49 protein-coding genes and 4 tRNA genes (1 of these 53 cut by a window edge) are annotated in these 57,671 nt (G+C 43.7%); 26 read left to right on the forward strand and 27 right to left on the reverse strand.

Annotation, left to right across the window (positions count from 1 at the left end):
• Positions 1-372 carry the 3' end of a GGDEF domain-containing protein gene (locus tag L3V23_RS12350; RefSeq protein WP_102967144.1) on the forward strand. The gene continues 1,596 nt to the left of window position 1, outside the view, so only the last 372 of its 1,968 coding nucleotides appear in the window; its start codon lies beyond the left edge, outside the window; the stop codon is at positions 370-372.
• A 22-nt stretch (positions 373-394) separates the two neighbouring features.
• Positions 395-2,371: a GGDEF domain-containing protein gene (locus tag L3V23_RS12355; RefSeq protein WP_180980366.1), complete on the forward strand. Its 1,977-nt coding sequence runs from the start codon at positions 395-397 to the stop codon at positions 2,369-2,371.
• A gap of 12 nt (positions 2,372-2,383) precedes the next feature.
• Here L3V23_RS12355 and L3V23_RS12360 read toward each other — a convergent pair whose 3' ends face one another.
• From L3V23_RS12360 to L3V23_RS12380, 5 genes are all read right to left on the reverse strand, one after another.
• Entirely contained in the window at positions 2,384-2,572 is a 189-nt protein-coding gene (locus L3V23_RS12360; RefSeq protein WP_042488375.1) for a hypothetical protein, read from the reverse strand.
• Positions 2,573-2,791: 219 nt separating this feature from the next.
• Positions 2,792-3,808: a tetratricopeptide repeat protein gene (locus tag L3V23_RS12365; protein WP_102967142.1), complete on the reverse strand. Its 1,017-nt coding sequence runs from the start codon at positions 3,806-3,808 to the stop codon at positions 2,792-2,794.
• Positions 3,809-4,093: 285 nt separating this feature from the next.
• Positions 4,094-4,762 carry an OmpA family protein gene (locus L3V23_RS12370; protein WP_180980189.1) on the reverse strand — a complete coding sequence of 223 codons (669 nt, stop codon included), beginning with the start codon at positions 4,760-4,762 and terminating at the stop codon, positions 4,094-4,096.
• A gap of 119 nt (positions 4,763-4,881) precedes the next feature.
• Complete coding sequence (locus L3V23_RS12375; protein ID WP_042488512.1) at positions 4,882-5,565, reverse strand: DUF2786 domain-containing protein; 684 nt, start codon at positions 5,563-5,565, stop codon at positions 4,882-4,884.
• A 120-nt stretch (positions 5,566-5,685) separates the two neighbouring features.
• A complete protein-coding gene (locus tag L3V23_RS12380; protein WP_042488384.1) occupies positions 5,686-6,363 on the reverse strand; it encodes a DUF3334 family protein in 678 nt (225 codons plus the stop codon).
• Positions 6,364-6,621: 258 nt separating this feature from the next.
• On the opposite strand from L3V23_RS12380, the gene L3V23_RS12385 reads away from it, so the two are divergent.
• Complete coding sequence (locus L3V23_RS12385) at positions 6,622-9,660, forward strand: FAD-binding and (Fe-S)-binding domain-containing protein (protein WP_237292387.1); 3,039 nt, start codon at positions 6,622-6,624, stop codon at positions 9,658-9,660.
• 104 nt (positions 9,661-9,764) lie between these two features.
• Positions 9,765-10,226, forward strand: a complete 462-nt coding sequence (locus L3V23_RS12390) for an isoprenylcysteine carboxylmethyltransferase family protein (protein ID WP_237292388.1) — start codon at positions 9,765-9,767, stop codon at positions 10,224-10,226.
• Positions 10,227-10,298: 72 nt separating this feature from the next.
• Here the strand turns inward: L3V23_RS12390 and L3V23_RS12395 are convergent, their stop codons facing one another.
• The 5 genes from L3V23_RS12395 to hutC form a co-directional block, all read right to left on the reverse strand.
• Positions 10,299-11,018, reverse strand: coding sequence for a DUF3581 domain-containing protein (locus L3V23_RS12395; RefSeq protein ID WP_237292389.1), 720 nt, complete (start codon positions 11,016-11,018; stop codon positions 10,299-10,301).
• 128 nt (positions 11,019-11,146) lie between these two features.
• Positions 11,147-12,682 (reverse strand): histidine ammonia-lyase, encoded by a 1,536-nt coding sequence (gene hutH, locus L3V23_RS12400; protein ID WP_102967139.1) that lies wholly within the window; start codon positions 12,680-12,682, stop codon positions 11,147-11,149.
• An 11-nt stretch (positions 12,683-12,693) separates the two neighbouring features.
• Positions 12,694-14,391, reverse strand: a complete 1,698-nt coding sequence (hutU, locus tag L3V23_RS12405; RefSeq protein ID WP_237292390.1) for a urocanate hydratase — start codon at positions 14,389-14,391, stop codon at positions 12,694-12,696.
• 165 nt (positions 14,392-14,556) lie between these two features.
• Positions 14,557-15,762 (reverse strand): imidazolonepropionase, encoded by a 1,206-nt coding sequence (gene hutI / locus L3V23_RS12410; protein WP_102967137.1) that lies wholly within the window; start codon positions 15,760-15,762, stop codon positions 14,557-14,559.
• A 140-nt stretch (positions 15,763-15,902) separates the two neighbouring features.
• Positions 15,903-16,622: a histidine utilization repressor gene (gene hutC, locus L3V23_RS12415; protein WP_102967136.1), complete on the reverse strand. Its 720-nt coding sequence runs from the start codon at positions 16,620-16,622 to the stop codon at positions 15,903-15,905.
• Positions 16,623-16,851: 229 nt separating this feature from the next.
• Here hutC and yqfB point away from each other — a divergent pair, with 229 nt between their 5' ends.
• The gene (gene yqfB / locus L3V23_RS12420; RefSeq protein ID WP_102967135.1) at positions 16,852-17,169 is read left to right on the forward strand and encodes a N(4)-acetylcytidine aminohydrolase; all 318 of its coding nucleotides are present in this window, start codon (positions 16,852-16,854) and stop codon (positions 17,167-17,169) included.
• 78 nt (positions 17,170-17,247) lie between these two features.
• Here the strand turns inward: yqfB and L3V23_RS12425 are convergent, their stop codons facing one another.
• Both L3V23_RS12425 and yeiP read right to left on the reverse strand, forming a co-directional pair.
• Positions 17,248-17,568, reverse strand: coding sequence for an HI1450 family dsDNA-mimic protein (locus tag L3V23_RS12425; RefSeq protein WP_042488411.1), 321 nt, complete (start codon positions 17,566-17,568; stop codon positions 17,248-17,250).
• A 1-nt stretch (position 17,569) separates the two neighbouring features.
• Complete coding sequence (gene yeiP, locus L3V23_RS12430; RefSeq protein ID WP_042488415.1) at positions 17,570-18,136, reverse strand: elongation factor P-like protein YeiP; 567 nt, start codon at positions 18,134-18,136, stop codon at positions 17,570-17,572.
• 200 nt (positions 18,137-18,336) lie between these two features.
• Here yeiP and L3V23_RS12435 point away from each other — a divergent pair, with 200 nt between their 5' ends.
• Both L3V23_RS12435 and L3V23_RS12440 read left to right on the forward strand, forming a co-directional pair.
• Positions 18,337-19,104, forward strand: coding sequence for a nucleotidyltransferase domain-containing protein (locus L3V23_RS12435; protein WP_102967134.1), 768 nt, complete (start codon positions 18,337-18,339; stop codon positions 19,102-19,104).
• Between the two features lie 100 nt (positions 19,105-19,204).
• The gene (locus tag L3V23_RS12440; protein ID WP_102967133.1) at positions 19,205-21,280 is read left to right on the forward strand and encodes an EAL domain-containing protein; all 2,076 of its coding nucleotides are present in this window, start codon (positions 19,205-19,207) and stop codon (positions 21,278-21,280) included.
• An 8-nt stretch (positions 21,281-21,288) separates the two neighbouring features.
• On the opposite strand, the gene L3V23_RS12445 is transcribed toward L3V23_RS12440, so the two are convergent.
• Positions 21,289-23,652: a DNA polymerase II gene (locus tag L3V23_RS12445; RefSeq protein WP_237292391.1), complete on the reverse strand. Its 2,364-nt coding sequence runs from the start codon at positions 23,650-23,652 to the stop codon at positions 21,289-21,291.
• A 395-nt stretch (positions 23,653-24,047) separates the two neighbouring features.
• Here L3V23_RS12445 and uvrY point away from each other — a divergent pair, with 395 nt between their 5' ends.
• The 7 genes from uvrY (at position 24,048) to L3V23_RS12480 (ending at position 27,794) form a co-directional block, all read left to right on the forward strand.
• The gene (gene uvrY / locus L3V23_RS12450; protein WP_042488427.1) at positions 24,048-24,692 is read left to right on the forward strand and encodes a UvrY/SirA/GacA family response regulator transcription factor; all 645 of its coding nucleotides are present in this window, start codon (positions 24,048-24,050) and stop codon (positions 24,690-24,692) included.
• Positions 24,692-26,524, forward strand: a complete 1,833-nt coding sequence (gene uvrC, locus L3V23_RS12455) for an excinuclease ABC subunit UvrC (protein ID WP_042488429.1) — start codon at positions 24,692-24,694, stop codon at positions 26,522-26,524. Before uvrY ends, uvrC begins: the two co-directional genes overlap by 1 nt.
• Before the next feature lie 46 nt (positions 26,525-26,570).
• Positions 26,571-27,128 carry a CDP-diacylglycerol--glycerol-3-phosphate 3-phosphatidyltransferase gene (gene pgsA, locus L3V23_RS12460; RefSeq protein WP_042488433.1) on the forward strand — a complete coding sequence of 186 codons (558 nt, stop codon included), beginning with the start codon at positions 26,571-26,573 and terminating at the stop codon, positions 27,126-27,128.
• A gap of 281 nt (positions 27,129-27,409) precedes the next feature.
• Positions 27,410-27,483 (forward strand) — tRNA-Cys (locus L3V23_RS12465).
• 2 nt (positions 27,484-27,485) lie between these two features.
• Positions 27,486-27,561 (forward strand) — tRNA-Gly (locus L3V23_RS12470).
• Positions 27,562-27,623: 62 nt separating this feature from the next.
• Positions 27,624-27,710: transfer RNA gene (locus L3V23_RS12475), tRNA-Leu, on the forward strand.
• Positions 27,711-27,718: 8 nt separating this feature from the next.
• Positions 27,719-27,794, forward strand: a tRNA-Gly gene (locus L3V23_RS12480).
• A gap of 485 nt (positions 27,795-28,279) precedes the next feature.
• Here L3V23_RS12480 and L3V23_RS12485 read toward each other — a convergent pair.
• Positions 28,280-29,356 carry a PQQ-dependent sugar dehydrogenase gene (locus L3V23_RS12485; protein ID WP_102964664.1) on the reverse strand — a complete coding sequence of 359 codons (1,077 nt, stop codon included), beginning with the start codon at positions 29,354-29,356 and terminating at the stop codon, positions 28,280-28,282.
• Positions 29,357-29,620: 264 nt separating this feature from the next.
• Between L3V23_RS12485 and L3V23_RS12490 the strand changes: the two genes are divergently transcribed.
• From L3V23_RS12490 to ihfA, 4 genes are all read left to right on the forward strand, one after another.
• The gene (locus tag L3V23_RS12490) at positions 29,621-30,739 is read left to right on the forward strand and encodes a GGDEF domain-containing protein (RefSeq protein ID WP_102967167.1); all 1,119 of its coding nucleotides are present in this window, start codon (positions 29,621-29,623) and stop codon (positions 30,737-30,739) included.
• A 292-nt stretch (positions 30,740-31,031) separates the two neighbouring features.
• The gene (pheS, locus tag L3V23_RS12495) at positions 31,032-32,015 is read left to right on the forward strand and encodes a phenylalanine--tRNA ligase subunit alpha (RefSeq protein WP_042488441.1); all 984 of its coding nucleotides are present in this window, start codon (positions 31,032-31,034) and stop codon (positions 32,013-32,015) included.
• 18 nt (positions 32,016-32,033) lie between these two features.
• Positions 32,034-34,421, forward strand: a complete 2,388-nt coding sequence (pheT, locus tag L3V23_RS12500; protein ID WP_102967168.1) for a phenylalanine--tRNA ligase subunit beta — start codon at positions 32,034-32,036, stop codon at positions 34,419-34,421.
• A 447-nt stretch (positions 34,422-34,868) separates the two neighbouring features.
• Positions 34,869-35,165 carry an integration host factor subunit alpha gene (ihfA, locus tag L3V23_RS12505; protein WP_042488443.1) on the forward strand — a complete coding sequence of 99 codons (297 nt, stop codon included), beginning with the start codon at positions 34,869-34,871 and terminating at the stop codon, positions 35,163-35,165.
• A gap of 82 nt (positions 35,166-35,247) precedes the next feature.
• Here the strand turns inward: ihfA and L3V23_RS12510 are convergent, their stop codons facing one another.
• Positions 35,248-36,021 (reverse strand): phosphoribosylglycinamide formyltransferase, encoded by a 774-nt coding sequence (locus L3V23_RS12510; protein WP_102967169.1) that lies wholly within the window; start codon positions 36,019-36,021, stop codon positions 35,248-35,250.
• A gap of 321 nt (positions 36,022-36,342) precedes the next feature.
• Between L3V23_RS12510 and L3V23_RS12515 the strand changes: the two genes are divergently transcribed.
• The gene (locus L3V23_RS12515; RefSeq protein ID WP_102967170.1) at positions 36,343-36,990 is read left to right on the forward strand and encodes a thiopurine S-methyltransferase; all 648 of its coding nucleotides are present in this window, start codon (positions 36,343-36,345) and stop codon (positions 36,988-36,990) included.
• A gap of 91 nt (positions 36,991-37,081) precedes the next feature.
• Here the strand turns inward: L3V23_RS12515 and purT are convergent, their stop codons facing one another.
• From purT to L3V23_RS12530, 3 genes are all read right to left on the reverse strand, one after another.
• A complete protein-coding gene (purT, locus tag L3V23_RS12520; protein WP_102967171.1) occupies positions 37,082-38,257 on the reverse strand; it encodes a formate-dependent phosphoribosylglycinamide formyltransferase in 1,176 nt (391 codons plus the stop codon).
• Positions 38,258-38,361: 104 nt separating this feature from the next.
• A complete protein-coding gene (locus L3V23_RS12525; protein ID WP_237292392.1) occupies positions 38,362-39,675 on the reverse strand; it encodes a ferric reductase-like transmembrane domain-containing protein in 1,314 nt (437 codons plus the stop codon).
• Positions 39,676-39,787: 112 nt separating this feature from the next.
• Positions 39,788-40,663, reverse strand: coding sequence for an AEC family transporter (locus tag L3V23_RS12530; RefSeq protein ID WP_237292393.1), 876 nt, complete (start codon positions 40,661-40,663; stop codon positions 39,788-39,790).
• A 326-nt stretch (positions 40,664-40,989) separates the two neighbouring features.
• Here L3V23_RS12530 and L3V23_RS12535 point away from each other — a divergent pair, with 326 nt between their 5' ends.
• Positions 40,990-43,728 carry an EAL domain-containing protein gene (locus tag L3V23_RS12535; RefSeq protein ID WP_237292394.1) on the forward strand — a complete coding sequence of 913 codons (2,739 nt, stop codon included), beginning with the start codon at positions 40,990-40,992 and terminating at the stop codon, positions 43,726-43,728.
• 70 nt (positions 43,729-43,798) lie between these two features.
• Here L3V23_RS12535 and cdd read toward each other — a convergent pair whose 3' ends face one another.
• The 5 genes from cdd to L3V23_RS12560 all read right to left on the reverse strand — a co-directional run bounded on the left by cdd (position 43,799) and on the right by L3V23_RS12560 (position 48,268).
• A complete protein-coding gene (gene cdd, locus L3V23_RS12540; protein WP_042488459.1) occupies positions 43,799-44,686 on the reverse strand; it encodes a cytidine deaminase in 888 nt (295 codons plus the stop codon).
• A gap of 205 nt (positions 44,687-44,891) precedes the next feature.
• Positions 44,892-45,569, reverse strand: coding sequence for an LrgB family protein (locus tag L3V23_RS12545; protein WP_042488461.1), 678 nt, complete (start codon positions 45,567-45,569; stop codon positions 44,892-44,894).
• Positions 45,569-45,934, reverse strand: coding sequence for a CidA/LrgA family protein (locus tag L3V23_RS12550; protein WP_042488464.1), 366 nt, complete (start codon positions 45,932-45,934; stop codon positions 45,569-45,571). Before L3V23_RS12550 ends, L3V23_RS12545 begins: the two co-directional genes overlap by 1 nt.
• Before the next feature lie 49 nt (positions 45,935-45,983).
• Positions 45,984-47,408: an exodeoxyribonuclease I gene (gene sbcB, locus L3V23_RS12555; protein WP_102967176.1), complete on the reverse strand. Its 1,425-nt coding sequence runs from the start codon at positions 47,406-47,408 to the stop codon at positions 45,984-45,986.
• 143 nt (positions 47,409-47,551) lie between these two features.
• Positions 47,552-48,268, reverse strand: coding sequence for an NAD(P)H-binding protein (locus tag L3V23_RS12560; RefSeq protein ID WP_102967177.1), 717 nt, complete (start codon positions 48,266-48,268; stop codon positions 47,552-47,554).
• A gap of 165 nt (positions 48,269-48,433) precedes the next feature.
• Here L3V23_RS12560 and cobT point away from each other — a divergent pair, with 165 nt between their 5' ends.
• The 6 genes from cobT to btuD all read left to right on the forward strand — a co-directional run bounded on the left by cobT (position 48,434) and on the right by btuD (position 53,949).
• Positions 48,434-49,462 carry a nicotinate-nucleotide--dimethylbenzimidazole phosphoribosyltransferase gene (gene cobT, locus L3V23_RS12565; protein WP_102967178.1) on the forward strand — a complete coding sequence of 343 codons (1,029 nt, stop codon included), beginning with the start codon at positions 48,434-48,436 and terminating at the stop codon, positions 49,460-49,462.
• Complete coding sequence (locus tag L3V23_RS12570; protein WP_102967179.1) at positions 49,462-50,262, forward strand: adenosylcobinamide-GDP ribazoletransferase; 801 nt, start codon at positions 49,462-49,464, stop codon at positions 50,260-50,262. The genes cobT and L3V23_RS12570 overlap by 1 nt, the downstream gene beginning before the upstream one ends.
• Positions 50,259-50,813 carry a bifunctional adenosylcobinamide kinase/adenosylcobinamide-phosphate guanylyltransferase gene (cobU, locus tag L3V23_RS12575; RefSeq protein ID WP_102964653.1) on the forward strand — a complete coding sequence of 185 codons (555 nt, stop codon included), beginning with the start codon at positions 50,259-50,261 and terminating at the stop codon, positions 50,811-50,813. Before L3V23_RS12570 ends, cobU begins: the two co-directional genes overlap by 4 nt.
• Positions 50,814-51,078: 265 nt before the next feature.
• Positions 51,079-52,107 carry a succinylglutamate desuccinylase gene (locus L3V23_RS12580; RefSeq protein WP_102967180.1) on the forward strand — a complete coding sequence of 343 codons (1,029 nt, stop codon included), beginning with the start codon at positions 51,079-51,081 and terminating at the stop codon, positions 52,105-52,107.
• Positions 52,108-52,211: 104 nt separating this feature from the next.
• Positions 52,212-53,207: a vitamin B12 ABC transporter permease BtuC gene (gene btuC, locus L3V23_RS12585; protein WP_102967181.1), complete on the forward strand. Its 996-nt coding sequence runs from the start codon at positions 52,212-52,214 to the stop codon at positions 53,205-53,207.
• A complete protein-coding gene (btuD, locus tag L3V23_RS12590; protein ID WP_102967182.1) occupies positions 53,194-53,949 on the forward strand; it encodes a vitamin B12 ABC transporter ATP-binding protein BtuD in 756 nt (251 codons plus the stop codon). Before btuC ends, btuD begins: the two co-directional genes overlap by 14 nt.
• Positions 53,950-54,225: 276 nt before the next feature.
• On the opposite strand, the gene L3V23_RS12595 is transcribed toward btuD, so the two are convergent.
• The 4 genes from L3V23_RS12595 to L3V23_RS12610 form a co-directional block, all read right to left on the reverse strand.
• Complete coding sequence (locus L3V23_RS12595; RefSeq protein ID WP_042488492.1) at positions 54,226-54,801, reverse strand: nucleoside triphosphate pyrophosphohydrolase family protein; 576 nt, start codon at positions 54,799-54,801, stop codon at positions 54,226-54,228.
• Positions 54,802-54,921: 120 nt separating this feature from the next.
• Positions 54,922-55,272, reverse strand: a complete 351-nt coding sequence (locus tag L3V23_RS12600) for a DUF2750 domain-containing protein (RefSeq protein ID WP_042488495.1) — start codon at positions 55,270-55,272, stop codon at positions 54,922-54,924.
• 121 nt (positions 55,273-55,393) lie between these two features.
• Positions 55,394-55,972: an OmpA family protein gene (locus L3V23_RS12605; RefSeq protein ID WP_042488514.1), complete on the reverse strand. Its 579-nt coding sequence runs from the start codon at positions 55,970-55,972 to the stop codon at positions 55,394-55,396.
• A gap of 46 nt (positions 55,973-56,018) precedes the next feature.
• Positions 56,019-57,332: a TolC family outer membrane protein gene (locus L3V23_RS12610; RefSeq protein ID WP_180980205.1), complete on the reverse strand. Its 1,314-nt coding sequence runs from the start codon at positions 57,330-57,332 to the stop codon at positions 56,019-56,021.
• Positions 57,333-57,671 lie beyond the last annotated feature (339 nt).

Below are 57,671 nucleotides of genomic sequence, written 5' to 3' on the forward strand. Positions count from 1 at the left end.
AAACATGGTTTGTACTCTGGTCAGATTTTGGTTTATTTCGATGTAAACAAATTTAAAACGGTAAATGATACCTACGGTCATGCCGTAGGAGACGAGGTGCTCAAGAAAATAGCTGAAAATATACGCCATTACTGGAACTGTGACAGCTATCGTATCGGTGGTGATGAATTTATTTTAATCGGAAGAATTCGCGAACAAGATATTGAACGAATGTTATCAAATATTGGTTGCTTTGAGTTTACTGACCATAGTTGTCGAAAATTTAATGTGACAATTTCTTACGGTTATTATTTGTCTAGCAATGATGATTTATTACTAGATGACTGTATTCATATCGCTGATACTCAAATGTATAAAGCAAAGATGGCTTGAATCTATAAAAATAAGGCAGTCGATGTTTAAGTTTAAATATATTTTATCGCTTGTTATTTTCTTGTGTTCATTAGGAGCGTTAGCAAATAATGAAAGCAGCTATTTAGTAGCAACGGAAACCGATGATGTTATGACAAAGATATTGTTTGATTCGGTATCTAAGAAAAATAATATACATTTTGAATATATAGAATTTGAAAATTTCTCTGATGCATTAGAAGCTGTTGAGCTAGGTTATGTCGATTTTCTTTCGAATGTTACTTATATACCAGAAAGAGCTAGAGCTTTAGATTTTTCTCTGCCGATCGGTATTGAATATATTTATCTCTTTACTTTAGGTAGCGTTGAACTTGATAAAATTTCCATACTGGCTGTACCTGAAGGTACCACAATTAGGAACACCATTGCGGAAGATTTTCCCAATTTAAAATTTGTTGAATTTCATAGCATTGACGAAGCAATTGCTATGTTGCAGTCCCGACAGGTTGATGGGGTCGTTGATGCGATAAACCAGTTAGAAAAGATGATGTTGTCTGGTGTGGATGAACGATTATTCAATGATCATCTCTCTCTACATCCAGTATCAGTTGTTACCCCAAAAGGAAAACATCAGCAATTGCTGCGCCTTATTGAAGCTCATGCGCACACTACAGATTTTCAAAAACTGTTGCGAGAGTCGATTGACAACTATCAATTGTCTGTACGCAAGCAAGCTCTGCGTAAGCAAGTAATCCAAAGTGGTGTCAATGTATTAGAGCCGCTTAAAATAAAGCTAGAAAACATGCCATTATTTGCTAACTATCATACTGACGGCAACGTTGATGGTATTGCTGCTGACATATTGTTCGAAGCCTGTGATGTACTACAGATTGACTGTCAGCTTGTCAGTCAGGCTGATGAATCTTGGGCAAGTATGTACGGCAGTTTAAAAGATCAGACTATTGATGTTTTGTCACCGCTTGCAATTACAGATAAACGTAAGGAACTGTTCTATTTCAGCGAAGGGTATTACAGTCCAGAAGCGATTCTAGTTAAACGTAAACATTATAATGACGGAGTGTATCGTTCTATTTCCGAAATGTTCATTGAAAGAATCGGTGTGGTAGAAGGCAACTTTCTGGCTTCAACTCTTAATCAAATGTTGCCGGAGAAAAAGTTTATATACTATAAGACTCAAGATGACTTATTAAACGGTTTACTGAAAAATGAAGTAGACTATATTGCAATAATTAGAGCAACACTTAATGATAAGTTGCGTCGTTCGAAAAATGTTCTTTCTATTATCGAAGATAAAGATGTGGGTGTTTTCTATTCCTACAACTTGGGTTTTGGGTTCCAGAAAAATGAGAAAGGTAAAAAGTTAGCCGAGCTGTTTTCCAAAGCAATAAATTTGATCGATGTTAAAGGTACGATTGAAAAATATGATTATCCGCCAGATTGGTATACAACGATACAAACACAAAAGAAAATAAGAAGAAATAGTGTTGTTCGGTTTATGTTTATTATTTCTGTTTTAATCAGTGTGGTTTTTATTTTTCATCGACGTTCGATTACTGATGAATTAACACGATTGAGGAACAGACTGGCTCTCTACAAGAAATATGGCAACGTGTTTCCTAAGAATAAAGTTCTTGTCTACTTGGACATCAACAAGTTTAAACTCATTAACGACACTTATGGTCATAGTGTTGGCGATAAAGTACTTAAGCAGCTTGGTAGCAACATTAAACGCTTATGGAAAGGGGATGCATACCGAATCGGTGGGGATGAGTTTGTGTTGATCACCCGCGTTGATGTGCAACAGGCCGAACAAATGCTCGAGAACATTAAGCAGTTTACATTTTCTAACAGCGGTACTGGTGTTGAGTTATTAGTGAGTGTTTCAACGGGGATGGCTTTTGAATTTGAGAAAAACCTTCCCCTCGATGATGTGTTAAATATTGCAGACCAGTCTATGTATCATTCTAAGCACAGATTTCGTCATGCCAATAGAAGTTAATCATTTATAAACTCACAGGGAGTGGGGCTGTTGTCGCTCCCTCATTGCTTGTTCTGCGATGTTGAATTGTCTTACATCCATACGTGCAAAGTCATTGCAACGCTCACATGAATGATGGGCTTTGCCATCTACATATTCGTGTTTTGTCAGTAGTAAACTTGGTCTTTTGCACCAGTCACACACGCCTTCAATAGTAAACATTTCTTCTCCTTACTGGTAATTAAAAGACTCGTCGCTCAACTTCTCATTAAGTATGAGAGTTAGAGGACAAGGCTCTTAGCTGTTAGGCGCTAATTTCGCGCGGATTATGCCACAGTAAATTGAATAAGGTTAATGAAATGTTGTCATATTGAGAATGTTATCGATTGCAAAATCTAAGTATTTAAAAGGGCTGGAGATATTTCTTGATTCTAGTTGTAACTAATTGTTAACTTTATTTAGGATGGTTTTGAGAGCGCCATTTAAGCGCTTCATCTCTTCGTCGCTACCTTTCATATCTGGATGGTAGATCTTGGATAATTGCTTATAGCGAACCTTAATGGCTTTCTCATCAGGTACTTGGCTCGGGTGATAGCCAAACACTGCACAGGCGAGTTGAAACTTTTGATCTTGGTTTGAATTCGCTTGGTTTTTTTGTGACCGCTTTAATTCCTGATAAAGAACTTCAAGTTGCCTTTTTTGCTTCTTAATCACGGCGATATTGTCGGCTAGCTTTTGCTCTAGCTGTTGTTGCTCTGTTAACTGGTCTGACGCATCTGCCTCATGCTTTTGTCTTTTTTGGCGCTGATAGAGTGAGGTAACAAGTATTAGTAGAGCAATTGACGCCAGTATCACGACATAAACCCAATTCAGTTTGTTTAAGTCTAAACGGGAAGGCGTAGGAAGTGTTTCTTGCTGAGAATTTGCTTCGTCGTCGAGCTGATCAATCGCAGATACCTGTTTTGCTCTTTGCTGGTTGAACTTATCTTCCAATATTTGACTGTATGCTTGCTCGGCTTCAGGAAGTGATTCGGCGGCTGTACGAAACCAAATCTCTGCCATCTGTTGTGACGTCGGGGAGTTTTTTATAGCCTGATACAGCTTGCCTAACTCAAATTGCGCCTTAGCGTTCCCTTGCGTAGCCAGTTTGGTTAGCCAGTAGATGCCTTCAGCAGTATTGATTTCAGTGCCTTGTCCTCGTAAATACATCTTAGCCAGTTGATGCATTGCCTGAGGCTGATTTCTTTCAGAGGATTGTTGAAACCAGTAAAAGGCTTCGCTTAGATTTTGAGTAATGCCTTCACCAGATTGGTAGCGAAGGGCTAACTGATATTGTGCCACCGCATCGTTATTGCTGGCTTTACTCAATAACTCAGCTATTTGAGGATCCGAGGATGTATCTGCATACGAGGAGAAAGCCCAGCAGAGAGAAACAAGCCCTATTAGCAATCGATTCAAGATGACCTTCCGTGTTCTACTTCAGAGAATATACTCTTCCTACTTGAAGCTGCAGCTGTGTTGCCTACGTTCGTTCACCCCAATCACATAATTTATCTATGCTCATGGGGATTCACTCACTTGTCGCCTACCTGCAACTCCAAGTAGTTTGAGTAATATCCCAGCCTTATAGCTGGGATTTAAACTAAGTCTATCTTAACGCTAGTCGCTGATGAGTTAAACGGAGTTATCTTTTAAAGCAAATCAAACTCCGTTTTCTGTTGTATGGGCTCTTCAAACGACGGTTTATTTCAACGGTAGAATCTGGATCTCTACGCGGCGGTTACATGAACGACCTTGCGCAGTGCTATTTGAGCAAAGCGGGTAACGCTCACCGTTTCCACGAGCAATAGCTCGACCAGTAGCAACACCTTGTGAAACTAGGAATGAACGAACAGATTCAGCACGGCGTTCAGATAGAATTTGGTTGGTGTTATCACCGCCAGTGCTATCTGTGTGACCATCAATAACAAGGCTTGTATCAGGGTATTCAACAAGGATACGAGCAACACCACGAAGTGTGTTGTGGATACTTGAATCAAGTTGGTAGGAGTTGGTAGAGAAACCGATACCGTTTTCCAGACGAAGAAGCAGTTGGTTTTCGCCCACACGTTCTACTTGTACGCCTGAATTTAAAAGTTCTTGACGAAGCGCCGCTTCCTGCTGATCAAAGTAGTAACCAACGCCACCACCAACAGCTGCACCGCCTGCAGCACCAATAAGTGCGTATTTGCGACGCTCTTTTGCGTCATCGCCTGTCGCTAAACCTGCAGCTGCTCCAGCTAGAGCACCGAGTAAAGCACCTTTGGTCGCAGAGTTTGTTTCTGTTTCACCGGTTGTCGCGTTTTGGCGTTGAGTTGCCTGACAGCCAGATAATGCAATTGCCACTGCTAGGGCCAATGTAATTTTTTTCAAGGTATCTACTCCATGTCTTGTTTTTTTTGCCGCATGCATCAGACGAAATTCGAAGGAGAAGATCAACTAGGAAAAGTCTGATTTGACGTAGGACTGACGAAAAACTTTCAACGAAAGGTCTACTTCAATAGTTTAGGTGCTTGTGCGCCATTTATCGGGCGATTGACAGAAACTCTGCGACCTTTTTTTAAACCTACCTCATAATCCGCAGTCAGGTTTTTCATTGCCTCACGCAGCTGTTGCTTGAACGTTTCGCGATCGACGTTCTTAAATTCTTTATCAATGTAATCGTTGATTTTGTTTGCAGAGTCTTCATCCGGCGATATGACAGGAAGTTTTTCCAGCGCACCTTCAATCCATCCAGAAACAAAAGAACCGACACGTCTATTTACTTCAAGTGTCGATGTCCCGCTGCCGGCAAAGCTGTTGCGGAATTGTCCTGTATGTTCGTTCATTTCTCTGTAAACAATATCAAAAGCAAATGCGGCGAAGATGGCTCTATCGGCTTCACCAATGAACTCTACGCGTTTTAAACCTTTGTGATTGATAAGCACAGCTTCTACACCAAACTTAGTATTGATACCACGAATGATGCGTAATATACCTGAGCTGATAGAGGCGGGCAGTAAGTGGCTAGACTGTGTTTTACCCAGTTTAATGAATTCAATATCATCTTTATCAAGACCATATTTCAGCATTAAACGGTGCGCCATTTTTATCGCATTGGCGGCTTCGTTTACGTTTGCTGAGTTTCCAAGCTCTAAACACTTGGCAATTTTTTTCAGGGCTTTCTTTTTATCAATCGACATTCAAAAACTTTAGGGTCTGTTGACCTATTACCGAGATTAGAAAAGTCCGATATTTTAACGTTTTTGCAGCATTAGGGGAAGGGAAGAAGCCACCTTTGTGGGTGGCAACTAATACTATAAGCCTAGTTCGTCCAACAGGTCTGACGCAATGTCATCCTCTTGCTTATCTTCTTTCTTTGCCGTTAAACCTTTCTGAGTACTTTCAAGAATAGAATCTGGACTTTCGTCTTCGGCCATTTCGAAGTCTTCAAGTTGGATAAACTCTGTTTTATCCATGGCGAGTTCTAAGTAGAAAATGTTGTTTTTCTCAGTAGAGAAAGTCACTCGTCTCACTTGAGGTCTGTCGAGGTTGGTATCGACAGATAGAATAACCTGCTTATTCAAAGACAACATTTTTGGTTGGTTCTGGGTGATGTTGGTTTGTAGCTCTTTGCGGATCTTGTTGGTGAAGTCACCAACCAACTGGTTCATCAGTTCGCCCAGTACGTCACCCACTTCGTCAGAAGTGTGCAGAATAGCCAGTTCTTCTTCAGGCATACCCATACTACGCATGTAGTTTGTGTAAACTTCAAGGGCAGCTTTTGCGGTAAAGTTGATAACGACTAGTCCCGAAAAGCCACCATCAAATAGCACAAAACAACCAAAATCTGGTTTAAGAGAGGTTTTGTTGATTTTCTGCACCATCGCCGAATAGTTGATGTTGGAGTTGGTTGCGGAAGTAAGAACTGAAGAGACGGATTGACACAGCTTTAGCAAGATATCTTCCGTGGTTACGATTTTGTTTTTTCTCATGGTGTATCCGTAAAGGCCAATCGGCCTTGGTAATGCATAACAACTTTTTAGCCCAGCTTTTTGGCAAACGTTTGCACAGCTGTAACTTTATGTTTTCAAGCGAATCGAATTTGAACAGTTAGAAAAATGTATTTGATTCGCTCTGTCAACGAGATTCTGATTTGATCACCTTTTCAAATGTTGTAAAGTGACCGAATTCATATAATTAACCTATAAACCCATAGCTGATTGGATCAGCGACTTACGGGCAGGAAGCAAATGTTACCAAGACTTCACTTTCAATCTGATGTCGATCCGGTTGTATTAACGTTTTTACATGAACTAGAAGCTGCTGGTTTTACCGGCGATATCGAAACTCAATATTCTAGCCGTTTGGCAGTAGCCACTGATAACAGTGTATACCAACAACTTCCCCAAGCTGTGATTTTGCCTAAATCCACGGAAGATGTGGCCCTAATCGGTAAGATGAGTGCTAAACCTGAATTTGAAAGAGTGACTTTTTCGCCACGTGGTGGCGGTACCGGTACTAACGGTCAGGCTCTGACTAAAGGTATCGTGGTCGATCTTTCTCGCTACATGAATCAGATTCTTGAAATCAATGCTGAAGAAGGCTGGGTTCGTGTTCAAAGCGGTGTGATTAAAGACCAGCTCAATGATGCTGTTCGTCCATACGGCTTTTTCTTCTCACCCGATCTTTCCACCAGTAACCGCGCAACCATAGGCGGTATGGTCAACACTGACGCCTCTGGTCAGGGTTCATTGAAATACGGTAAAACCTCTGATCACGTTTTGTCTCTGCAAGCGGTTTTCGCTGATGGTTCGATTCTTGAAACTGACATGTCACATGGCACGCCAGATGAAGGTAACTATGCTTATCAAGCGATGCAGGTGACGGAAGCGGTATGTCGTAATAAGCGCCAGCAGATTGTTGACAAGTTTCCTCCTCTTAACCGTTTTCTCACTGGTTATGACCTGAAAAATGCCATCGATGAAGAATCGGGAGAGTTCAATATCACTCGCGTTCTTTGTGGTGCGGAAGGTTCTTTGGCGTTCATCACTGAAGCCAAACTTAATCTGACTCGTATTCCTAAAGCACGTACCTTAGTGAACGTGAAATACGACAGCTTTGATTCTGCCTTACGTAATGCGCCTCTTATGGTCGAAGCGGATGCGTTATCTGTTGAAACGGTCGATTCTAAGGTTCTTAACCTTGCCAAAGAAGATATCGTTTGGCACAGCGTCAGTGACCTTATCACGGACGTTCCGGGTAAAGAGATGCAAGGCATCAATATCGTTGAATTCGCAGATCAGGACGAAGCAACGGTAGATTCTTTAGTGGCAAAGCTTACAGTAAGTCTTGATGAAGCTTTGGCTAATCAGCAAGGTGGCATTATCGGCTACCAAGTGTGCACGGATTTAGCCAGCATCAACCGTATCTATAACATGCGCAAGAAAGCGGTAGGTCTGTTGGGTGCAGCGAAAGGGCGAGCTAAACCAGTACCGTTTACCGAAGATACCTGTGTTCCGCCTGAAAACTTAGCGGATTTCATTGCTGAATTCAGAGAACTATTGGATTCGAAGCAACTTGCTTACGGGATGTTTGGTCACGTAGATGCGGGTGTATTGCACGTTCGCCCTGCGTTGGATCTTTGCGATCCGAAGCAAGAGTTGATGATGCACGAAATCTCTGATGAAGTGGTCAAGCTGGTGGCGAAATATGGCGGTTTGATGTGGGGTGAACACGGAAAAGGTTTCCGTTCTGAGTACGGTCCGGCATTCTTTGGTGAAGAACTGTTTACCGAACTGCGCCGCGTGAAAGAAGCCTTCGATCCGCACAATAAGATGAATCCGGGCAAAATCTGTACGCCGCTCAACACCAATTTTGAACTGGTTAAAGTGTCAGACAGAAAACGTGGTTATTACGATCGACAAATCGATGTTCAAGTGCGTGACAGCTTTAAACAAGCGATGGAATGTAATGGCAACGGCTTGTGTTTCAACTACGAAACCAGCTCACCTATGTGTCCGTCAATGAAAGTCACGGCGGATCGTCGTCACTCGCCGAAAGGTCGTGCGGGTCTGGTGCGTGAATGGCTGCGTCAACTTACGGAGCAGGGTATTGATATTCTGGATCTGGAAAATCAAACACTGTCCAAGACGGCCAGCATAAAAACCATGATTGACCGAATTCGCAATCGCATCAACCAACGTCACGAATATGACTTCTCACATGAAGTGTATGAAGCGATGAATGGCTGTTTGGCGTGTAAAGCGTGTGCAAGCCAGTGTCCAATCAAAGTTGATGTTCCTAGTTTCCGTTCGCGTTTCTTAAATATCTATCACTCACGCTATCAGCGTCCGGTGAAAGACTATTTGGTGGCAAATATCGAAACTATGTTACCGCTGATGGGCAAAGCACCGAAACTGGTCAATGGTGTGTTGGAACAAAAATGGGTTCAAAGCCTAACCGCAAAAACGGTTGGCTATGTGGATGCGCCATTGCTGACAGTTCCTACGCTTGCACAGCGTACTCGTCGTCACCCAGTTGCTACTTTTGATATGCAGTATTTGGCTGGCATCTCTAAAGATGAGCGTGAGCAACATGTCATCATCGTTCAAGACCCATTCACCAGTTATTACGATGCTGAAGTGGTGGAAGACTTCATCGCATTAGCCATTAAACTGGGTAAGAAGCCGGTGTTGTTACCGTTCAAGCCAAACGGCAAAGCACAGCACATCAAAGGTTTCCTGAAGCAGTTTAAAGCAACGGCAGAAAGTACAGCGGCTTTCCTAGAGAAGGTGGCGGATCTTGAAATTCCTATGGTTGGCGTTGATCCGGCTTTGGTACTTTGCTATCGCGATGAATACGCAGAAGTGCTTGGTGACAAGCGTGGCGATTTCTCTGTGTTAACGGTTCATGAATGGATGAAACCGCGTTTGTCTGAGTTTGCAACCACAGACAGCACCAACGGCGAAGCTTGGTATTTACTCGCGCACTGTACTGAAAAAACCAAGTTACCGAACGCTGAAAAAGAGTGGGGCGAAATTTTTGCTCACTTTGGCGGACTGTTAAAAACAGTACCTGTTGGTTGTTGTGGTATGGCGGGTACGTTTGGTCATGAGCTTGATAAGCTGCAAATGTCGAAAGACATTTACGGGCTAAGCTGGAAACCAAGTTTAGAAAAACTGCCAAAAGAACGCTGCTTGATCACGGGCTACTCTTGCCGAAGTCAGGTGAAACGTTTTGAGCACATTAAGCCTAAACATCCGTTACAGGCGTTATTAGAGTTAATCTAGTCCTGAATATGAATAATTAAGCCCGACATTGTCGGGCTTAATTTTATCTATCATTATTAGACGATTAAGTTTATCAATTGAATGTGTGCTAACGGAGAAAACCAATGCATCGACTGGAACTCAAAATTCCGCCAGTAGCCGTGTTTTTGATTGCTATGGTACTGATTAATCGCTTTGCCCATATCTTCACGTTTGCTCATATTCCATTGCCCTATGTCGGCGTAGTCTGGAGCATCTGTTTTGTGCTTTCGGGTTTTATTGGTATTGCTGGTATTTATGAGTTTCGTAAAGCGAAAACAACGGTAAACCCGACAAAACCCCATCAAGCCACGAGCATAGTAGAAAGCGGTATCTTTCACTATTCACGCAATCCTATGTATTTAGGGTTGTTGCTGCTGTTGATTGGTTTTGCTTACTGGCAAGAGAATGGTTTGAGTTTGCTTACCTGTGTTGGATTCGTCTGGTATATGAACCGTTTTCAGATAGAGCCTGAGGAGCGCACCTTAACGCAGATTTTTGGTCAGCCTTATGTTGACTATAAAACCCGTGTCCGACGCTGGATTTAAAGCCAATCTGCTTGTGAGATAAATAAAAAGCCCCACTCAATAGAGTAGGGCTCAGTTATTCTTTAGGACGATTTAAGCTGCAAGCTGAGCTAAAAAGGTCTCTTTGCGTTCGTTAAAGCGATTCACTAGATCGTCAATTTCACTTTGTTCGTAAGGTTTCAGGCCACTTGCAACCATACGCTTCACACCACGACCGACAATCACGCCTTCTTCTTTAAATGCGAAAGTCATTGTCACTACGCCGCGTTTACCATCCACATCGAAAGTTGCGCCAGTGTATTCCACTTCTGGGTGTGTCAGGTCTAGACGATCAAATTCCACTTCCATGCTTTCATAGATAACCAACGGACGCTGAGGGTTAATCATCATCTGTTGTTCTTCCATCAAAGGCACCATGATATGAGGGAAGTTCATACCAGAGAACTGAACGTAATTAGTAACAACGTGTTCAATGAATGCTGGATTGTGGCTAACTTCACCTTCTCGGCTCATGTGCAGATATTCTTTACCTGCTTCATCAACCACGGCGCTCTCTTTTTCGCACTTGTTTTCAATGTGCAGAGCAATACCGTCGTTCACCATGCCAGAAAACTTAAAGCGCATCTTTTTGCTGATGCCTTCTTTCTGTAGCAACACTGCGAATAGGAGATCACCCGGTACACAGAAGCGTTTGCTGTCTTCATCGTGAATTGGGTTGTAGTCACCCGCCACTTTTTTCGCGAAATGGCTAGCTTGTTCGCGAGTGAATTGGAATTGTTTATCTTGGCTTGAGAAGTATGGTGTTAGAAACATAATTTACGCTATTTCACAAAAACTGCGTGGATTATAACTGCTAAAGTTTTTTTAATGGTCCAATCAGTCAAATTAGGTGCAGATCAGTTAAAAAAAGAGCCCTGAAGGGCTCTAGTTACCGGTTTAGATTATTGAAGACTTGGCAAAATATTTGCTGGCATCAGGTGGTTGTGAACCGCCAGTTCAAGCAACGTATTCGCTTGTTCAATATCTGGTGAGAAGTAACGGTCTTTATCATAGAACGGTACTTTATCACGCAGGATTTGCTTCGCTTCTTCAACGCGAGCTGAAGATTTATTCGGTGCGCGGAAATCCAAACCTTGAGCCGACGATAAGTATTCAACCGCCAAGATACCGCGAGTGTTCTCACTCATATCGCGTAGACGGCGACCGGCAAAGGTAGCCATAGAGACGTGGTCTTCTTGGTTTGCTGAGGTTGGCAAACTGTCTACAGATGCAGGGTGAGCCAGTGTTTTGTTCTCACTTGCAAGTGCTGCGGCAGTAACCTGTGCAATCATAAAACCTGAGTTTACACCGCCGTTATCGACTAGGAACGGAGGCAGTTTGCTCAGTGCGCTGTCGATAAGCAGAGCCATGCGGCGCTCTGACAAGCTACCAATTTCAGCGATAGCAAGCGCTAGGTTATCTGCTGCCATTGCCACAGGTTCAGCGTGGAAGTTACCACCAGAGATGATGTCGCCATCTTCTGCAAATACCAATGGATTGTCTGAAACAGAGTTTGCTTCCGTTTGCAGAATATCTGCCGCGTTACGGATTTGAGTTAAGCATGCACCCATCACCTGAGGCTGGCAACGCAGTGAATATGGGTCCTGAACCTTTTCACATGAAGTATGTGACTGACCAATTTCACTGGTTTCATCCAGCAAGTGACGGTATGCCGCTGCTGCGTCAATTTGACCTTGGTGACCGCGTACTTCGTGGATACGGTGATCAAAAGGACGACGGCTGCCGAGTGCGGCTTCAACTGACATCGCACCACATACGGTTGCGGAGGCAAACAAGTCTTCTGCCATAAATAGGCCTTCAAGCGCAAACGCTGTTGATGCTTGAGTACCATTGAGCAGAGCAAGACCTTCTTTTGGAGCAAGAGTGATTGGAGACAAACCAGCAAGCTTCAGTGCTTCTAAGCCCGAGATAATTTCACCATTATGACGCGCTTGACCTTCGCCAAGAAGAACTGTGCTCATATGAGCCAGAGGTGCTAGGTCACCGGATGCACCGACAGAACCTTTTTTAGGAACACATGGGTAAACTTGGTGGTTAACCAGCGTCATCAGTGCTTCTAGAACTTCTAAACGAATACCAGAAAAACCACGCGCTAAGCTGTTGATTTTCAGAACCATCATCAGGCGAACGGTTTCGTCTGACATGAATTTCCCAATACCTGCTGCGTGAGACAGAACAATACTTCTTTGTAGTGTTTCTAAATCTTCAGGGGCAATTTTGGTGTTTGCTAGCAAACCAAAACCTGTGTTGATGCCGTAAACAGTGCGACCTTCAGCAATCACTTGTTCAACCACTTTAGTGCTGCGCTCGATAGCTGGAATTGCTTCTGGATCAAGAGAAAGAATCACAGGAGAACGGCTAACGTTACGCAGTTGGTTTAGCGTTAGAGTGCCCGGTTTAATGACTAAATTTAACATTTATGATGTCCTTACTTCAGTTTAGCCAGCTCTTCATTGAGCATTGGTAGGTCAAGTTTTTGCTCTTTTGCACAGCGTTTTGCGATATCGTAACCGGCATCTGCGTGACGCATAACACCCGTTGCTGGGTCGTTGTGAAGAACGCGAGCGATACGCTCAGAAGCGTCTTGAGTACCGTCACAACAAATCACCATACCAGAATGTTGAGAGAAACCCATGCCTACGCCACCACCGTGGTGCAGAGAAACCCAAGTTGCGCCGCCTGCCGTGTTAAGCAGTGCGTTCAGTAGTGGCCAGTCAGAAACAGCATCTGAACCATCCATCATACCTTCGGTTTCACGGTTTGGACTTGCTACTGAACCTGAGTCTAGATGGTCACGACCAATGACGATAGGGGCTTTAAGTTCGCCATTCTTAACCATTTCGTTAAATGCCTGACCTAGACGCTCACGATCTTTCAGACCAACCCAACAGATACGTGCTGGTAGACCTTGGAAGCTGATACGTTCGCGAGCCATATCCAGCCAGTTGTGTAGATGAGGGTTATCTGGGATCAGCTCTTTAACTTTCTGGTCTGTTTTGTAAATGTCTTCTGGGTCACCAGATAGTGCCGCCCAACGGAATGGACCAATACCTTCACAGAATAGTGGGCGGATATAAGCTGGTACAAAACCTGGGAAGTCGAATGCGTTTTCTACGCCTTCTTCTAATGCCATTTGACGGATGTTGTTGCCGTAGTCCAGAGTCGCAGCGCCGCGATCTTGTAGCTCAAGCATTGCACGTACTTGTACCGCCATTGATGCTTTTGCTGCTTTCACTACTTTTGCTTCGTCGCTGTTACGCATTTCAGCAGCGTATTCCATGCTCCAACCTTGTGGTAGGTAGCCATTTAGTGGGTCGTGTGCAGACGTTTGATCTGTTACTACGTCTGGCGTGATGTGGCGATCAACCAACTCTTGGAAAATATCCGCAGCGTTACCTAGTAGACCGACAGATACTGGCTCATCAGATTCGTTGATGATCGCTAATGCTTCATCTAGGCTTGTTGCTTTCTTATCAACGTAACGTGTACGTAGTCGGTAATCGATACGTGATTCATCACATTCAACAGCGATCATAGAGAAACCAGCCATGGTAGCCGCTAGAGGCTGAGCGCCACCCATACCGCCAAGACCGCCAGTCAGAACCCAACGACCTTTTGCTTCGCCGTTGAAGTGCTTTTTAGCAACCGCAACGAAAGTCTCGTAAGTACCTTGGACGATGCCTTGTGAACCGATGTATATCCAAGAACCTGCGGTCATTTGTCCGTACATCATCAAGCCTTCTTTATCCAGCTTGTTGAAGTGCTCCCAGTTTGCCCAGTGAGGAACAAGGTTTGAGTTTGCAATCAGTACGCGTGGGGCATTTTTGTGTGTAGGGAACACACCCACAGGTTTACCTGATTGAACAACCAAAGTTTGGTCTTCTTCTAGGCGCTCTAGAACTTCAACGATTTTGTCGTAACATTCCCAGTTACGCGCAGCGCGGCCGATACCACCATAAACCACAAGTGCATGTGGGTGTTCGGCTACATCTGGGTCTAAGTTGTTCATCAACATACGAAGCGGCGCTTCAGTTAACCAAGATTTTGCACGAAGTGTGGTTCCGTGTGGTGCACGAATAGTGCGGCTAGTATCAAGACGTGAACCTTGGTTTTGGTGCTGCGTCATGTGAGACTCCTTTTCATCATTAATCGATTTGGCCTTTTGAGTGCCAAACATCATTTGGTTTAAGCTCGGTTTCCGTGGAGCTTGAGTAAATCGTTTCTCTGCGTAAGCTGAGATTTAACTGCGTAGCGGTGAGGGGTTAGCCACTACGCGCAAATTTGTTTAGAGTTAGTCGTTGCAGATAGCGCCATCCACGATGCGAGCGTACAAGCGTGGTACGCCCACTTGGTAACTGAGATCTGCAGGGTGATCGATGTTCCAGATGGATAGGTCAGCGTCGAAACCAACAGAAACCTGACCTCGAGAATCACCATAACCCAGAGCTGTTGCTGCATGACAAGTTACACCACGCAAACTCTCTTCAGGTGTTAGTCCAAACAGAGTGCTGCCCATATTCATCATCAGCGTTAAGTCTGCAAAGGGAGAGGTGCCCGGGTTGATATCCGTAGCCAAAGCCATCGGTACTTTATATTGGCGAAGCAGTTCAATTGGTGGCTTTTGCGTTTCGCGTAGGAAATAAAATGCGCCAGGGAGGAGCATTGCAACCGTACCCGATTGTGCCAGTGCCTTTACACCTTGTTCATCAAGATATTCAATATGGTCTGCGGATAAGCCGTTATAGCGAGCAGTCAACGCTGTGCCGCCGAGGTTAGAAAGCTGCTCTGTGTGACCTTTCACCTTTAAGCCATGCTCGATAGCGCAGCGGAATACTTTTTCGGTCTGCTCTAGATTGAAGCCAATCGACTCACAGAACACATCCACGCTGGTGGCGAGCTCTTGCTCTGAAACCAGAGGGATAATCTCTTGGCAGATATGCTCGATGTAATCGTCTGGGCGATTTTTATATTCAGGAGGGAGTGCGTGAGCCGCTAGCAACGTTGTTGTGATTTTTACTCGACGATGCTGCTCAAGCTCTTTTGCCGCTTTCAGCATCTTAATTTCATCTTCCAGTGTCAGGCCATAGCCAGATTTCACTTCAACGGAAGTGACACCGCTTTGCAGCAGTCCGTCCAATCTTGGCAGAGCCGTTTCCACTAACTGGCAAATTGAAGCTTTACGTGTGGCGTTAACGGTAGAAAGAATACCGCCACCTTGCGCTGCGATGGTCTGGTAAGGTACACCTTGCAGACGCATTTCGAATTCATTGGCGCGATTACCTTCAAAGATAAGGTGGGTATGTGCATCAATAAGCCCAGGAGTAACCAGCTTACCTGTGCAATCAACCACAAAGCTATGTATCGTATCGACGCTTTGATTGGTAATGGCTTCAATACGTCCATTCTTGATGACGATCGTTTTCGGCTGACTTGGTTGGTAGCCTTCGGTTCCAGCTTCCATGCTGGCGATGCGAGCGTTAGTTAAAACGAGTTCCATAACATTCCTACTTCTTTAGACGATCGTTATCGAGTGGGTCGTAACGTATTGCAGTTTTATTTGTATGTTTAAATGTATATACAATTAATAGTGCAATTGAATGTTTTTATCAAGAAGAATGTTGTGAAAATGTGAGAATTTTATTTCTCGTTTAATAAAACCTTTGACGTGAGTTTATATTTTGAACCCGGATGGTAGAGAAGTGCAGAGCTAACCAACTTGTCTTCACTCCAAGTGCGACGGTTAAGAAGTAAACACGGCTCATTGCTGCTCAGTTCCAGAGAGGCTTTGATGTGGCTATCAGGAACGATAGCTTCAACGGTGTGCTCGATAGCGCTTAACGGACAGTTCGCTGACAGGTATTGGTTAGGGGTGATTTGCGAAAAATCCTGTTCGAGATAATTCGGCGCATAACGACTGTTTACCCAACGGATTTCAAGTTGCAATGGTGTGTCATTGGCGTAATGCAGAATTTCACTGTAAAACACATTGCTGCCGACCATAATGCCTAACTTTATCGCGACATTTTCATCAGCAACGATAGCACGTTGTTGTAAAACCTTACTGTGGTATTGCTTACCACGGCTTAATACTTCGTCAGCAATATTGCGGATATCTAACAGGGGTGATTCAGCTTTCTCTTCAGGTACACACACAAAAGTACCTAAGCGAGGACGGCGTTGCAGTTTACCTTCAGACACCAAATCTCGGATCGCTTTATTCACCGTCATACGGCTGACATTAAATTGCTCGGTCAGTTCAAGTTCAGTACTGATGCGGTGACCAACAGGCCAGTGACCAGAATTAATCTTGTCGAGAATATGGTGTTTGATCTGTGTATAAAGTGGTGATGAAGACATGCTGCGCTCAAAGTTTAATTGAATATACAAATACTTTACGACTTAAAAGAAAAATGCAATGGCAGATTTTCTCTTTATGCAATTGAAGTAAATAAATTTTTATTTATGTGATAGGGCACAAAGTATCATCTAATTGTATACTCCTTCAATTGTTTGTTTTTGTTCCCGTCCAGCTTAGCTTTGTTCTATCAAGCTGGATGAGTCACTCCTTTTGCGCTAGAGATAAGTTATGCAATTTCCTACCACAATGACATTTTTCGCCCGTTTTGAAGCCGATATCCTCTCAGGCAAAAAAGTGATTACTATTCGTGATGAAAGTGAAAAAGACTATCAACTCGGTTCAGTGGTTGACGTAAGTACATTGGAAGAGGGGCGTTGGTTCTGCCGTTTAAAGATTAAGTCTGTGGAACCTGTATTGTTTTCTGATCTCAATGAATTTCATGCTGAGCAGGAGAACATGACTTTGCCTCAGTTAAAGCAAGTGATTAACGATATCTATCCGGGCATTGAATCGCTGTACGTGATCCAGTATGAGCTAGTGGAATAATGCGCTCACTGTTACAGAGATAAAAAAAACGCCAACCCTAGGGTTGGCGTTTGACACTTGATGATACGGAGATTGCGATTAATCGCGTTTCCACATCATATGACAAGCTTTATGGTCTGGATCGAGGCTGATGAGCATTCGTGCGAATACGTCATCCAGTTCATCATTGTCTTCATTGACGAGGCCAATACGGACTTCCGCGTAAGTTTCTTTATCAAATTCAAAACCTACTTGTTCTACCCAGTCGTCGCCAATTTCTACGACTTCTGCTGCACCGCGATCATCAAATTGAGCGGTGAACAGAATCACATCAACGGGTTCCAGATTGTCTGGAGCCATCTCTAAGAAAATGTCGTATGCAGCTTCGATTGCGTCGTCTAATGAGATCAATTCAGACATATTACGCTCGGCTCATGAACTTACGTTCAGTCGTGTTGATAACAACGCGCTCGCCACTAGCGATGTATTCTGGAACTTGAACAGTTAAACCAGTAGCAAAACGCGCTGGTTTAGAACGAGCTGAAGCTGAAGCACCTTTGATTGAAGGGTCAGTTTCTTCGATAACCATTTCAACAGAAGAAGGCAGTTCGATAGCAACAGGTTTGCCATCAACAAGCACAACTTGCATACCTTGAATTTCTTCAGTGATGAACAAGCACTCTTCTTCGATGTCTGCTTTCTTGAAGTTGAATTGAGAGTAATCTTCATTGTCCATGAAGATGTACTCGTCGCCATCAACGTAAGAGAAAGAGATGTTACGTTTGTTCATGTCAACGGTATCTAGGAAGTCGTCTGACTTATAACGCTCATCAACACGAGCGCCAGTGTTTAGATCTGTACAACGTAGTTTGTAGATCTTAGAACCACCACGGCCACCCGGTGTTGTTACTTCGATATCTTTGATTAGTAATGTTTTGCCGTTTGATACGATCGCAAAACCTTTTTTAAGTTCACTTGCCTTTGGCATGGAGTCTTATCCTTCGTTTTTCGTTTCGGCGCATTATACATATAGCCAAGCTAGAAAAGGAATATCTGACTGCAACTTGAGATGAGAATAATGCATTAAATTTGTATTTCACGCTTCACAAAGCGTCTAAGCTATTGATTCACGCCCGTGCTTAAGGGAACATAAACGGCCTCTTTACTCTATGGAGCTAACACTCGTTCATGACGCTTATGGTTATTGACCCTAAACAGCCTTTTCAACCTGAGTTCCAACCCGCTGTTGACGACTTAGTTCGTTTCTTGCGCGCGGGAGTGGGGGACGCATTGCACAGTATCTATCTGTACGGCAGTGTTGCGAGGAAAACAGCAGTAGCGGGTCAGTCAAATATGGACGTGGTGATTGTCACCAAACGACCTTTTGAAGATCGTAAAGTGACTCTGCTTAATACGATTCGCTGGCGATTCCAAAAGAGTTTCCCATTTATAACTGATATCAATATCAAGACGGCTCTGGTCGACGAGATAGCTACCTTAGACAGCATTTTTACTTGGGGTTTTATGCTCAGACACTGCTGTGTCTGTGTTCACGGCGACAACTTGGCAGAATGTTTTGGCGATTTTGAACCGAGCTGGGAAATCGCCAAGCACTGGAATATGGATATCTCTGACTGGGTTCCTGCACTTCGCGCCAAAATAGTGAAAGCCAATACACCTCAAGAGCAGTTAAAAGCACAAAAGCAGATGGCGAAAAAACTGCTGAGAGCCAGCTACTCTCTTGTTATGTACAAAGATAAGAAGTGGTTTGATGATCCTGTCGAGTGTGGTCAGAACTTCCTCCGCTACCATCCCGAAATGAAGCTAGAAGTTGACCGCTTAGGTCTTCTGTTGAAAGACCGAGTTATTCCTAAACGATCTGTGATTGGCTTGCTGGATAGCTTTGGACCTTGGTTGGTTCAGCAGTATCAAAAAACCGAATTTCGCATCGGTTAGTGATTCGATTAAAAATAAATTTCTCAATATAACGAACTAATACGATAGTTAATTTTTTGCTGTGCTAACTTTAGAGAGTAGGGGTTGGTGGAGCAGTTGTATGCCAGTTAGTCTCAGAGAAAAATCAAGTTATCTGTTCGGTCGTGTACTGAAATATGGCCATTCCTCTATGCATGCCATTCGACAAGGTATGATTTGGTTAATTCCCTGTTTGATGCTCTCTTCGCTAGCTCTATTTGTCGCTTGTATCGCTGAGTTCTACATCGGAAGTCGTCCGTCATGGGTACAAGCTTTCTATGATATGAACAGTGCGGTCGGTGATGTATTTCCCTATCTGATGACGGCAACGATATCTTACTTGCTTGCAATGCAGTGGCGAATTCCCAGACCACCGATGGCTTTGCTGAGCATCCTTTATCTGGTGATTAGTGCTTCGTTGATCAAAACCGATAGCACGCTTGAAATGCTTTATATCGTTATGGCAATCGTGACGCCGCTATACGCTATCCCTTTGATAGCCTATCTGTTTTCTCTCAAAGCTTTGCATGTTACTTCATCAGAAAGTGCTGGAGCCATGGTGAAGGAATCGCTAAACCTTGTGCTGCCTGCGATCATTACCTTGGCGATGGTGATACTGGTGAACTTTGTCACTCTCGAGGCACTGTCGTTTTTTTCTTTCGATCATCTGCTGACCTTCGATTATGCCAATAATCCTTATATCTTTGGCTCCGTGTTTGCAGTGTTAAATTCAACCTTGTGGTTTTTGGGTATTCATGGCTATTACGCCTTACTGCCCATGGTTGAGTTATTACAACAAGCCAGCGACTTAACTTATTCCACGGTAGCGGCAGGAGGCACTGCGCCTTATGTTATGAACTTGTCGTTTATGGGCACATTTGTATTTATTGGCGGAAGTGGCTCGACCTTGTCTTTGGTGATTGCTCTACTGTTGTTTTCCAGACAAAAAACACTGCGTCTTATCGCAATAGCGAGCATCCCCATTGGTTTAATCAACGTGAATGAGATTCTGCTATTTGGTTTACCCATCATCTTTAACCCTCGTCTGTTTTTACCATTTTTATTAGCGCCGTTGGCGAATGTCATCATTAGTTTAACCGCGGTTAACCTTGGTTGGGTGCCAATTCCTTCAGTCTCTGTGCCTTTTAATGCTCCAGTTTTGGTCAATGCACTGATCGCCACTCATGGGGATTGGCATTCTGTGGCTTTACAGGCCCTTAATCTTGCGGTGGGAATTTTGATTTATCTGCCTGCGGTAAAAGCGACCAATAAAGTGTTAGGGGAACGAGAGATTCGTATTGCCTCACTCGACACCACCTATATGCGTCGTCAGGAAGAAGCGAAAACGTTGACGGATGATCCTATCGTTCTTGCTCAGCAAAAAGAGCACCATCAAGCGCGTGTGGAAAAGCAAATCCAGAATATGAGCCAAAAAGAGTTTTGCTTGGAGTATCAACCTCAGGTTGCAAAACATAATGGTGTAGTAGTCGGTTGTGAGGCGCTGGTAAGAGCGATGGATGACCAAGGAAATCTGTTACCACCGAGCAGTTTTCTTCCTTGGTTAGAAAGCGCTGGGTTAATGAAAGATATGGACTTGTGGGTATTCAAAAGAGTGGCAAAAGACATCATGCATTGGAACCAATTGGGTATCTCTGTGCCTGTGAGCGTTAATATCACTCCCGATACACTCGTCGATGATGAATATCTGGGGAAAATTATCACCGCGATTGGTGACGTCAGTAATCGGATTCACGTTGAAATTACCGAAGAGACATTACTCGTAGACGAACGGGCGTTACAACGTGCATTGGAGCGTCTGCACGCTATGAAAGTGAAAATCTACATTGATGATTTTGGCACAGGTTTTTCATCACTCAGCTACCTAAACCGATTTGATATCGATGCGATCAAAATTGACCGCTCTTTTGTGCTGGCGTTGGACACACATAGAGGGCGAAAGGTCTTTGCCAGCTTACAATCTGTCGCCACAGAGCTTGATTTAGCGGTTGTGGTTGAAGGCGTAGAAACCCAGCAGCAATTGGATGCCATCGCCGATCACCCGAACTTATCCATTCAAGGCTGGTTGTTCAGCCGTTCTTTGAAGCCTGAGGATTTTATCAACTACGTACAAACCTCTCCTCCCAAAACACAAGCCTAGCAAGTCAGTTAGAAGAGCCCTAACTGCGGCAGACTAATGGCTTCAAACTGCAAACCGACAAAGGGCAAAATTGCATCCGCGACAGGCTTTAGCTGCTTATCAATGTAGTGCTGATAATCAATGCGGCTTTTTAGATACTCTTTTGGCTCAGGGCCGTTGAGTGTCATCAGATATTCAATTCTTCCACGGTTTTGATACTGCAATGGGCGTCCTAGCTGTGCGTTGATTTCATCAGCCATACGGGCTGCACGCACTTGAGGTGGTACGTTTTTCTGATACTCATGCAGCTTTCTGCGCAAACGCTTCTGATAGACCAGTTCATCATCAAATTTACCTGCAAGGGTATCTTCAACGACTTGGCGTACATAGCTATCAGGGCTTTCACCATGGAAAATCATTGAATACAAGGTGTGTTGAAAACGCTGTGCGAGTGGAGTCCAATCAGTTCTGGCACTTTCAAGTCCTTTGAATACCATTCGCTCTTGCTCACCCTCACCAATTAGGCCAGCATAGCGCTTTTTAGAGCCGGTTTCTGAGCCTCGGATCGTTGGCATCAAGAATTTGCGATAGTGAGTTTCGTATTCGATTTCCAATTTAGAAGTAAGCGCATAATTCTGCTTTAAATGCGATGTCCACCACTGGTTAATATGAGCGACCAGCTTTTTACCGATTTCGTCCGCATCAGCTTGGCTGTGTTCATGCCCAAGTGAGACAAAGGTTGAGTCGGTATCGCCATAAATCACTTGGTAACCTTGCTCTTCAACCAGAACCTTGGTCTGTTTCATGATTTCATGACCGCGCATGGTAATGCTGGAAGCAAGTCGAGTATCGAAGAAACGGCAACCGGAAGAACCCAATACACCATAGAAAGAGTTCATGATGATTTTAATCGCTTGAGAAAAGGCTTTGTCGTTGTTCTTCTTAGCGATATCTCTGGCTGCCCAGAGGTTTTCAATCATCAGCGGCAGAAAATGCTTAGTCCGGTGGAACTGACCGCCACGGAATCCCGGGACTGCTTGATCTTCACCGTTACCCATTTCCAGTTTTAAGCCTTCGATTAGGCCCAGAGGATCAATCAGGAATGAACGTATTATCGACGGGTATAGGCTTTTAAAATCCAGCACCAGCACAGAGTCATATAACCCCGGCAGGGAATCCATGACATAGCCACCCGGACTTGCTAACCAGTTTTCTGAATGTAAGTTTGGTGCGGCGTAGCCAGCACGATGTAGCTGTGGAAGATATAAGTTGGTAAATGCGGCAACAGAACCTCCAATGCGATCCAATTCAACACCAGTCAGTTTAGAGCGCTCAATGGCGAAATCGAGTAGGTGAGTGTGCTGGAAAATTTTATTCACCAGCACGCAGTCTTGTAAGTTGTATTTCGCCAGTGAAGGCTTGTCGTGACGATACATACGGTTGATTTCATCCATACGATCGTGAACGTTGTGAATGTCTTTGCCTTCGCCAAGCAGCTCCTGAGAGACCGATTCTAGCGACCAAGAACGAAACTGATACGTGGCGGTTTTCAGCGTATCTATACCATCCAAAACCACACGTCCAGGTATGGTAATAAACCCTTGTTGAGTTTGACTCGCGCTGCGGAAAAAACTCGGTTGATTTCCTCTGCCGAGCATCAGCTTCATGTTGTGCCACTCCGCTCGCTTGTGCAGCAGTCGAAAGTCAAAATCGATAACACTCCAGCCGACAATAACGTCTGGTTCATATTGTTCAAACCAAGCACACAATGCTTGCAGCAACTCATATTCGCTTGATACCCACTGAATATTGGTCTCTGCATCTTGCGGTTCGCCGATCATGATAACGCGGCTATCCATCGGGCTATCTAGACCAATAGAATAGAGAATGCCTTTCTCAGAACACTCTAAATCCAATGAAACCACTTTCAGCTTTGGCGTGTAATCTCCCGCTTTACACTTGGCGCTAAGGACTCTCTTGTAGTTTGGGTAGCGTGTGAAATCACCCGTAAATGTAATGCCGCCTTGGATAAATCGTTCCATCAGAAAACGATCAGCCAGCTTGATATCCGACTCAAGAATCAGGATGTCTGCTTGTTCAAACAGTGTCTTTAAGGCATTAGCTTGTTGAATGGTGTCGCAGTAGCAGGCCGCCAGCGGTTGTTGTTCAAACGACAGCATTTCAAGGTTACGAACGTTTGCGGAGAGTTTGTTTGCTGCAAGAAGTTGCTTTGCCTGCTCTACAGATGTTTGCTCAAGAAAAAACACCGGCTTTTCATCTTTGATGATTAATTGAGTCGGCCCTGAGTCCGTAGCAAGCCAAAGCTCGATGTGAGTTTTACCTTGTATGTCTCGTGATTGCCTTGTAAGCAGAAAGCCTTGCTGAATAGTCAAATGGTTGTTCCGAGCGAGAGAGTGAGCTTGCGGTTTATCTTGGTGGGCATAATAGCAAAAAGTTAACTAAATAGCAGAATCGATACATCTTGCTTAAAACGTATGCGATAAGGTAACGATCTCTTGAACAGAACAAGAGCTTGCTCAAACTTCCTATAAAAGTCACTTTTAATGTAAGAATACCCTGATATGTTTGTCTGGTTGTTCAAAGAGTTGATATTTTTATAAATTCTCAATTTGTGGCAATGCCAATAAATAAGTGCTTGCTAAAGTTTGGGTTTGAGCACATATTCAGTGTGAGAAAAAATCCAATTTTAAGTTAGACTAGGCAGCCAAGCTGTTATCCACTACCTCGGTGGGTGCAGAGCCAAATAGATAAGTGTGGAGATACAAGAGTGATTAGTGTTTTCCTTGTAGATGATCACGAGCTGGTTCGCACAGGGATACGACGTATTATTGAAGACGTCCGTGGAATGAACATAGCAGGGGAAGCTGATAGCGGTGAAGAAGCGGTAAAATGGTGTCGTAACAACCATGCTGATGTCGTGTTAATGGATATGAACATGCCGGGCATTGGTGGGTTAGAGGCTACCAAGAAAATTTTACGCGTGAATCCAGACGTAAAAATCATCGTATTAACAGTACATACTGAAAACCCGTTCCCAACAAAAGTCATGCAGGCTGGGGCAGCGGGCTATTTAACAAAAGGTGCCGCTCCAGACGAAATGGTTAACGCTATTCGTGTTGTGAACAGTGGCCAACGTTATATCTCTCCAGAAATAGCGCAGCAAATGGCTTTAAGTCAATTTTCACCTGCTTCTGAAAACCCATTTGCCGATTTGTCTGAACGTGAACTTCAGATCATGATGATGATCACCAAAGGACAAAAAGTTACCGATATTTCTGAGCAGTTGAATCTGAGTCCAAAAACGGTCAACAGTTACCGCTATCGCTTGTTTGCCAAGCTGGATATCGGTGGTGATGTAGAGTTGACTCACTTAGCTATTCGACATGGAATGCTAGACACAGAGAAACTCTAGTGTCAGAAGTGTTCGACTCGGTCTCTTTTCTAAAGACAGTAACTGATCAGCCCGGCGTTTATCGTATGTATAACGCCGATGCTGATGTTATTTATGTCGGTAAAGCCAAAGACCTTAAAAAACGCCTTTCCAGTTATTTCCGTAAAAAAATCGACAGTGAAAAAACGCGTGCTCTGGTCAGTAACATTGCCAAGATTGACGTAACGGTTACTCATACCGAAACGGAAGCGTTGATCCTCGAACATAACTACATCAAGCAGTATTTGCCGAAATACAACGTATTACTGCGTGATGATAAGTCATACCCTTATATTTTTATCAGCGGACACAAACACCCGCGTTTGTCACTGCATCGTGGTGCTAAAAAGCGCAAAGGTGAATACTTCGGTCCTTATCCTGATGCTGGAGCAGTGCGCGAAACATTGCACTTGATTCAGAAAATATTTCCAGTACGCCAATGTGAAGATACGGTTTATAGCAACCGAACCCGTCCATGCTTGATGTATCAGATTGGCCGCTGTGCTGGCCCGTGCGTAAAAAGCATTATTTCCGATCAAGAGTATGCTGAGCTAGTGGATTATGTCCGTTACTTTCTGCAAGGGAAGGATAAACAGGTTCTCGAAATTCTTATCGAGAAGATGGAAAACGCCAGCCAACAGTTACGGTTTGAGCAGGCGGCAAAATATCGCGATCAGATACAGGCTATCCGCCGTGTTCAAGAACAGCAGTTTGTTTCTGAAGACAGCATGGATGATATGGATGTGCTGGGTTTTGCGCAGGAAAATGGCATCGCCTGTATTCATATCTTAATGATTCGTCAGGGGAAAATTCTCGGTAGTCGCAGCCACTTCCCCAAAATTCCAAACAATACTTCTCAAGAGGAAGTGTTTGAGAGTTTTCTCAGTCAGTACTACTTGAATCACAATGAAGCGCGGACGATACCAACTCGAATCATCCTCAATGAAGGTCTGTTAGAAGATTCTGTTCCTTTGCGCGAGGCATTACAGCAAGTTGCAGGCAGAAAGATCACTTTCCATGTGAATCCTACTGGAACACGAGCCCGTTATTTGAAATTGTCGAATACCAATGCGTTAACGGCGATTACGACCAAGATTAACCACAAGATGACGATCAACCAGCGCTTTAAAGCGCTGCAAGAAGAACTCGACATGGATAACATCAGCCGTATGGAGTGTTTTGATATTTCCCATACCATGGGTGAGAGTACCATTGCGTCTTGCGTTGTGTTTAACCATGAAGGGCCTCTGAAACAGGAATATCGTCGTTACAACATCACGGGTATTACCGGTGGTGATGACTATGCCGCGATGGGGCAGGTGTTAGAACGTCGATATTCAAAACAGCTAGATGTTGAAAAAATTCCCGACATTATATTTATTGATGGTGGCAAAGGTCAGCTTAACCGTGCCCATGAAGTAATTGCTAAGTGTTGGGAAGATTGGCCCAAACGCCCAAGGCTGATTGGTATTGCCAAAGGTGTTACCCGTAAACCGGGGCTTGAGACGCTGATTACCGTTGATGGCGATGAATTCAATATGCCGAGTGATGCGCCTGCGCTGCATTTAATTCAGCATATTCGCGACGAAAGCCATAACCATGCTATCGCCGGACACAGAGCGAAACGAGGCAAAACTCGCCGCACCAGTGCGTTAGAAGGTATTGAAGGGGTAGGTCCAAAACGTCGCCAAGCTTTGCTCAAATATATGGGTGGGCTTCAAGAGTTGAAACGAGCAACTGTCGAAGAAATTGCCAAAGTGCCAGGAATCAGTAATTCTTTGGCAGAAAATATTTATCAGGCATTGAAACAATAACGAAAATACAGCACCATTAAGCGGCAGCCGACAAGAGCCTTATAATATGCGTTTTAATATTCCCAACATTCTGTCTTTACTACGACTTTTTCTGATCCCAGTATTTGTTGTCGTGTTCTATCTTCCGTATCAATGGGCTCCTTTTGCTGCTGCAATGGTGTTCTGGGTAGCTGGTTTTACTGACTGGCTTGATGGGATGTTGGCACGTAAACTAGGTCAAACTTCGCGTTTCGGCGCATTTATTGACCCAGTGGCCGATAAAGTACTTGTAGCAACAGCTTTAATTTTAATTACTGAGTACTACCACAATATCTGGATTACCATTCCGGCAGTGACCATGATCGCCCGTGAAATCATTATTTCCGCGTTGCGTGAATGGATGGCAGAAATAGGCAAGCGCGCAAGTGTCGCTGTTTCTTGGATTGGTAAAGTAAAGACCTTAACGCAAATGTTTGCCCTCTGGGTACTTATCTGGCGCTACGATGACTGGATGGTTTGGTTAGGTTACGGTGCACTGTATATTGCAACTTTCTTAACTTACTGGTCGATGGCGCAATATTTGATGGCTGCCAAAGACGATCTTCTCGACGAAGAAAACCACTAGACAGATAGAAACGGGCGTAAGCCCGTTTTTTTATTCTCGGCGTTTTAGCTTTCGTTGTATCAGGGGATGCAAGCGCTAGTTTCGTGGTTGTCTATTTCAGTTATCTCGTGGAAAACATAAGCTTTTTTGCTAACAAATTGACCAATTTGGTGCTTTTTGAACGCAAAATAGACAAACGATTTAAAATCAAAAAAATTGTGTTGACTCATTCCATCGAATCCGTAGAATGCATCCCGTACTCAAGAGGAACGCTAGATTAAAGCGAGTTTCTTTAAGTCGAAGGCGCGTTAGCAGAGTGGTTATGCACCGGATTGCAAATCCGTGTACATCGGTTCGATTCCGGTACGCGCCTCCATTGCGACACTAGCTCAGTTGGTAGAGCGCAACCTTGCCAAGGTTGAGGTCACGAGTTCGAACCTCGTGTGTCGCTCCAAATTAAATTGATATGGCATAACGCGGTATCAAGATGGCAAAAGTCATCAAAAAGAATTGTGTGCCCTGGTGGTGAAATTGGTAGACACAAGGGATTTAAAATCCCTCGACTTTCGAGTCGTGCCGGTTCAAGTCCGGCCCGGGGCACCATACAAATTGCGACACTAGCTCAGTTGGTAGAGCGCAACCTTGCCAAGGTTGAGGTCACGAGTTCGAACCTCGTGTGTCGCTCCAGAATAAGAAAGCCTCGATTGTTTCGAGGTTTTTTTATGCCTAAAATTCAGAGTCGACAATCTCATTTGGTAGAGAGCAAACCTTGCCAAGGTTGAGGTCACGCCTATTAGTTCAAAAGAATGGGAACCTCGTGCGTTGCTCCAGAATAAAAAAGCCTCGATTGTTTCGAGGTTTTTTTATGCCTAAAATTCAGAGTCGACAATCTCATTTAGTAGAGCGCAAACCTTGCCAAGGTTGAGGTCACGCCTATTAGTTCAAAAGAACGGGAACCTCGTGTGTCGCTACAGAATAAAAAAGCCTCGATTATTTCGAGGTTTTTTTATGCTTAATATTCAGAGTCCACAATCTCATTTGGTAGAGCGCAACCTTGCCAAGGTTGAGGTCACGCCTATTAGTTCAAAAGAATGGGAACCTCGTGTGTCGCTCCAGAATAAAAGAACCTCGATTAATTCGAGGTTTTTTATGTCTGAAATTTATCATCAAATTTAACTGTCAGGCTTTAAGCGATATATATTGCCGCTGTCGGTAGTGAAATAGATCCAGCCGTCAGGGGAGAGTTTGATATCTCTGATTCGCTCTTGCAGATCTTCCAGTAATCTCTCTTCTTTAATCGCTGATTGGTTCTCATCCATGGTAATTACATTGATGTGTGTGAGTTTCAAAGCTCCGGTTAAGAGTTTGCCATTGAGCTTAGGGTAGCGATTGCCTCGGTAGAGTAATAAGCCACTTGGGGCGATGGAAGGAATATAAACCTTGGCGGGTGATTCAATACCTTCCGCTTCTTTGCTTTCGCCCACATCTAATGGTCCCCAATACTCCTTACCATAAGAGGTTTTTGCCCAGCCGTAGTTAGCGCCTTTCTTGATGAGGTTTATTTCATCACCACCGCGAGGGCCGTGTTCAATTTCCCATAAGTGTTGAGTTTGTGGATCAAAGAACAAGCCTTGAGGATTTCGGTGTCCATAACTCCAGATCTCTGGGCGTGCATTTTTGACTCCGACAAACGGGTTATCCTGAGGAACCGTACCATCTAAATTGAGACGAAGAATGCTTCCAGCGTGGGTAGAAAGATCCTGACCATTGGGCCTTTTACCTCGATCACCCACGGTGAAAAACAAATGCTTATCAATAAAACTGATCCGGCTGCCAAAATGTCGGGAAGTGTCAGAGTTTGAAGTGGTGACTAACAAATCATTCCACTGGGTCACGTTATCGCCATTGAATTTTGCTATGGCTAATGTGGTATCCGCACCAGTATTCGTTCGTTTACTGTAAGTGAAGTAAAACGTTTGGGGATCATAAGGCGAAAGGGCAATATCAAGCAGACCGCCTTGTCCTTGCGCTGCAACATCTTCAATTTGAAGCAATTCCGTCTTTGTCCCTTTGTTCAAATCAACAAGCAAAATTTTCCCATTGCGTTCGGTCACAAAGGCTTGGCTTTCATTTAAGAAACTTATACTCCACGGTACCAATAAACTTTCCATCACCTTTTCTGCTCGATATTGTGCCTGAGCTGGAATGGAAATAACGCAGAATAATAGAAACCAAAATCTTTTTTTCATCAAACGTGCTCTTATCTTTTGTTAATACCTGCAAAAGCATAGCTAGGAATGGAAAGAGATGCTTAGTGTGGTGAGTTTGAATTTGTGTGTAAGTATTTCAAATCTGTCGTATCAAGCAGATAACAGTGAATCAATCTGTGCTTCAAATACAAAATTTTAAACACTGCTTAACGTATAGTGCTTAACTATAAGACATTAACATTACATATTTTATGGATATATGAGTGTGAGTATTTCGCACTGGATAAAGGAACAGAAATATAGATGAAGTCGTTTGAGTGGGATAAGCATTTTGAAACAGGACTCAGCGAAGTTGACGAACAGCACTTGTATTTGGTCGGGTTTGTTAATCAATACGGAGATCTGCTGTCAGAGAATAACGTGTCAACGGATGATGTGCGTAAGGCGTTGTTTGAATTAGCTCGCTATGCCGAGTTTCATTTCAAAGAAGAAGAACAATTGATGCGCAATGTCGGCATAGCCGAAGAGCATCTCAATGAACATATTCAGGTTCATCGCTCCTTTATGCTTGAGATTAATAGCATGCAAGCTTTTATCGCAGACGATGATCATCGCCCGGCTGTTCTGCTACTCGAATTCCTTATTCATTGGCTGGCTTATCATATTTTAGGTATCGATCAGTGTATGGCTCGACAGGTGAAAGCGATTGAAGCAGGAGAAGATCCTTTCGAAGCCTATAAGCGAGAGCAACGCGAAAGAGATGCGGCAATTGAACCACTTCTTAATGCGTTGAATGGTTTGTTTCAGCAAGTGTCTGCTCGTAACAAGGAGCTGGTGCGTTTGAACCAGTCACTTGAAGATAAAGTTGAAGAGCGTACTCGTCAGTTGCATCGTGCCAACAAACAGCTGGAAAAGCTCTCTTTAACTGATAGCCTGACTTCTTTGCCCAACCGCCGCCAAGCGATGCAGCAGCTACAAGAGTTTTGGCTACGCTCTGTAGAGGAGGGTACCAACCTCACTTGTATGATGATCGACGCGGATCATTTCAAACACGTCAATGATACTTGGGGGCATGATGCAGGGGATTCTGTGTTGATAGGGCTTTCCCGCTGTCTAAAACAGCGATTTCGCAACGATGATATTGTTTGCCGCTTAGGGGGGGATGAGTTCTTTGTTATCTGTCCTAATACCGACCTAGAGGGTGGGTTGTATATTGCACAGCAAGTATTGGCGGAGATTAATCAGTTAAAAGTGTCAGTTGGTGAAGACAATTGGCAAGGCAGTATCAGTGTGGGTGTAGCTCAGTGCCACTCGGAAATGAATGAATACACAGCGCTTATGAGCCTTGCAGATAAAGCTCTTTACAAAGCCAAGCAGCATGGACGAAATCAAGTCTGTTTCGCAAAATTTGAAAGCATTTAAATTGGGGTCAACAGACCCTAATTTTATGGGTTAAATAGGCCTGACATTTCATGATTCGAATATTCCTCTTTTTTGTCTAACTTCTATCAAATTTTCTTGCTTAATATTTAAACGAAAGTGCAGCTGAAGCGCATTTCAATTTGGCTTTGACGCCAGCTTTCGATACTATGTACAGCTATTTGAGATATCCCAAGAAACCCATTCGGTAACTCTTTGTGGCTCCCTTTTTTTGGAGTCGAAGGAACCCTTTTGGGCTCCTTATGGAAACTGCTAATCAGCAGACGAGGAAACGATGCAACATCTACAAGAGATTATTGCTAATGCGACAACAGCGATTGAAGCTGCGTCGTCGTTAGTTGCACTTGATGAAGTGCGTGTTCAGTATCTGGGTAAGAAAGGTGAACTAACGGTTCAACTTCAAAGCCTAGGTAAGCTACCACCTGAAGAACGTCGTACAGCTGGCCAAGAAATCAACGTGGCTAAAGCAGAAGTTCAAAAAGCGATCGCATTGCGTAAAGACGCTCTGCAAAGCGCAGAACTAGAAGCTAAGCTAGCGGCAGAAACTATCGATGTGACACTACCTGGTCGTCGTATTGAAAATGGCGGTCTTCACCCAGTGACTCGCACTGTCGAGCGTATTGAGAAGTTCTTCGGCGAACTAGGCTTTAGCACTGAGTCAGGTCCTGAAATCGAAGATGCATTCCATAACTTTGATGCGCTTAATATTGCAGAAGATCACCCAGCTCGTACTGACCACGATACATTCTTCTTCAACCCAGATTTGATGTTGCGTACTCACACTTCAGGTGTACAAATCCGTACGATGGAAAATGGTAAGCCACCATTCCGTTTCATCGCTCCGGGCCGTGTATACCGTAATGACTACGACCAAACACATACGCCAATGTTCCACCAAGTGGAAGGTATGTTGGTTGATGAGAACGTAAACTTCGCTCAGCTAAAAGGCATCTTGAACGATTTCCTATGCAATTTCTTCGAAGAAGAAGTTGAAGTCCGTTTCCGTCCTTCATACTTCCCATTCACTGAACCTTCAGCAGAAGTTGACGTGAAAGGCAAAAACGGCAAATGGCTAGAAGTACTAGGTTGTGGCATGGTTCACCCTAACGTACTGCGCAGTGTTGGTATCGACCCTGAAAAATACTCTGGTTTCGCATTCGGTATGGGCGTAGAGCGTTTAACTATGCTTCGTTACGGCGTTAACGACCTACGAGCGTTCTTCGAAAACGATCTTCGTTTCCTTAAACAGTTCAAGTAATTCAAGGGTAAATACACAATGAAATTCAGCGAATCATGGCTTCGTGAGTGGGTAAACCCAGCGGTTACTACTGACGAACTAACGCACCAAATCACTATGGCTGGTCTAGAAGTCGATGACGTACTTCCAGTAGCTGGCGAATTCACTGGCGTAAAAGTCGGTTACGTTGTTGAGTGTGGTCAGCATCCAGATGCAGACAAACTGCGCGTGACTAAAGTTGACGTGGGTGAAGAAGAACTTTTAGACATCGTTTGTGGCGCACCAAACTGCCGTCAAGGCCTTAAAGTTGCTGTTGCAACTGTAGGTGCTGTACTTCCGGGCGATTTCAAAATCAAAAAAGCAAAACTACGTGGTCAACCTTCACACGGCATGCTTTGTTCATTCTCTGAGCTAGGTATCGACGTTGAGTCAGAAGGCATCATGGAGTTGGCGGAAGATGCGGTTATCGGCACTGATTTCCGTCAGTTCCTAAGCCTAGATGACGTAACGGTTGATGTCGACTTGACTGCAAACCGCGCTGACTGTTTCAGCATTCGTGGTATGGCTCGTGAAGTCGGTGTTCTAAACCGCGCAGACGTCACTGAACCCTCAGTAGCGCCAGTTGCACCTTCAATCGATGATGTTGTTTCAATTGAAGTGAAAGCACCTGCGGCATGTCCACGTTACCTTGGTCGTGTAATCAAGAACGTAAACGTACAAGCAGAAACACCACTTTGGATGCAAGAAAAGCTACGTCGTTGTGGTATTCGTTCAATCGATCCAGTTGTAGACATCACAAACTACATTCTTCTAGAGCAAGGTCAGCCAATGCACGCATTCGACCTAGCGAAAATTGAAGGTGGTATTGTTGTTCGTCTTGCCGAGCAAGGCGAAAAGCTAACTCTGCTAGACGGCACAGAAGCAGAACTTAATGCGAATACACTGGTTGTTGCTGACCACAAACAAGCGCTAGCTATCGCTGGTATCTTCGGTGGTGAAGGTTCTGGTGTAAATGCTGAGACTAAAGACGTTCTACTAGAATGTGCATTCTTTGCTCCAGACCATATCCGTGGTCGTGCTCGTAGCTACGGTCTGCACACGGATTCTTCAATGCGTTTTGAACGTGGTGTGGATTTCGCACTACAAGTAAACGCAATGGAACGTGCAACTCAGCTTCTTGTTGACATCTGTGGTGGTGAAGTAGCACCTGTTGTTGCTGTTGAGTCTGAAGCAGACCTACCTAAGCCAAATACAGTAACACTGCGTCGCACTAAACTGGATAGCCTGTTAGGTCACCACATTGCGGATGCAGAAGTGGTTGAGATCCTTGAACGCCTAGGTATGTCTGTTGAAGCAACAGAAGCTGGTTGGACTGCAACAGCGCCAACATGGCGTTTTGATATTGCGATTGAGCAAGATTTGATTGAAGAAGTTGGCCGTATCTACGGTTACAACAAGATTCCAAACCAAGCGCCGATTGCAGCACTAAACATGAACGCTCAAAATGAAGCGAACCTTCCGCTTAAGCGTGTTCGTGATCTTCTTGTTGACCGTGGTTACCACGAAGCAATCACATACAGCTTCGTTGAACCTGAGCAGCAAAAACTGATCGTTAACGATGTTGAACCTCTAATTCTGCCATTCCCAATTTCTGCGGACATGTCAGCAATGCGTTTAGGTCTTATCCAAGGTCTGCTAAACACTGTGGTTCACAACCAAAAACGTCAACAACCACGTGTTCGTCTGTTCGAATATGGTCTGCGTTTCATCCCATGTGAGACAGCAGAAAACGGCATGCGCCAAGAGCCGATGCTTGCAGGTGTTATTGCGGGTACTCGCGGTGAAGAACACTGGGGTATGGAAACAGCAACGGTTGATTTCTTCGATCTGAAAGGCGATCTAGAAGCGATTCTTGAGCTCTCTGCGAACGAAAAAACGTACAGCTTTGTTGCGACTCGTCATCCTGCTCTACACCCAGGTCAATCTGCTGCGATTATCGTAGATGGCAAACAAGTAGGTGTGATTGGTACTGTTCACCCTGAGCTTGAACGCAAGTTTGGTCTGAATGGCCGCACAGTTGTGTTCGAAATCGAGTGGAATGCAATTAACTCACGTGTGATTCCTGAAGCAGCTTCAGTATCGAAGTTCCCTTCAAACCGTCGTGATATTGCAGTCGTTGTTGATGAAAACATTGCTTCTGGCGATATCGTAGCGGCATGTTATGCCTCTGGTGGTGAACTTCTTAAAGATGCAAAACTGTTCGACGTATACGTAGGTAAAGGTGTTGAGGAAGGCAAGAAGAGCCTTGCTATCGCACTGACGCTGCAATCTGTTGAACGTACGCTAGAAGAAGCGGATATTGCTGCAGCAGTAGAAGCTATTGTTAAAGCGGTATCTGAGCAGTTTGGCGCGAGTCTACGCGACTAATAAGAACTAAAGCAGTTCATGCATAAAAAGCAGGTTATATAACCTGCTTTTTTTTCGCTGCTATGTTGAGAAACGGCCATTAAATTGTCTCCACTTTAGGAAAAATGTAATTTATTGATAAATAGCTAAATTGTTCTGGTGTGGCTGAAAAAATTTTTAAAATCACACAATAAGATGAAAATTCTTTAAATTTAAATTATTTAAGGGTTTTAATGTTGTTTTTGTTTTTCATTATCGGTTTTATAGTTTTAAATTATGCTTATATAGGTATTATATGTGTGTGATTTAATGCTGTTGGAAGTTAAGCTTAAATAAAAAAGTTGGCGAAAATCATAAGCTTGGCATACACTTTTCTCGTAAAGCCGATATGTCGTTGATTGGCTAAGCAAAATTGCTCTGGCGCTGTCGTTAGACAGCAAGGTTTAACATAGCTTTGAGGGAAGTTTTATGGCGCTCACAAAGGCCGAATTGGCTGAAAACCTGTTCGAAAAACTCGGGTTTAGCAAACGGGATGCCAAGGAAACGGTTGAAGTGTTTTTTGAAGAAATTCGTAAAGCACTAGAAAGTGGCGAACAGGTAAAACTCTCCGGTTTTGGTAATTTTGATTTACGAGACAAGAATGAACGTCCTGGTCGAAATCCAAAAACGGGTGAAGACATTCCGATTACCGCTCGACGAGTTGTTACGTTCCGTCCGGGGCAAAAATTAAAAGCCCGCGTAGAGAACATAAAAGTCGCGAAATAGTCGCCAGTATTAGACCACGCCACATCGCGTGGTCTTTTGTTTATATGAAGTTTCAACCACCCCTGACGGTGGTTGATGTTTTTTATGCTGCTTGAATATGTGTAGTTATGTAGGGCTGCCAAGCCTGTTGGTATAGGTTTTTCGATTCACTACGCATACGTTTTATCTTGGCTGTTTCGAGTGAGGTTAGTGGACGTTGTTCGCGTTTTGCCACACGCTCAATGTGCTGGATTTGTTCATAAAGCTTATGTTCTGCACCATTTTTCACATCTGCAATCGCTTTTAAGTGAAACTGCACTTCCGCAATAATACCCGTCTTAGGTAACTCGATCAGAATATTCAAATCACGATAGCCAGAAGGGGCCGGTGATTTAAAACGATTCTTCACTTTGACAATGGTTGCTTCTTTACTCAGTGATTCATAGGCATCCATAAGGCTGGATACATCGTTCGCGACAATGGTTGCTCGCGCTAAATCAGTGATTCGGGCAGCGTTACCATCAAGTTCGGTCACCACTTTTTCTTTGGCTCTGTGGGCGGATTTCACTCCAGCAAAGTAGGCTTCGGTGGATGTTAATAGCGCGGTACTTTTACATAAGGTTTCGAGTTCTGCCTGCGCATAGTGTGACTTGCTGTAGAGGATATCGAAGTCGTTATAGGGTTGATATATGGCTTCTTTCGAAGTGGCAATAGAATACAAGCCGCTTAAGCTGTGTTTAAAGCGCTTAGAGGTGAGTTGATTTTCAAATTCACCGCCTTGTGCCTCTGCTGGCATGGTAGGGGGCACAGCCGCGAATGCCGGTGCTCGGCTCAATACTAGAAGCATTAGGGCCGCAGTACGTAGGAACTGGCTCATTCACTCTCCTTGGTTTGTGCTGAAAAATCAAAAGTGGCATTTAAGGGCGCGTTTTTCAGATAGCAAATTTCAAGAAGCTGTAATAATCAAGTGGGGCTGTAAGCTTTGAATTCAATGCAGTTTGCCGACTCAATATGGTTATTGTCTATCAGTTCACATTTTTAGCGTGTGTAGGTAAGAGCATTGATGAGCACTTATAGTTCCTTACCCGGTTGTAAATGAATGTTTCTGATTATGCGAAATGAGATTTGACTATTTCTGTGAATGAGAAATGGTTACCCTTATGGGCCGAATAAAACCAAACACATTTAGAGAGCGTTGATGAAAGATCCAGAATTCTGGCATAGCAAATGGGCGTCCAATCAAATTGGTTTCCACCTTGATGACGTGAATCCGTTATTGATAGAACACTGGCACAGAACAGAGCCAAAAAGAGAAGAAAAAATCTTTGTTCCTTTATGTGGTAAAAGTGAAGACTTAGTGTGGTTGGCGACAAAGCATAATCAAGTGCATGGCGTAGAGCTAAGCTCTATTGCAGTTCGTTCTTTTTTTGCTGAGCATTTCTATACTCCGTTAGTGATTCAACTGAATGCGCACCATGAGTTATATCAGTTTGATGAGCTATCAATTTATACCGGCGACTATTTCACAGCACCTGTAGAGACATACGATATTGTTTACGATAGAGCTGCTCTTGTTGCTCTGCCAGAAGAGATGCGTAAAGAGTATATAGAACGACTCAAGTCGTTGTTAAATCCGGGTGGACGCATTCTGCTCGTCACATTGGATTACGAACAACACGAAATGGCTGGGCCTCCTTTCAGTGTTCCTCAAGAGGAAATAGAGCAATTGTTTGCAGAGTTCTCTGTCGAAAGGTTGCATCAGGACAGTGCCAATGCACAGCATCCTAAAAGAGCCAAAAAAGGTTTATCGCGATTTGCAGAAGAGGTTTGGTTGATCAAAAGCTGAACCCTGAAACAAAAATAACCCAGCAATGCTGGGTTATTTTTTAGCGCTTAGCCTTCACCGAGAGTGGTGTTGATGGCTTCAAGCGTTTGGATTAGTAAATAATCTTCACGGCTTTCGCGCATTCTAATGCTTTGTCTACCGCTTCGGTCGTGTCTTTACCACGAGCAAGTGCAACACCTAAGCGACGACGACCATCAATGTCTGGTTTGCCAAACAGGCGAATTTGGGATTGAGGTACTGACAGCGCTTCACCAATGCCATCGAAGCGAATGTTGGTTGACGTACCTTGACCAAGAATCGCAACTGAAGCCGATGGGCCATATTGGGTAATCTGACCAATAGGCATACCAGTAAATGCACGAACGTGCAGAGCAAACTCAGACACATCTTGAGACATCAAGGTCACTAAACCGGTGTCGTGCGGGCGAGGAGAGACTTCGTTAAAGATAACGTGGTCACCTTTGACAAACAGTTCAACACCGAAGATACCGTATCCGCCGAGTGCATTAACAATTTGCTCTGCCACATATTCTGCTGCTTTAAGAGCGTTTTCAGACATCGCTTGTGGCTGCCATGATTCACGATAGTCACCATCTTCCTGACGGTGGCCTATTGGCGCACAGAAGTGAACACCGTCTACAGCGCGTACGGTTAATAAAGTAATTTCGTAATCGAAATCGATGAAGCCTTCAACGATAACGCGACCAGCGCCAGTGCGACCACCTTCTTGCGCATATTTCCACGCACTCTCAATGTCTGCTTCCGTTTTAATTACGCTCTGGCCTTTGCCTGAAGAGCTCATGACAGGTTTACAGACACATGGAATACCCACATGTTGAACCGCAGCGACGAAATCCTCGTAGTTATCAGCAAACTTAAACGGAGAAGTCGGCAGAGAAAGTTCTTCAGCGGCGAGGCGACGAATTCCTTCACGGTTCATGGTAAGACGAGCCGCTCTCGCTGTCGGAACTACATTCAAGCCTTGTGCTTCAAGTTCAACCAACTTTTGAGTTGCGATAGCTTCAATTTCAGGAACTACGTAGTCAGGCTTTTCTAGTTCGATGATCTTTTGAAGTGCTTCACCATCAAGCATGTTAAGAACATGGCTGCGATGAGCGACTTGCATTGCCGGGGCATCAGCATAGCGGTCGCATGCAATTACTTCCAGACCTAAGCGTTGACATTCAATCGCCACTTCTTTGCCGAGTTCACCAGAGCCAAGTAAAAGTACACGGGTTGCATTGTCACGTGTAGCAGTCCCAAACATAGTTATTCCTTTTTAATTTTGTAGTAGTCACTAAAAACTGCCGTCATCATACTGGAATATCCCGCAAAAGCAAACGTTTGCGCTGCTTTCGTCTGATAGGCAGTTTATCGCATCACAAACCGTTCTGAATGAAAGTTTTGTTTGCTAAGTCCTAAACCTAAAAGTCTATTTTTCAGTGCGTTACCAAAACTGATTGGTCCACAAAAACTGACACTGGCTTGGGATAAATCAATGTGTTGAGCGACTCTGTCAGCACACAGAAATTCGTTGTGGCTAGCGGTATAGATATGCAGTTTCACATAGGGTAGTTTGCTCACTAATTTTTCCAGCAACTTAACAAAGTATGTTTGGTCATCATTGTCACGACAGTAGAACAAATCGATGTGTCTGCTGGTTGAATGAGGCAGGTGAGTCAAGTAGTGTAGCCACGCTATAAAAGGTACGATACCAATACCAGCACCAATCCAAACTTGGTTTGATGATTTTGGTATTTGAAAGCGACCATAGCCACCTTCAACAGCAACTGCTCTGCCCACCGACAAAGAGTCATAGAGCGCATGAGTGTAGTCGCCGAGATCTTTTATTGCGAACTCTATTTCTTGGTTGTGGGAATCGTAGTTAAGCACCGAAAACGGGTGTGGAGCTTCGCCATCATTGAAGTTGAGATAAGCAAACTGTCCTGCACGATACTTCATCATTTCGTTGAGCTTTATTTTTACATGCAACACCCGAGATTGGCTTGCTTGATCATGAATGCGTTGAATAGCAGTCACTTGACCATTGACTATGCGAGCACGCCCAATTGAACCTGTTAACGAAATAAATGCACAGATAGAACCTATAATTGCGGCTAGCCAAATCACCGAGTTAAGGCCAGCTGAACTCCATTGATAATCAAGCAAAAACACACTGTGAAACGATCCTGAGAGGAAAATAGCGCCACCTAGTTTATGTGTAAAACGGAATTTCCGATAACTGATCGCTTGGATAAGACTGATGGCGACAAACGCGAGAAAGACATAAAAAGTGTATTCGCCAACCACTTTTGCCCAGTGAGTCCAGTTTATACCTTCCACTAATTGACCTAGACGTTGTCTTTTTTGTTGGCCCTCAATAAGACCTAAACTCACAAGCCATTTTGGCGATTCAATCAGTACCCAATGCATAACCATAGTGACTAGAGCACCAATGCCCATCTGTTTATGAATGGCATAGCCTTTATCTAGCCCGTTTACATATTCTTCGACTCTTGGAATACGCATCGCCAGCAGCATTGCCACTGCCATATAAGCAAAGCCAAGTGCGCCTGTAAGCATGGTGAGTTGATGACGCCAGAAGAAGTAATTGGCATCGGGTTGCCATGTAAGCCATACGGATGGAAGCCATAACAGTATGATGAGTAGCGTGATTTTTTTCATGACAATTATTCCACGTGTTTCTTATGGTTTAATTGTAGTTCTGCGGCTTCGGCTGGGACATCGACTTTATCTAGTTTTACTCAGGTTGACCTAAGTTTACATATCGCATTCTCTATATTGAGAAGGCAAAAATGAGTAACAGAGGCAGGGTGAAAATACTGAGGAAATTACCAAACAACACCATTGAGGCGACGTTGGTTGCTTCAATCTTGTATCGCTCCGCAAACAGGTAGTTCATCACCGCTGGTGGAAGCATAGTGAATAACACCATCATTTTTAACTGCATGGGCGGTAAAGGAATGAAGTAGTAAATACAGCTAAATGCGATAGCACCAGTAAACAATGATTGAGCGGTAGAGATCAGTCCCACTTTGAAGCCAGCCATTTTCATATTGGTCATCTGTGCGCCTAATGACAGTAACATCACAGGCACTGCAGCCTGACCAAGTAGCTTTGTTGCTTCATACAGCGGTTCCCAGACATGAGTTCCTGACAAGTTAAGGCACATGGCAACAGTAGCAGCGATAAACACAGGAGCCGTAAAGATCTGCTTAAATGAACCTCCTTTACTTAATACCGCAAGCCCGATACTGATGTGTAAACAGGCAGAAACAACAAATAGCAGCACCGCAGAAGAAAGAGCTTGCTGGCCGAATGCGTAGGTGAAGAGTGGGATGGCTAAGTTACCGCTGTTTCTAAACATATGCAGTGGAGCCCATGCTTTAAAGTTCCAACCACCAAGTTTGCATATCGGAATCATAAGCAAGCCGGGAATAAGCACAGATATTAAAGAGGCATAAATCAGGGGAAGCTCTGAGCGGCTAAGTGGCATGGTGGACAATGAAGAGAATACCAATGCTGGAACAAAGGCATCCATATTAATTCTGTTAATCGGGCGGAAATCAGGTTTGAGCCAACGACCAATGAGATAGCCAATAATGACCAGTGCCATTACAGGGAAAAGTATCCGAACGACTTGTTCAAACATAGGTATCCTTACGAGTGTTTGACACGAAGAAAGTCCAAATTATCAGGCTATTAACCAATCGTCATTGGCGTAGACGTCAATCTGTGCGCTTCGTATATAAATGCTGAAAAGTACGGTGCTACAGAGTTGAACAAGCTAAATGACCGGCAGATGAGTATGTAAACGATGGTTTACACAGCAAATTAATACTCAAAAGGAGGTATTGGTTCCAAATATTGATGAGATTTATAATTTATTTCATTTTGTAATTAGACATATATCATTAAATTCTTATGTGATATGTGTTATTTGTATCGCAAATAATAACTTGAGAGTTGATGCGCTCCTTGAATAAATCATCCCGCTTACGCTTTGTTACGCTACACACGAAAACTGCATTTTTATTTGCAGTTGGACTGGCTAGCATCATTTTCAGCAGTCTTTTTCTTACCCGTTATTTCTTTTTATACAGTCTGAATGAACTAGAAAATATTGAGATCCACAGGGCGAGCTCACAAGCCTATGCTGTTATTGATTCGTTAAGTGTTAGGCAGGAAGAAGCTTCCCATGACTGGGCTTACTGGACTGAGACTTACGATCTTCTCACTCAATCTGATACCGGTTTTGAAGAACGCAACTTGTATATGGAAAGCCTTGATTCGCTTGGGCTAGATTTCATGTCCTTTATTAATAGTCAGCATGAGTATGTGGCTGGCCTTGGGCGGGACATTGAAGACCCCAACGCATTCACACAAACACTGCTAAAAGATAAGGGCGTTGCTCAACATCTGAACAAAATGAAACGGGTTCTGGATAGCGGGAAAAGCGGTACTTATGGATTAATTCGTGAGGGTGACGATATTTGGGTGGTTAGTGTTACACCAGTGCGTAACGGAACCAGTGAAGCAGAGTTTGCAGGATGGATGTTGTGGGGACAGCATTTAACTGACCGTTTCCCTTCAGATTTTGTTGGCATCTTAACGGCTCAAAACTCCATCATTACTGATCTCGATGAGACGAAGCATCTTGATGAACATATTCATGAAGAGGGTATAGATGAGCACGATGACATCGATGTTTTCCATACAGATTCAGAGCTTTACCACTATACATCGTTAACCAATATTTATGGTGAAGAGATTGCGGTTTTAAAATCACGTGAACCGCGTACCTATTATCAAAAAGGTGAATCGGTCTTTTACTACCTCATCATTGCTATTGGTGTGGTCACCACTCTTGTTTCTATCGTTATTTTCATTTTGTTCCGTAACAACGTGGGTAAAAGATTCAGCTACTTTGAACAAGACATAAAAGCACTGATATCGAGTGATGAAGTGAATCTTGAAGGTCATCGAGATGAGTTTGAACGTATCACGACTTTAGTACAGTTTTTGGCTAATAACTCCTCAAAAACTGAAGGCAAGCTAAAAGATACGCTGCAAAAATTTGAAGCGCTATACCACAGTCAAACACTGGGTATGGTACTTGTGGTCGATCAAATGATCGCTGACGTGAACCAAGCATTATTAGATTTGCTTGGCTATCAACGTAGTGATTTGGTTGGTCAGCATGTAGAAACGCTGTGTGCTCACAGTAGTGATTCTATTTGCAGCGCTGAACAATTATTTATCAATTTGAGTCAGGGCTTACGTCAGTTTGAAGCGGGGCTAAACAACTGTTATGGCGAAACCGTGCACTGTGTGATTGAAGCGACCCAATTTGAACAAGACGACAAGATGGCTGTTATGTTGTCGATAAAAGATATTAGTGAGCAGAAACAACAAGCGGTATTAATTGACTCCTTAACTCACCGAGATTCGGCAACAGGACTATTGAATCGACCAACAGTGATCAATCTTATTAAGGGATTTTTCCAAGGTTCAGATCAAGAACAGAACTACTCAATCGTTTATTTCAACGCTTCTAGGCTCAAAGAAATCGATGAAGTCTACGGACATCTGGTCCATGACAGTGTTTTAAAACACCTTGCTGATAACTTGCTGATTCGATTTGGTGACGAGTTCACAGGGCGTATCAGTGAAAATGAATTCTTAGTTTGGTGCGTAGAAAAGGATTATCGACAGCTGGAAAGAATGGCAAATCGGTTGCTAGAAAGTTATTCATCGAAGATCAGTGTTTCTGGTTTTGAGTTCGATATTGGCTTAAAAGCAGTGTTTGTTCGTTCTTCTTCAAGTTTTGCTAACTTTGAGGATTTCAGCTATGTCGGCCTTTATGCTCTGACAGAAATAAAATCGACGGGTAAAAGAGGGCTTGTGACGGTTGATGAGAGTCTGATTAAAAGATCACAAGAGTCACTTGCTCTAAATCGCGACATAATGAAAGCACTTAAAAGTGGTGAAATCGTTGCTCACTATCAACCTATTGTTCACGCGAGTACTGGACAGGTCGTCGGTTTCGAAGCGCTAGCAAGATGGCGCCATCCAACATTAGGAATGGTCTCTCCGGGACTGTTTGTCCCGCTGGCGGAACAACGTCGATTGATTGTTGAGTTAGGAGAAGTGATTCTTGAGCAGGCGTGCGAGTTTATCAGTGATATACAGCAAAAGAGCGACAGTTCTTCGCAAAATAGAATGAGTATTCATGTGAATTTGTCGACACCTCATTTCCATCATAAGAGCTTGGTGGAGACTTTGGTCAACCTGATAGAGAAATACCAATTGTTACCGGGACAACTGGTACTGGAGCTAACAGAAAGTATTCTGTTGGGGGCTGAAGATGAGATCGTTGAACGTATGGAGGCGATTAAATCTTTGGGTGTTCAATTGGCACTCGATGACTTTGGTACGGGATACTCTTCATTTAGCTCACTATGTAACTTCCCGCTTGATATTATCAAGCTTGATAAATCATATATTGATAATTTGGATGTCAACGACAAAGCAAAAACCTTAGTCAGGAACATCATTCACATGTCGCAGGAGCTCGGTATGACAACGGTGGCTGAAGGGGTTGAAACGGCTTCACAGCTTCGTAAGCTCAATGTCTGGAACGTGGATGAAATTCAAGGATATTACTTCTTCAAACCTATGGATAAACACCAAGCTTTAGAAAAGTTTGCCAAGTAGGTTCAAAGAGGCCGTTGCTGAGAACAAAAAAGCCAGACAAAAGTCTGGCTTTTACATGACTGAGGTACTGTTAAAGTGCGATGTAGCTTAGTTGCAAAGAAGAACTCAGTGATGCAAGCGTAGCTTGAGTATCGACAAAGTGACTCACACTGCCTTTCTCGAGTTCAGCCAGTGTCGCAGCTTCGATGTTGTCAAAAGATTCGCCAGCCATTCTCATCTGAATTAAAGCGACTTGAAGTGGCGGTAAGCTTGGGTTAAACGCCGCGTTTTCAGCATATGCACCCAAATAAGTTTTACCGGACGATGATTTCAATGCCACACCACTTAAATTTTCAGAGTATGGGGCATAGCTGCCGTTGAGTGCCGCTACGGCTGATTGCATCAGCGGGTCTAATTCCTCGCACTTGTAACCGTGGTCGCTTTTGTTCATCAGCACTTGAGTGATACCTAGGTCAGCAGGGCCAAAAGATTCTGGCAAGTAGTATTGCAGAGAGTTGGCATCACGTTTTGGTAACTGAATCATCAAGCTTTTAGAGGTGGTAAGTTCGTTCATGAATTGACGACAGTGACCGCAAGGACTGTAGTTCACAGTGATATCACTGATACCTTCCTCACCCTTCATCCAAGCATGGCTGATAGCTGCTTGTTCTGCGTGAATGGTTTGCCCCATCTGAACTTTTGAGAATTCCATGTTGCCGCCGAAATAGATGCGGCCAGACAATCCACGAGCTAGAGCTCCAACATAAAATTTCGAAATAGGTACGTAAGCATATGCTGCCGCAAGAGGCAGTAATTCAATACGAAGGTCTGCGTCACTCATTCCTGTAACGGAAAGTAGTTGCTTAAATTGGTCAGGAGATAGAGTAGCGTCAAAATCATCAGCTAATACGATTGGCGATAAAAACTCCGCCATCGGTCGTTGCATGTCTGCTAATGCCTGTTCAATACGGCCTTTCATAGATATTCCTAATTAATACATTGAGCTTTAGTTTAGGGGAATACACTAGATTTACTGCGATCAAAATCTCATTATTAGATGCAACGTATTACATGTTTACATAATTAGAGTGATGTCACACATGAGAGGCGAGGTAAGGAAGAATTTGGCTCAGACTCTATGGGAAATGCAGTCTGAGCCTAAATTAGATAGAGATGACAATGAGTTAGTGAACAAACCAAAGTACAAAAGCAAATAAGCTAGGCGCTAGAACTGAGGTTATGACACCACAGACAACCAGAGCGAGTGAACTAAAAGCCGCGTCTTTCTGATCTTTTTCCGCACAAGTCGCTGTGCCGAGGGCGTGGGAGACATTACCCATGGTTAATCCTCGAGCAATAGGATGCGTGATATTCAGTAAGTTATAAATTGGGTACGCCACAATGGCGCCAAATACACCGACCAGCAGAACCATGATGGCTGCAATAGCTGGTTCTCCACCTAAATTGTTTGCGACTTCCATCGCTATCGGTGTGGTGACAGATTTACCCATTAGTGCTGCAATTAAAGCGATATCAACATTCATTAACGCGGCAATGATCCCTGTTGTCAGCATAGAAAGCACGCTTCCGACACCACAGGCAAGCATGATGATTTTCCAGTTTGCACGAATCTGAGGAAGTTGTTCATACAAAGGGTAAGCTAAAGCAACGACGGCAGGCTGAAGCATATAGTTCACCCATAGGTTGTCTAGCTCGTAAGTCTCGTAGGGGACTTTTAGCAACATGAGCACAGGTATAATAATGCCAATGCTTATCAACAGTGGATTGGCAAACGGTGAATTCAGTTTACGAGCGATCCATCTAGAAAGAAAGAACACCGCTATAGTGACTAGCAACCACATCATTTGCCTCCTTTTTTCAAAATGCGATCAAGAGAGAAGGCTAGGATCACAAGTACTAACGTAGTGCCACCGATGGCGCTAGCTAAGATAGACCAGATGTTGTTTACCAATATGTCGAAGTGCACCATTAGACCGACACTGGTCGGGATGAAAAGCAGAACCATATAGCGAATGAATAAGCTCGCACTTGGTTTCACCCAAGAAGAAGGTAGGAGTCCGCTCGACATGAGTCCAAACAGGATCAACATACCAATAATGCTGCCAGGAATAGAAATACCTAACCAAGATTGAAGATTATTACCTGCCAGCAAACAGAGAAATATCATTCCCATTGATACCAGGTATTTAAGTGCGGTTTGAGCCATGAAACGTTGTTGCCATTTATATGTATAGAAAAACCTAGGGGGTTAGCCTCTAGGAAACGAGTTTTGAGACGTATTGATAGACGGATTTTAAAATAGCAATTTTCTTTTCGTCACTCTCATGCTCATGAACTAAGTTTTCTAAATTGAGCATGTAACCTTCAATTCGCGACTCATAAAAATCACGGCAGTGATTCGCCCAGCGACGCTGTTCATTTTCATCCAGTGTCCATGGGAAGTGACGGGCACGATAACGGAATAATAAAGGTTCAATTCTCTTGTCCGCAAAAGTGATATCCAGTGCTGCCAAATTTTCTGGTGGTGTACCGCGGATAATTTCCATCGACGCTTTATCCGCCGGAGAGAAGAAACCGTCGTACAACTGCGTATCTACATCGGCGCTCTGTTCATATTCACGCTCAATCGAAAACAGAGAAACTAGCTTTTCTCTGATCTCTGGATGCTGGCGAATCAGTGCTAAGTTCGCTAAACACTGTTCGCGATTGATGCCTATTTTGTCTGCATTTTCGGCGGTAAGCGTTTTTGCAGGTGCAAGAATAGGGCACTTGTTGAGATGAACCAATTTGACAGGGACAGGCAGTTCGTCCGGAGCGAGTTCATCGCGTTTTGTATAAAGACGCGTATGCAATTCTTCACTGGAAAGCTCTAGTAATGGCTGAGGATCTTTGGCTAAGTCAGCCACAATCACTGCGTTTTGATTGGTTGGATGCCAAGCGATAGGCACAATCCAACTGGTGTATTGGCATTCTCTTCCTAACATTCCGGAGACATGCATTAGTGGTGTCATATTGACGATATCCACCAACTCATTGAGTTTGCGCTTATGGCGCATAGTAAAGAAATAATCAAATAGCTTTGGTTGTGCGGCTTTGACTTTCTTAGCCAGCTCAATTGTAGCAATCACGTCAGCCATCGCATCATGCGCATTTTCGTGTTCAATACCATTGGCTTTTGACAGATGTTCAAGTTTGAAACTGGTAAAACCTTCTTCGTTTTCAGGCCAAACAATGCCTTCTGGACGAAGGGCATGGCAAGCACGCATCACATCGAGTAAGTCCCAACGTGAGTTACTGTTCTGCCAGCTCCAAGAATACGGATCAAAAAAGTTGCGATAGCAAGTATAACGCGTGACTTCGTCATCGAACCGAACGCTGTTGTAACCAAGGCTGGTGGTATTTGGCTGAGAAAGTTCGTGATGAATACGAGCAATGAACTCGGGCTCAGGTAGACCTTGAGCCATCGCCTTTTGTGGCGTGATACCTGTAATCAGTGCCGCTTCAGGTGCAGGTAAGTAATCGCTAGGTAATTGGCAGTAGATAACTAATGGTTCACCGATAATATTAAAATCCATATCGGTACGTACGCCAGCAAACTGACTAGGACGATCTTTCGCTGGGTTAGTGCCCCAAGTCTCATAATCGAAGAAGAAGTAAGTTGGCGAGTTTTCCTGCTGCATGTGTGATTACCAAATCGCTGAAAGATTTATAGGTATTAGAACATCCCCCATACGACTAAGCAATCACCATGGCGTGTCGCAACCGTTTGTTCAGTAACTTATCTCATCGTCTGGCTAACTATTGGGCAAGTTATGGTCTGATCTTAACGGTACTTTTCCAGCATGTGTCGCATGGCGATGCTATCGAGCACGGTCACATGCTTTGAATCTGTATCGAATAAGCTGTAGAGCATGCTTCTTGCTACAGTTTCTGCACTTATTGGGACGAGATTTCTCAGTTTTCCAAACAACAGGTATCTGCCGACGCTCATAAATTTTTGTAGCAGAACTTCATCTGGGCGAGTGATTGTTCTCTTGCCTACTAAAGGGCCCGGCCTGACGAACGTGACATGCGAAAAGCCGATTTGACGAATGGTTTCTTCCATTCGACCTTTGCAACGTAAATAGTGGGAGCGAGATCTTGGGTGAGCGCCGTAACTAGAAACAACCGCTAACCTTTCAACTCCGAGCAATTTCATTTGCTGAGCGACATGACAAACGAGTTCGAAATCAACTTTTTCCAATCCTTGTTTTGAACCAGCCTGTTTTAACGTCGTACCCAGTGCGATGATCCCCAATGTTGGGCGACTGTTTGAGTTTTCCCAATGTTTTATGTTCAGTTCTGCATCTATAAGCTGGGTTAACCTACCATTTGCAACTGAGAGAGACTCAGGCGCTAGTGGCTTTCTGCTCAAGGTAAAAATATGTTCAAGTGCATGCTCATTTAAAGCAATGTCTAGACAAGATGAACCGACTAAACCCGATGCTCCCGCGATAATGAGAACGGGTTTGTTTTTTGCTGTAAAAAGGGCGTCTTTCATCGTTGCTTCCCAGATGTTTAATGTCATGCTGTGAAATTAAGCTAATTACTCGACAATATACAAGTATTTCATTTATTGGCGCTTTGTAGGTTTGGCGTCGGATGGATTTTGTGAGTAGACTGCGTCATCTCTTTTGAAATTTAAGCATTGTTCAAGGAATCAATAATGTTAGATCTATCGTTTAACGATGCAATTTGGCACCGTATTAATCAAAAAACCAAACCACTAGGTGCTTTAGGGCAGTTAGAGCAAGTTGCTCATCAACTGGCATTAATTCAAAGTCAGGGGCAGCAACAAGCGGTTGAACATATTGCGATTCAACAACCAACGGTACTGGTATTTGCCGGAGACCACGGCATTGCGGATGAAGGGATCAGTATTGCTCCTAGCGCTGTAACACAACAGATGGTACTGAATTTTCTGGCGGGTGGTGCTGCTATCAACTGTTTCTGCCGTGCAAACCATGTGGCGATGAAGGTCATTGATACAGGGATATTTTTGCCTGTGGACGCGCAGCATCCAGATTTTATTGTTCAACGTTTAGGTGTTCGTACCGAGAACTTTGCTAACCAAGCGGCTATGTCGATAGAGCAAGTTGAGCAAGGGCTAGATTACGGTCAGTCACTGGTTGAAAGTGTGATTGATGCTGGCAGCAACTTAGTGATGTTCGGTGAGATGGGCATTGCTAATACTTCAAGTGCTGCCGCTCTGTTAGCCAGCTTGTCTGATTTACCTGTTGAAGAGTGTGTCGGTAAAGGCACGGGTATTTCTGATCAGCAGCTTGAGAAAAAGTATCAACTGGTCGCAAAAGGCGTAGAACGCTCTAAAGGCAAGGGCGTGAAAGAGGTGCTTGCAGAGGTTGGTGGATACGAGATCGTTCAAATGGCAGGCGCATTTTTAGGTGCTTATCGTGAGCGTACACCTGTGCTCGTTGATGGGTTTATTGTCACGGTCGCCGCTTATGTTGCCACGCTTATTGAACCAGAGTGTCGAGACTATATGATATTTGCGCACTGTTCTGACGAATCGGGGCATAAAAAGGTACTGAACTTATTAGAAGCAACGCCTCTGTTGAACCTGCATTTGAGACTCGGTGAAGGTACAGGCGCGGTTCTTGCGGTTCCACTCATTAAAGCGGCTGCCGAGTTTTACAACAACATGGCGAGTTTTGCTGAGGCAGGAGTGACAGTGTAATGCTGGCCAGACTCAAATATCAGTTTGAACTGTTTCTTTTGGCGCTCAGTTTCTTTTCTCGAATTCCTGTGCCCGCCAATTTGCCTTATAGCAGTGAAAGGATGAATCAGTCTGGCCGATATTTTGCGCTGGTTGGAATACTTCTTGGGGCAATTTGCGCTGGCTTCTATGCTTTAGCTGATCTGCTTTTGACGCCTGAAATCAGCATTTTTTTGACCATGGTGCTGAGCTTGATGCTGACCGGAGCCTTCCATGAAGATGGACTTGCCGATATGGCGGATGGTGTCGGTGGCGGAATGACGGTAGAGCGTCGTTTAAGCATCATGAAAGATAGCCGGATCGGCACTTATGGTTCGGTCGCGTTAATAATGGCTCTGTTGGGTAAATATGTGTTGCTGGTTGCGGCCAGCGACATTATTTCCCTTATCCCCATTTGGTTGGTGGGCTACACGTTAAGCCGCGCTGTCGCGTCGTCCTTCATCTTCAATACGCCCTATGTGTCCGACAGTGATACTAGCAAAAGTAAACCGTTAGCCCACAAACAGAGCTACAACGAATTGGCTGTGGTTGTCATCACAGGACTAATCCCTTGCATATTGTTAGATGGTTATTTGACTCTGGTTCTTATTGCTTTAGCGGTTGTTTTTCGTCAGCTATTCAGACGTTGGTTGATCAGCCGACTTGGAGGGTTTACCGGTGACTGTCTGGGGGCTGCACAACAGCTCATGGAATTGATGATCTATCTTGTGGTTGTCGTTTTTGCGCAAAATGGTTTACCCGTTTTAGGAGTTGCGTGGTGACGGTACGATTGATACTTGGTGGTGCAAGAAGCGGAAAATCCAGTTTTGCTGAGCAATTAGCAAAGAGCAAAGTGCGTTTTGATAGTACAAAAGCGTTGCACTACGTAGCGACAGCGATCGCATTTGATGAGGAGATGGAGACCCGAATACAACATCACCAAAATCAGCGCGGAAATGGCTGGATTGAACATGAATGCCCTTATGAATTAGCGCAAACTCTTGAGCAGTTATCTAGTGATGATGTAGTGCTGGTGGACTGCCTGACACTTTGGTTGAATAACGTGATTTACAATCACGGTCAAATGCGCGATTCGAAACAAATAGAGCTGGTAATCCAGCATCTTATCGATGTGTTAAAACAGAGTCGGGCAGATATTACCTTGGTATCCAATGAAGTCGGCATGGGGCTAACACCTGAAGGTGAAGTATCGCGTCTATTTATTGAATATGCAGGTTTGATGAATCAATGGATTGGAGAGCTCTCTTCTGAGGTAATTTTCGTCGCCGCTGGTTTAGCAAAAGTACTAAAGGGACCAAACTCAGAGTTGTAAACTGCGGTGTGTGATAAAAGAAAATCCAAAATTGAGATTTAAGACAAGCGTTTCAACGAATTGGAACTGATAGGGTATAGAGTCTCAATAACAGTTAGGATAGAATTCGCCTTCAATGTCATTCAGTTAATAGTCGAACAGGTTATCAAAGTACAGCAGGCATATTTCATTTTATATTGAAGTTCAGCTCAATAAGTGAGATCGCTTCAACATAAATTGTTTGCTCAATTCTTTAACATACCGCTGTGCAATAAAGGAGTAGCGCATGACGAAGTCTCTATTTCGCCAATCTTTTCTCTTCGACAGTCTAGATCTTGAACAATCCGTAAAGTGTACAGCGGTGACTACACCGGCAGGCGTCACTCTCAAATTGCTTCAACGCGGTATTTTAGAAGTTGTGCCAGCTAAACACGACGACGATACCAAAAACATCGTTATTTCTTGTGGTATTCATGGCGACGAAACGGCTCCAATGGAGCTTATCGATAAACTCGTGAATGATATTTTGAGTGGCTTCCAGACGGTAAACGAAAGATGTTTATTCATCATCGCGAATCCTGAAGCAACCATGCTGCATAAACGTTCATTAGATGAAGATTTGAATCATCTGTTTGACGAAAAAGCCCACGAAGAAAGCAAAGAACTAGCCATAGCAGATAACCTTAAACTGGTGATTAAGGATTTCTATGCTGAGAGCGATGTAAAGTCTCGCTGGCATTTAGATCTGCATTGCGCTTTTCGTGATTCAAAACATTATTCATTTGCGGTCAGCCCTAAATCGCGTCATCCAGTACGCAGTAAAGAACTATTGGATTTTGTCGAGAATGGTCACATTGATGCAGTGATGTTCTCTAATGCGCCAGCAAGTACTTTTAGTTGGTACAGTGCGGAAACCTACGCTGCACAAGCCATGATGATTGAACTCGGTCGTGTCGCTGAAATCGGCTCTAACGATTTACAGTGCCTAACGGCATTTGATTTGTCACTACGTGATTTGGTTTCCAGAAGCCAATCTGAGCATTTGCCTAGAAAGGCTACGATGTACCGAGTGAGCCGAACGATTGTTCGTATTCATGACGACTTTGATTTCTTGTTTGACGATAATATCTCCAACTTTACGAGCTTCATGCATGGCGAAGTTTTTGGTCATGATGGCGATAAACCACTGATGGCGAAAAATGAAGAGGAAGCGATCGTGTTTCCCAATCGTCATGCAGCGGTGGGCGAACGTGCTGCATTAATGGTGTGTAAAGTAAAAATTCGTTATGAAGACGGTCAAGCGGTATACGATTAAAAGGTTTATCACTCGTCTTTTATATTGAAGCTTTATATTTGAATGGCTTAACGGTAAGGTTAAGCCATTCTTTTTTGAACCATTATTTTTTTACATAAAAGTCTATGGATTTTAGTCAATTTATGCTGCTCAAGCAGCAGCGCTGGATACGAGCAGGCTATCTTTTGCTCGCATTGTTAGCATTAGCCAGCGTGGTCTATCTGATGGTTGGTGAAATCTTTATCTCGCCTTTCAGTTCATTTGATGCACTCGAAACTCGTTTGGTGTTTGATTTACGTTTGCCAAGGCTTTTCGCAGCCATGATGATTGGCGCTGCACTAGCGGTTTCCGGTGCAACCCTTCAAGTGTTACTTGGTAACGTGTTGGCAGAACCGGGGATTATAGGGATCTCTGGCGGCGCAAGCGTTGCGATGGTGATCTTGCTGTTTTTCTTTCCGGCTATCGCTAGCCCTGAAGCTTTTATGATTTCTGCAATTATAGGGGCTCTGATCTTTACTTTATTGCTGGTGTTTATCGCCAACGCAATGAGGCTTACAACAACTCGACTGCTTTTGGTGGGTGTTGCGCTGGGTATCTTGTCTGGTTCCGTCGTCACATGGGCGTTTTACTTCAGTGATGAACTGAGCTTACGTCAACTTATGTATTGGCTTATGGGGAGTATTGGCGGTGCTAGTTGGTATCAACACACTCTTACTCTTATCGCATTGCCTGTTATGGGATGGTTGCTATATCAGGGATCCGTATTGGATAAACTGATGCTTGGAGAAACCCATGCAAAACAGCTAGGTGTAGATGTAGCCAGCATTCGCTGGAAACTGATCATCGCCGTATCCGTTTTAGTAGGCGCTGCGGTTGCCCTAGGAGGCGTGATAGGCTTTGTTGGCTTGGTGGTACCCCATTTACTGCGTTTAGTACTAGGTTCTGAAAACCGTATGCTATTGCCACTGAGTGCTGTCAGTGGCGCTCTTCTGATGGTATTGGCTGATATTGTTGCTCGCTTGGCTCTGGATTCTGCTGAGCTACCATTAGGCGTTGTCACTACCACTATTGGCGCCCCCATTTTTATTTGGATGCTGGTGAGAAATCATGATTCGCGTTAATAGCCTGCACGTTAAAGAACGTTTACTGCCTTTGTCATTCCAATGCCAAGCAGGGGAAATACTCCATGTTGTTGGTCCTAATGGCAGTGGTAAAAGCACGCTTCTCTCTGCACTAGCGGGAGTGATTGACTGCGCAGGAGATGTTTTACTCGGCGATTTTGATATCAAGAAAAACTCTTTGAGTGAGTTGGCTTTGCGCAGAGCTTACCTATCTCAAAGCGAGAAGCCCGCTTTTAATCTCGATGTCTTCCAATATCTTGCGTTGTCTCTCCCCATTAATAGCTCATTGCATGACTCTAAAGTCCAAGAAGCTGTGAAGCTGTTTACTCATTTATTGAAGATAGACGATAAGCTTCACCGCTCTATTCATCAGTTGTCTGGTGGAGAATGGCAACGCGTGCGACTCGCAGGTAGCTGCCTGCAAGTTTGGCCAGCTATCAATCCTTATGCTCAGCTACTTATTCTTGATGAACCGGGTGCACCATTAGATATCGCCCAAGAAGGCATGCTTTATCAATTGATTGCGAAAATGGCGCAAGAGGGATTGGCTGTTGTTATGGCGAATCACGATTTGAACCGAAGCTTACAGAACGCAAACAAAGTATTACTGCTTGAGCAAGGTGTCGTACAGAGTATTGGTGAGCCGACAGAAGTCTTAAGTGAAGAGAACTTGCGTAATGTATTTAACACTTCTGTGAGATGTGTCTCTCTTGATGGTAAACCATACTTAGTTTTCGATTAGTTTTGGTGCATTGAGCACAAATCTGGGTCAGGTTTCAAAAGGTCTTGTGTACTAACTTATTGTTTATATTAAGAGTAAAAGATTAATTTCTTTAAATATCAATGATTTAATCTTTATTAAAAAGTTGGCACACTATTAGCACTAATAAGAGTGATACATTCTCGTTCTTGTTAGGCTTTTTATAGTCTCATTAGCCACCTTGCTCCCAAGGTGGCCTTTTTTTATCTGCGATTCCGCTAGCCTAAAGGCTGCCGACATTCAAAAAGCAGTTAAAAACTATTGAGTTAGCGCTTCTAGGTTTGCTGGACGGTAATAAACGGACTTTAGGACTTTACCTTGACGAATGGTTTTGCTTTCAGACACGAAGTCTTCTGCACATTTCGCGATGAGATAATCGCCTTTTTGTACAGCCATTAGTTTAATACCTTGCTCAGCGTAGAACGCTTCTGTATCGCCATATTCTTTTTCGTTGCGACAAACTTTGCTCATGTTGGAGCTATGAACCTCATCCCAACAAGGAAGGAAATCAATACCACGATTGACCGCAACATTCAGTAGTAGGTCGATCAAGTAGCTGATGGCGATGTTGTCATTGATATTGCGATGACCAAGGTGCACGAGGCGACCCATAAGTACATATACGCTGTCCACAATCGCATCCGCTTGTTCAGTTTTGCTGTCTGCTTCAGCCAGTTCGGTCAGTTCTTCGATGGCTAATGAGGTATGAAGGGTATCTGCTTTTGCATCTAAGCTTGCTGGGTCCGCTACTGGTAAGTCAAAAGTGCTACGGAATTCGTTGATGTCGCGGTATAGGTGATCGTAAATTTCTTGTGTCAGCTTAGATAAATGCATGGGTTCAATCCAGTTGAAAATAAACAGGTCGTCATAGTACCAAAGCTCGTACTACAAATACAAAACAAGACGCTAATCGCGTCTTGTTTAAGTGGTCATGAAAGGGCTATGCCAATTCACTTAAAGATACATTTTTGCCAGTTCTGAAGGCTCAAGTTCTTTTCCGTCTAAAGTTTGGTTCCAGTTAGTGCCAACAAGAACGCCGTCTTCATCAAGAGTGATCAGCCAATCTTCAACGAAAATATCCAGTGGGATCTCTAGAACTTCGAAGTCTGCCCATTCTTCAACATTGTGCAGCTCAGCGTCTTCTTTTGAAGACCAGAAAGGCATTACTTCGCTTTCTTCAAATTCTGTTGATTCACAAGATAACCAACCTTCTTCATTACGCAAACCCCAAACCAGTTGGTTTTCTTGGGTTTCTTTGATGAAAAGTTCTAGGTTAGCTTGAACATCTGCTGTTAATTTGCTCATTTTATTTTCTCATTAAGAATGATGCACGAAGGGTAGCACTTTGAGGCATTTTTTCCCATTAAGATTTGGATAACTCACAATAAAAAGGCGGCTAATCGGCCGCCTTTACTGATATGTAGGTTTATTTAGGCAGTGCCGTAAATATGCTCCACTCTTTGACGATTGCACCTTTGTAGCCAACCACCGTCGCTGTCACTCGACGATTTAGTGCATGAGCGACTTGTGTATCACCATGAGAAGCAAGTTCAGTGTCGCCGAAACCAACAATTCTCACTCTGTTGCGCTCAACACCGTAGCGCAGTAATTGAGCTTCTACTGCTTCAGAACGTCGTTTAGATAGGTTGAGGTTATATTCTTCGCTACCGACTTTACTTGCATAGCCTTTGATTTCAATAGAAGCAGAAGGGTAGGTGTTTAAAAATTCTGCCATTTGACGAATCTGACTAACAAACACCGGAGGAATATCACTAGAATCATTAGCAAATAGGATGTGTAAGCTTTGTAGCTTCGACGTTTTAACAAAGGTACCACACCCGTCATTATCGATTTCCGATAGTGAAGGAGTATCTGGGCAAAGATCCCGAGCGTTGATTACACCATCGTTATCATCATCTTCAAGATCTGCGACTTGATTGATCTGCGGTAGAGCAATGTAATCATATTCATCGCTAGCTACATTTTCTTCAGCATAAGCGAACATCGCAGCACTTAACGTCGCTGTAAGAATAACAAATGTGCCTTTCATCTTAGTATTTCACCTTCTCTGTCCATTCCGGAGCGACATCAACTCGCAATGCATCTAGTAAATTACCTGTAGCGTTCATAACGCGATACTTTGCATATTGCTCAGCGTATTTCGCATCCAAATAGTCCTTACGGGCTTCAAACAGTTCATTTTCTGTATTGAGTAAGTCAAGAAGCGTACGTTGACCAATCAAATACTGTTTGCGATATGAAGCAACGGTTTGGGAAGTTGAATCCACATGGTCAGCTAAAAATTCTTTTTGCTGCAGCGTCAGATCGAGAGCGCTCCATGACAAACGTAAGCCTTCCTCTACGGCACGGAATGTATTTTCACGTAAATCTTTTGCTTTATTGAGTTGATAAGCGGCGCTTTCGGATTGATCACTATCGCTACCACCATTGAAAATGTTATAGCGTAATCTCACCATTGCACTGAGTTCATCACCACTGCCTTCCTTACCTCCCGCATCGTCATACCAACGTTGAGATGCTTCCAACGAAATAGTTGGATAGTAGGGCGCTTTTGACTGTTTATATTGAAAACGAGCTGCGTCTACATCTGTTTGCGCCACTTTAATGACTGGATGTTCATCGAATGCTTTTTTCAGAGCGTCATCAATAGTGTAAGGAATTGCAGTACTGTCCGCTCGAGGAAAGGTTAAACCTAAAGGCTCTTGACCGACTAAACGGCGAAATTGAGTATGCGTATCGTACAAATTGTTTTGTGCCGCAAGTAAGTTACCCATTGCTTTAGCGATGCGAGCTTCAACTTGAGTTACATCGGCGATAGACCCTACACCAGAATCAGCACGTTTTTTTATATCACGATAGATTTCTTTATGCGTTGCCAGGTTTTTTTCTGAAAGTACGAGAATTTCGTAAGCTTTGGTCGCTTCAAGATAAACATCAGTGACTTCTAGTGCTTTATTAGAAGCATCAGCAAGAAGTTGGTAGCGGTCTGATTCTGCTTCAGCAGCTGTACGATCCATATCATTTAATGTTGATGAGCCATCCCAAATAAGTTGATTAAGAGTGAGGGCTGCATCTTTACGAGTCATATCTGTATCAGGATTACCAGTAGACGAGGCGGGATTTATACCTTCGTATCCAATACCAGCATCGAGGTCGATTTTAGGTAAATATGCCCCAGAAGAAGCATTTGAATCAGATAAGCGACTTTTATATTGGTTAAACGCACTTTTCAATTCAGGGTTTGCAGCAAGAGTCAATGACACAGCTTGTTCAAGTGTCTGTGCAGACACGGATCCTGCGAGCACTAAAGAGCAGAAAAGTGTTTTAGTTGGTAACCCTTTCAAGATGAACTCCATCAAAAATGACATGTACAACGGACACCGAGTCTAAGGCAAAAGGAGTCTCATTGATAAGACGAGTACTTAGATGTGTCAAAAATGTGACTAAAAATGTGATGAATATAGGTTTTTTGCATAGTTTTAGGTTGATGTATAACAAATGCTTTATGTAACACATTAATGAATAAGTATTTTCTGTATGTAATGCGGTAAGAAAAACCTTACACAAAGGCTATCATGAAATGTGATGTTAATTCATGGAATTATTTGTCGTAAAAATAAGAAGTGTCAATAAAATGTTATTTTGATGCAATTTTCACCTTTGTTAGACGGTTTAACGATGAT

It is taken from the genome of Vibrio sp. A1-b2 (assembly GCF_021726015.1).
GTDB classification, from domain to species: domain Bacteria; phylum Pseudomonadota; class Gammaproteobacteria; order Enterobacterales; family Vibrionaceae; genus Vibrio; species Vibrio diazotrophicus.

Coding starts and splice junctions, on each gene's coding strand:
- L3V23_RS12355 (WP_180980366.1), top strand. CDS start 395: ATGTTTAAGTTTAAATATATTTTATCGCTTGTTATTTTCTTGTGTTCA.
- L3V23_RS12360 (WP_042488375.1), bottom strand. CDS start 2,572: ATGTTTACTATTGAAGGCGTGTGTGACTGGTGCAAAAGACCAAGTTTA.
- L3V23_RS12380 (WP_042488384.1), bottom strand. CDS start 6,363: ATGAGAAAAAACAAAATCGTAACCACGGAAGATATCTTGCTAAAGCTG.
- L3V23_RS12385 (WP_237292387.1), top strand. CDS start 6,622: ATGTTACCAAGACTTCACTTTCAATCTGATGTCGATCCGGTTGTATTA.
- L3V23_RS12390 (WP_237292388.1), top strand. CDS start 9,765: ATGCATCGACTGGAACTCAAAATTCCGCCAGTAGCCGTGTTTTTGATT.
- L3V23_RS12395 (WP_237292389.1), bottom strand. CDS start 11,018: ATGTTTCTAACACCATACTTCTCAAGCCAAGATAAACAATTCCAATTC.
- hutH (WP_102967139.1), bottom strand. CDS start 12,682: ATGTTAAATTTAGTCATTAAACCGGGCACTCTAACGCTAAACCAACTG.
- hutU (WP_237292390.1), bottom strand. CDS start 14,391: ATGACGCAGCACCAAAACCAAGGTTCACGTCTTGATACTAGCCGCACT.
- hutI (WP_102967137.1), bottom strand. CDS start 15,762: ATGGAACTCGTTTTAACTAACGCTCGCATCGCCAGCATGGAAGCTGGA.
- hutC (WP_102967136.1), bottom strand. CDS start 16,622: ATGTCTTCATCACCACTTTATACACAGATCAAACACCATATTCTCGAC.
- yqfB (WP_102967135.1), top strand. CDS start 16,852: ATGCAATTTCCTACCACAATGACATTTTTCGCCCGTTTTGAAGCCGAT.
- L3V23_RS12425 (WP_042488411.1), bottom strand. CDS start 17,568: ATGTCTGAATTGATCTCATTAGACGACGCAATCGAAGCTGCATACGAC.
- yeiP (WP_042488415.1), bottom strand. CDS start 18,136: ATGCCAAAGGCAAGTGAACTTAAAAAAGGTTTTGCGATCGTATCAAAC.
- L3V23_RS12435 (WP_102967134.1), top strand. CDS start 18,337: ATGACGCTTATGGTTATTGACCCTAAACAGCCTTTTCAACCTGAGTTC.
- L3V23_RS12440 (WP_102967133.1), top strand. CDS start 19,205: ATGCCAGTTAGTCTCAGAGAAAAATCAAGTTATCTGTTCGGTCGTGTA.
- pgsA (WP_042488433.1), top strand. CDS start 26,571: ATGCGTTTTAATATTCCCAACATTCTGTCTTTACTACGACTTTTTCTG.
- L3V23_RS12485 (WP_102964664.1), bottom strand. CDS start 29,356: ATGAAAAAAAGATTTTGGTTTCTATTATTCTGCGTTATTTCCATTCCA.
- L3V23_RS12490 (WP_102967167.1), top strand. CDS start 29,621: ATGAAGTCGTTTGAGTGGGATAAGCATTTTGAAACAGGACTCAGCGAA.
- pheS (WP_042488441.1), top strand. CDS start 31,032: ATGCAACATCTACAAGAGATTATTGCTAATGCGACAACAGCGATTGAA.
- pheT (WP_102967168.1), top strand. CDS start 32,034: ATGAAATTCAGCGAATCATGGCTTCGTGAGTGGGTAAACCCAGCGGTT.
- ihfA (WP_042488443.1), top strand. CDS start 34,869: ATGGCGCTCACAAAGGCCGAATTGGCTGAAAACCTGTTCGAAAAACTC.
- L3V23_RS12510 (WP_102967169.1), bottom strand. CDS start 36,021: ATGAGCCAGTTCCTACGTACTGCGGCCCTAATGCTTCTAGTATTGAGC.
- L3V23_RS12515 (WP_102967170.1), top strand. CDS start 36,343: ATGAAAGATCCAGAATTCTGGCATAGCAAATGGGCGTCCAATCAAATT.
- purT (WP_102967171.1), bottom strand. CDS start 38,257: ATGTTTGGGACTGCTACACGTGACAATGCAACCCGTGTACTTTTACTT.
- L3V23_RS12525 (WP_237292392.1), bottom strand. CDS start 39,675: ATGAAAAAAATCACGCTACTCATCATACTGTTATGGCTTCCATCCGTA.
- L3V23_RS12530 (WP_237292393.1), bottom strand. CDS start 40,663: ATGTTTGAACAAGTCGTTCGGATACTTTTCCCTGTAATGGCACTGGTC.
- cdd (WP_042488459.1), bottom strand. CDS start 44,686: ATGAAAGGCCGTATTGAACAGGCATTAGCAGACATGCAACGACCGATG.
- L3V23_RS12545 (WP_042488461.1), bottom strand. CDS start 45,569: ATGTGGTTGCTAGTCACTATAGCGGTGTTCTTTCTTTCTAGATGGATC.
- L3V23_RS12550 (WP_042488464.1), bottom strand. CDS start 45,934: ATGGCTCAAACCGCACTTAAATACCTGGTATCAATGGGAATGATATTT.
- sbcB (WP_102967176.1), bottom strand. CDS start 47,408: ATGCAGCAGGAAAACTCGCCAACTTACTTCTTCTTCGATTATGAGACT.
- L3V23_RS12560 (WP_102967177.1), bottom strand. CDS start 48,268: ATGAAAGACGCCCTTTTTACAGCAAAAAACAAACCCGTTCTCATTATC.
- cobT (WP_102967178.1), top strand. CDS start 48,434: ATGTTAGATCTATCGTTTAACGATGCAATTTGGCACCGTATTAATCAA.
- L3V23_RS12570 (WP_102967179.1), top strand. CDS start 49,462: ATGCTGGCCAGACTCAAATATCAGTTTGAACTGTTTCTTTTGGCGCTC.
- L3V23_RS12580 (WP_102967180.1), top strand. CDS start 51,079: ATGACGAAGTCTCTATTTCGCCAATCTTTTCTCTTCGACAGTCTAGAT.
- btuC (WP_102967181.1), top strand. CDS start 52,212: ATGGATTTTAGTCAATTTATGCTGCTCAAGCAGCAGCGCTGGATACGA.
- btuD (WP_102967182.1), top strand. CDS start 53,194: ATGATTCGCGTTAATAGCCTGCACGTTAAAGAACGTTTACTGCCTTTG.
- L3V23_RS12595 (WP_042488492.1), bottom strand. CDS start 54,801: ATGCATTTATCTAAGCTGACACAAGAAATTTACGATCACCTATACCGC.
- L3V23_RS12600 (WP_042488495.1), bottom strand. CDS start 55,272: ATGAGCAAATTAACAGCAGATGTTCAAGCTAACCTAGAACTTTTCATC.
- L3V23_RS12605 (WP_042488514.1), bottom strand. CDS start 55,972: ATGTTCGCTTATGCTGAAGAAAATGTAGCTAGCGATGAATATGATTAC.